The sequence below is a fragment of the Paenibacillus sp. ALE2 genome, from assembly GCF_054113385.1.
This window is the reverse complement of sequence record NZ_CM134213.1, coordinates 780,344-837,500: the sequence shown is the minus strand read 5'-3', so window position 1 is coordinate 837,500 and position 57,157 is coordinate 780,344. Positions and strand designations below refer to the sequence as shown.

Sequence of the window (57,157 nt, the reverse complement as noted above, 5' to 3'; positions counted from 1 at the left end):
CGCTGGACTGCATTCAAGTGAGAATGCCGGTATGAGTAACGAAAAGATCTGTGAGAATCAGATCCGCCGAAAGCCTAAGGGTTCCTGAGGAAGGTTCGTCCGCTCAGGGTAAGTCGGGACCTAAGGCGAGGCCGATAGGCGTAGTCGAAGGACAACAGGTCGAAATTCCTGTACCACCGTAATCCGTGATGAGCGATGGGGTGACGCAGTAGGGTAGTGACGCGGACTGATGGATGTCCGTCTAAGCAGTGAGGCTGATGTGTAGGCAAATCCGCACATCGTAAGGCTGGGCTGTGATGGGGAGCGAAAATTATAGTAGCGAAGGTCATGATCTCAGACTGCCAAGAAAAGCCTCTAGCCAGGAGAAGGTGCCCGTACCGCAAACCGACACAGGTAGGCGAGAAGAGAATTCTAAGGCGCGCGGAAGAACTCTCGTTAAGGAACTCGGCAAAATGACCCCGTAACTTCGGGAGAAGGGGTGCCTCGGTAGGGTGAATAGCCCGAGGGGGCCGCAGTGAAAAGGCCCAAGCGACTGTTTAGCAAAAACACAGGTCTGTGCGAAGCCGCAAGGCGAAGTATACGGGCTGACGCCTGCCCGGTGCTGGAAGGTTAAGGGGAGTGGTAAGCTCGTAAGAGCGAAGCTATGAACCGAAGCCCCAGTAAACGGCGGCCGTAACTATAACGGTCCTAAGGTAGCGAAATTCCTTGTCAGGTAAATTCTGACCCGCACGAATGGCGTAACGACTTGGGCGCTGTCTCAACGAGAGATCCGGTGAAATTTTAATACCTGTGAAGATGCAGGTTACCCGCGACAAGACGGAAAGACCCCATGGAGCTTTACTGCAGCTTGATATTGAATTTGGGTACGATCTGTACAGGATAGGTGGGAGCCGTTGAATCTTGAGCGCCAGCTTGAGAGGAGGCATCCTTGGGATACCACCCTGATCGTATCTAGGTTCTAACTTGGTACCGTGATCCGGTACGAGGACAGTGTCAGGTGGGCAGTTTGACTGGGGCGGTCGCCTCCTAAAGAGTAACGGAGGCGCCCCAAGGTTCCCTCAGAATGGTTGGAAATCATTCGAAGAGTGCAAAGGCAGAAGGGAGCTTGACTGCGAGACCTACAAGTCGAGCAGGGACGAAAGTCGGGCTTAGTGATCCGGTGGTACCGCATGGAAGGGCCATCGCTCAACGGATAAAAGCTACCCTGGGGATAACAGGCTTATCTCCCCCAAGAGTCCACATCGACGGGGAGGTTTGGCACCTCGATGTCGGCTCATCGCATCCTGGGGCTGAAGTAGGTCCCAAGGGTTGGGCTGTTCGCCCATTAAAGCGGTACGCGAGCTGGGTTCAGAACGTCGTGAGACAGTTCGGTCCCTATCTGTCGTGGGCGTAGGAAATTTGAGAGGAGCTGTCCTTAGTACGAGAGGACCGGGATGGACGTACCGCTGGTGTACCAGTTGTTCCGCCAGGAGCACCGCTGGGTAGCTATGTACGGAAGGGATAAGCGCTGAAAGCATCTAAGCGTGAAGCCCCCCTCAAGATGAGATTTCCCAGTATGTAAGACCCCTTGAAGACGACGAGGTAGATAGGTTGGGGGTGGAAGTGCAGTAATGCATGGAGCTGACCAATACTAATCGGTCGAGGGCTTATCCTAAAGATAAGACGCAATGAAGTTTCGGATCCAGTTTTCAGGGTGTAAGCATTGCATCGTATAAGTTCGAGTAGCTTATATGAGGCAAGCGAACACACAGCATTTGGCGATGCTGATTCCTGAAAAAGAATTTGCGAGGCAAATTCATGTTTGGTGGCGATAGCGGAGGGGTTCCACACGTACCCATCCCGAACACGACCGTTAAGCCCTCCAGCGCCGATGGTACTTGGACCGCAGGGTCCTGGGAGAGTAGGACGTTGCCAAGCAAGAAAAAAAGGCACATTCCATTATGGGGTGTGTATTTTTTTGGAATTAAACCGATCTTAGAAATGCGATTTCATTTACGCACTTTTTTATGAAAAAAACAGTAAGATATTCATGTGCCACTACTCCTGTGCTTACTTAACCATTTACTTCTACTTTTCCAGTAAGTATAGAAGTGTAAACCAGCAATTACATGCGTGCTTTATAAGAAAAACGACCAAGAGAAGTACCTTCCTTGGTCGTTTTTCTATACTTGTTATTTCCTTGTGTTATCAACCATTCTCTGAAGCACACTCTCAAAGATATGAAGATCGTCCTGAGAGATCCCAGCAATGGTGTCTTGCTTAAACTTCTCAGCAATCGGCAGAAGCTTAAGGCAAACCTGCGTACCAAGATCGGATAATTGAATTTGTTTCATTCGTTTGTCTGCATCATCAATACTGCGAAGTAAATATCCTTCGGCTTCTAGTTTTTGTAGCAGCCGCACTACACTTGGCTCCTTAATCGACAATTCTTCTGCGAGTTCCCGTTGAGTCATGGATTTGTGTGTATTGATATAGTACATCGCAATCCATTGACTCCTAGTAATGTTATAAGGTCGAAATTCTTTCTCCAAGGCTTCCGAAAAGATTTTTCCACTACGATTGGTAATAAAAGCAAGACAATCCTCTAAGTTAAACATGGCCACACCAACCCATTCAACTGAACTATATTTCTTATACATCAACTTAAGTATAACAGACCTTTGTACTTTTCATCATATCAGATACTAACAACTAAAAAAATTACTTAGCTAACTATTGATTTTCGAAACTAAGAGTGCTACAATTTCCCTGAACAAAGTTATTTATTTCACAAAGTAAACGGGAGGTTATATTTATGTTAACTACATTTAAAGCTACTGCAAAAAAACTACCTGAAGGGTTGCAAGTGGAAGCTCAATCCAGAGGGTTCAAAATTGTGATGGATGAGCCTGAAGATTTTGGTGGAACCGACAAAGCGATGAATCCGGTTGAAGCACTGCTGTGTGCGCTTGGTGCATGTCAGTCGATCGTTGTTGCTGCTTTTGCCGAAGGCTTTGGTTTCTCATATGAAGAATTCCATGTAGAGCTGGAAGGAGATTTGGACCCGGATGGGTTCATGGGGTTAGCGGATGTTCGATGTGGATTTCAGGAAATACGTTTTGCCATGCACTTTAAAACGACAGAGAGCCAAGAAAAAGCAGAAGCTTTTGCAGCGTTTGTCGAAAAGACTTGTCCGGTTGGGGATTGTTTGGCTAATGGGGTTAAATTGGTACAAGCAGGCGTAGTCAGACATTAAATTTTTCGCTAAAAGGGCTCAAGGAATTCTCTTTTGGTCGTGAAGGAGTTTGAGAATTATGGAAGTTAAAATGTCAATGATCCCTGGAGGAAAAAAAGGGAAAGCTAGCAAAAATCACGTCCAGCTCGGACAGAACGTTTCCATTGGGGATGTACTTCTTGAGGTTGAGACAGGCAAAGGTGTTCGAGAAATTACAGCAGATGTCGAAGGAAGTATTAGTAAAATCCACTTTGAAGAAGGCGACGAAGTATCCTCTAATCAGGTCTTATTTACAATTGAAGCTGCTATCGAAGAGGGGACGTCTACAGTAGCATCACAGGCTATCAAGGTGGAACAACCTATAGTGGATAAGAACGTGGATTTGCTAATTATTGGAGCCGGACCTGGAGGGTATGTGGCAGCGATTTATGCCGCTAAAAAAGGAATAAAGGTGGCCTTGGTGGAAAAAGAGGAATTGGGTGGCACCTGTCTTAATGTAGGTTGTATTCCAACTAAATCCCTGGTGAAGTCTTCTGAGATTTGTCACCATATCAAGGAATCGTCTTTGTTTGGTATTCATGCGGGAACAGATCTTCAAGTCGATATGAAACAAGTCATTCGTCGTAAAGATGAGATCAAAGGAAAGTTGATTTCGGGTATTGATTATTTAATGGAAAAAAATAATATTGAAATTATTCGCGGTCAAGCTGCCTTTTTATCTGCCACACAAGTAAGCGTCAAAGGACAACGACATTACCAGGTTACAGCAAAAGATATCATTATTGCGACAGGCTCCAAAATTACCAAAGTGAATATTCCCGGCATCAATCTTCCTTTTGTAATGAATAGCACCGATGCCCTTGCCTCTACTGAACTACCAAAAAGTATTACGATTATTGGCGGTGGTGTGATTGGTATGGAGTTTGCCTTCATTTATCGTAATTTCGGCGTAGAGGTTCACGTGGTAGAATTTATGGATCGTTTGTTGACCATGGTTGACAGTGATATTTCAGAAGAAATTAAACATTCGGCAGAAAATGCTGGGATTCATATCCATACCCAATCCAAGGTATCTAAAATCCAACAAGCGGACGATGGACAGGCTATTGTCACCTATGAAAACAAACAAGGTGAGCATTTGTTAGTTAGCGAGAAAGTGCTTGTTGCAATCGGACGTGAGCCCAATTTGGACGGACTGGATATTGAACAAGCGGGTATCCAGCGCAATGAGCGTGGGAAAGGCATTGCTGTTAACGAATATATGCGTACAAACGTCGAACATATCTATGCGATTGGTGATGTGACGGATATTATGCAGCTTGCCCATGTCGCCTCCCATCAGGGGATCACGGCTATTGATGCCATCATGGGTGGATCGGAAGGTATGCACTATGCTGCCATTCCCAATGTCATCTTCACTTCACCCGAAATCGCAAGTGTTGGTATATTAGAGGATCAATGCAAGCAAGAGGGAATGGATTTCCGTGTAAGCAAAGTTTCGTTCTCCAGCAATGGGAAAGCATTAACGATGAATGAATCGGAAGGCTTTATTAAATTGATAAAGGATAATGTGTCACAAAAAATTGTGGGTGGATCGATCATTGGTCCAGATGCATCATCTTTAATCAGTAGCCTGACATTGGCGATTGCCAATGAACTGACGGAGCAGCAAATCATGCAAACCGTTTTTGCTCATCCAACGACAGGAGAAGTGATTCACGAAGCCGCGTTTGGCCTTAGCATTGGAGCGCTCCATCAAGCGTAATATCAAAAATAAAAGGAATACTTCTAGTCTGAGTAAGCGGACAAGGAAGCATTCCTTTTTTATTATTGGATGTTCATGTAAGGTACATATACGAAACTGGTCATCATAATGCTTTTGGGGAGAAAGCGAAGAGGATTGACGAAGGAAGAGAACTGTACAGATCCATTATTGTAGGAACTGGCCCTGGGGGATGGAGAAAAAGCTTGTAATGATGAAGCACTAAAAACTGGAGGCCGTTGCCCTCAGCTTATCATACTGCCCAGGTATTTTTGACAAAAAAGTGCTGGATGCGATCCGAATAATATATTATAATACTACTTATTAAAAGATTTATAAAAAGTCTTGCTAAGGAGCTCATTGATGACAGGAGAACCCTCCATGAATCCTAGGATAGTTCGTAATATTTTATTTTTGTTATTCGCTCTACCGGGTGTAGCTTTTGCTTCCTGGGTGTCCCGCACGCCTGTCATACGGGATATTTTGCATGTCTCGACTGCCGAAATGGGGATTATTATTTTTGGATTAGCCGCGGGTTCCTTATTGGGATTACTTAGTGCGGGCAATGTTATTTCTCGTATAGGTGGACGGTCGGTCATTCTGGGAAGTGCGCTTTTGATTGTGATTGGTTTTGTCATTGTAGGGTTGGGAACTGCATTTTCGCTCACGAGCATCGTGTTTGTTGGTTTGGTCATCTTTGGTGGTGGCTATGGCACAGCAGAAGTAGCTCTTAACGTCGAAGGTTCTGCGGTAGAAAATCAGTTGAATAAAACGCTCTTGCCCGCCTTTCACGGTTCGTTTAGTTTGGGGACCCTTGTAGGGGCTGTCATCGGTTCTGGAGCAGCTGCACTACACATACCTGTTGTAATTCATTTTGGAGCTATGGCTGCCATGATTGCCACGGTAACTTTGTATTTGTATCGTTATTTGCCCCACGATACAGGTAAAGAAAAGGTTATTTCTACGCACAAGGTTGGATCTAATATCAAGGTTCAGCTTGCTGTCTGGAAAGAAAGGCGAATCCTACTGATTGGTATCATCGTGCTCGGGATGGCGTTTGCAGAAGGGGCCGCGAATGACTGGCTGCCGCTAACGATGGTAGATGGTTATGGCGTGGACTCCTTAACAGGCTCCTATATGTATGGTTTATTTGTGGCAGCGATGACCATTGGACGTTTCACGGGTGGATTTATACTGGATAAATACGGCCGCGTCCCCGTGTTGAAAGGAAGTGCTGTCCTGGCTGCTGTGGGTATTACTCTAGTGATCTGGGGGCAGCATGATCTCTTAGCTGGATTGGGTATCTTGCTGTGGGGGCTTGGAGCTTCACTTGGTTTTCCTGTCGGCCTGTCAGCTGCAGGAGATGACCCTCGTGGTTCAGCTATCCGGGTAGGAGCCGTAGCCACAATTGGTTATATTGCCTTTCTAGTGGGTCCTCCGGGATTAGGGCTTATAGGTGAACAGGTGGGTCTCCTGCATGCCTTAATTGTAGTGCTTATTGGCGTTATGGTGGCTGGTTTGATATCGGGTGCTGCCCAGCCTGTGGCGATGAGAGAAAAAAAATGAATTAAAATATAAAGGAGATTGTTACATGTCTATGAAAACGGAAAAACAAAAGATGCTGGATGGGGAGCTGTATGTAGCTGTTGATCCTCAATTAACAAGTGAAAGAGAGTATGCGAGAAGATGTGTACGTCTCTTTAATCAGACGACGGAGGCGGATAGCGATTATCGTGAAAAGTTACTTAAGGAGCTTTTCGGATCAACGGGCGAAAATATAAACATGGAACCCAACATACGCTGTGACTACGGATACAACATCCATGTTGGGGAAAATTTCTATGCCAACTTCGACTGTACTATTTTGGATGTTTGTGAGGTGCGTATTGGAGATAATTGTTTTTTGGCCCCAGGAGTGCATATTTACACAGCGACTCATCCCATTGATCCATTTGAAAGAATCGCTGGGGCAGAGTATGGAAAGCCTGTAACGATTGGTAACAATGTATGGATCGGCGGTAGAGCTGTTATTAATCCCGGTATTACGATAGGCGATAATGTCGTAGTGGCATCAGGAGCAATAGTAACCAAGGATGTTCCAGATAATGTAGTTGTAGCTGGAAATCCAGCACGAATAATTAAGCAAATTGAAATCTCCTAAACACTATACAGGTCTAATCATTTAATATTTGTACCGATGATCCTATTAAAAGAGCTCCTTATTTTAATAGGATCATTTAATTTAAGGGCTTTTACATGTATGCTCTTTAAGAATTGAACTATACAGAGTAATAAATGATCATATTCATGCGTACCAGTGTTTCTCTCGAATTATAGTATATATGTGGACGGTCTGCTTTAAAGCGGATCGAATCTCCAGCTTTCACCGTGTACATTTCTTCGCTAACTTTTACCACCATTTCACCCTCAAATACGGTAATAAATTCTTCAGTACCCTCACGGTGTGGGGCAGAACTCAGTTCCCCACCTGGTTCAATCTCTACGGTATAGACCTCAAAATTTCTATTTCCTTCATAGGGGAAAAACGGATACAAGCGATAGTGATTGCTTTCTTCAAGCACTTGTACTTTGCTTTTAGGAACGACTATGGCATCGGCAGGCGGTTCGCTAATCAGAGCAGTGAATGATATTTTCAGACCGTTCGCAATTTTCCATACCGTTGTAATCGAAGGATTAGATTCTCCGCGTTCAATCTGGCCGAGCATCGTTTTACTGATCCCCGTCAGGCCAGCTAATTTATCTAAACTCAATTTTCTTTCATTTCTTAGATGTTTTAGATTTTTACTTAAAATCAAATTAATATTCTCCATCATTTCTTCGCCCCTCTTGTGCTATATAAAGAACATGATGTACAATCATGAAGTACAAATGTGCGTTTCAACGCACATTTTATTCAATTATAACACACTGGAGTTGATTGTTGCATGCCGTTTATTCCATTTTTATCTTATGTACTGGTTACTAGCTTTACGCCAGGCCCCAACAATATTATGTCATTGGACAGTGCCAGGCGGTTAGGTTTGAAGAGAGCTTTTCCATTCTTACTGGGAATAACAGCAGGCTGTTTCGCTATTATGCTGTTAGCCTGCTATTTTAATCTAGCTTTATATCATTTCTTGCCTCGGGTTAAAATCTGGATGAATGTTCTTGGTAGTCTGTACATGCTTTACCTGGCAGTAAAAATAGCAAAGAGCAAATCTACTTCGGAGGATAATGACCACAATGAAGGATATTCCTTCAAATCGGGACTGCTGCTGCAATTTATCAATTTAAAAATCATTTTGTATGGTATTACGGTCATTTCAACGTTTGTAATGCCGTATGATGTGTCATATATGACAATGATAACGATCTCGTTAATCCTGACCTGTATTGGTTTTGTAGCTGTCATGTGCTGGGCGATTTTCGGCGCCATGTTTCAACGCTTTTTGAATAAATATGAGCGCTCCTTCAATATCATAATGGCCTTATTGCTCCTTTATAGCGCACTATCTATATGGATTTAAATAAATACCGTATTCATGATTTAAAAGATGGGTTCCTGACTTATAAGCAGGAGCCTTTTTCGTGTGAAATAGAGTTTATTGAAAGAGTCATGAAATACAATCGGACAGAATGGATGAGTTTCCTGATCATTTAGCAGTAAAACGGGTATTACCTTAATACATAAAGTATATTGACAACTTGTATATACATGATTTAATCTTGTATATACAAGAAGTTGAAAGCGTTATATTAAATTCTTTTACGCTACTTCATTTCGTAAGAAAGGAATGAGCATGAGTGGAAGCAATGAACAAGGCTTTAATTCCTCAAGATCAAGACTGGTGGCGCAAATCGGTCGTCTATCAGGTTTATCCCAAAAGCTTTAACGATACGACGGGCAAAGGAACCGGTGATATAAGAGGTCTGACACAAAAGCTGGATTATCTGCAAGGACTGGGTGTTGATATTATCTGGTTGCAGCCTGTATATGTCTCGCCACAGCGCGATAACGGGTATGATGTAGCCGATTATTGCCGGATTAATCCTGATTATGGAACAATGCAAGATTTTGAAGAATTGAGTCAGGAAATTCGGGCGCGTGGGATGCACTTGATGATCGACATCGTGGTTAACCATTCTTCCACAGAACATGTCTGGTTTCAGCAGGCGCGGCTTTCTAAGGATAATGAGTACAGGGATTATTATATCTGGCGTGACCCAGCACCCGATGGAGGACCTCCGAACAACTGGATTTCCAAGTTTGGTGGACCGGCTTGGCAGTATGACGAGGCGACAAACCAATACTTCTTGACACTGTTTGATAAGACGCAGGCGGATTTAAACTGGGAAAATCCCAAAGTTCGCCAAGAAGTTATTAATGTGCTGGAGTTTTGGGCTGAGAAGGGAGTTAGTGGCTTCCGACTTGATGTCATTAATTTGATCTCCAAGGATCGGCAATTCTCGGACGATGATGGAAGCACGGCTCCTGGGGACGGGCGTAAGTATTATACGGATGGTCCGCATGTGCATGAATACCTTCATGAATTACATGAGAAAGTATTCTCAACATATAACAGCGTCACTGTAGGGGAGATGTCCTCCACCTCACTGGATCATTGTATCCGTTATTCCAATCCAGAGAGAAAAGAATTATCTATGACCTTTAATTTTCATCATTTGAAGGTGGATTATCCTAATGGGCAAAAGTGGGAACTCATGCCTTATGATTTTGAAATGCTGAAAAGGCTATTTTCGGATTGGCAGATTGGCATGCAACAGGGTGGCGGCTGGAGTGCATTGTTTTTTAACAATCATGATCAGCCAAGAGCGATCTCTCGCTTTTTGGATGATGGTGAATACCATGTGGAAAGCGCCAAGCTACTGGCCACCACGCTACATGGACTTCAGGGAACACCTTATATATTTCAAGGTGAAGAGATTGGAATGCCCAATCCGCAGTGGTCAGATATTGAAGAGTTTCGGGATGTTGAATCGCTGAATATGTATCGTATCTTGCAGGAGCAAGGCAAAAGCGCAGAGGAAGCGTTGGATATCATTCGAGAGCGGTCCCGTGATAATTCGAGGACACCCATGCAGTGGGATAATACTCGCAATGCAGGTTTCACTACAGGCACGCCTTGGATTAAGGTAGATGAACGATATCCACATATCAACGTTCAGTCCCAGTTAGAGGACCCGAACTCGATCTATAATCATTATCGAAAGCTGATTCATCTGCGTAAGACGGTACAGGTCATCACCGATGGGGATTATCAACGCTTGGATGAAGCCCACCCTCAGGTCTATGCCTATCAACGCAACAATGAACAGGAGACTTTGGTCGTCATCTCTAATTTTAGCGGGCAGGATGTACAGTTCCGTATACCGGATTCATTTTATTCATCATTAGATAATCAAGCCGGGGTTGCGGCTGGGCTTTTAATCGGTAATACCCAGCACGCTCCGCAGCTAAATCAGGTGGTCTCTTTGACTCCGTATGCTTCCTATATGTGGATTGTTCGTTAACCTTAGTGAATAGTATGGAAACATCTAGTAGTACCCCGGTAGTACATTTATTTTTAAGCCGGGGTGCTGCTTTAAAAATGAGCAAACGTCGAGGGAGTGGACTAGATGGCGATTGAAAGAGCACAGGTGGAAGACATTATAAAAGCCGTTGGTGGTAAAGACAACATAGAGGCCTCTACGCATTGCGTAACTCGTCTGCGATTTGCCCTTTATGATGATAAGCTGGTCGATAAAGAAGCACTCGAACAAAATGATCTGGTCAAAGGCCAATTTTCTTCACAAGGACAGTATCAGGTCGTGATTGGTCCAGGTCTGGTGGATAAGGTATATGACGAAATGATCTCCATTACAGGAGGCAGTCGGGCTTCTAAGGACGATGTTAAAAACGCCGCTAGTAAAAAACAAAACCCGATTCAGCGTGCCATCAAGACACTGGCAGATATTTTCATTCCCATTTTGCCCGCGATCGTGACTGCAGGTTTATTACTTGGGATCAATAATATTTTGACAGGCAATGGAATCTTTTTCGAAGGAATGTCTCTGGTTCAGGTCTACCCTCAATGGACCGACTTTGCAGCAATCATTAATACCATTGCCAGCACTGCTTTTACATTTCTACCTGCCTTGATTGGATGGTCGGCTGTTGTCCGGTTTGGCGGTAGTCCTTTACTCGGGATTGTACTAGGCTTGATTCTGGTTCATCCGGATCTGCTAAGTGCATACAGTTATGCGGATGCCGTTACCAAAGGAACCGTTCCGGTGTGGGATTTGTTTGGCTGGCACGTGAACAAGATTGGTTATCAGGGACAGGTTCTACCCGTTTTGGTATCCGCTTACGTGCTCGCACAAATTGAGAAATTCCTCAATAAGAAGATAGCGGATTCATTTAAGCTGTTGCTCGTAGCTCCGATTACATTGTTAATTACAGGATTTCTTGCTTTTACAGTGATCGGTCCGGTTACTTTTATGGTTGGTAATGCAATTACGTCTGGTCTTGTATACGTTTTCGATTTGGCTCCAGCGCTGGGTGGCTTGATTTATGGAGGCTTTTACTCCTTGCTGGTCATTACGGGAATGCACCATACTTTCCTGGCGGTGGACGTGCAATTAATTGGTACGCAGGGTGGCACGTTCCTATGGCCGATGCTGGCACTGTCCAATATCGCTCAGGGGGCCGGAGCACTGGCCATGATGCTGGTATTGAAGGAGCAAAAGGGAAAAGGATTGGCTCTTACCTCTTCTGTGTCTGCTTTTCTGGGTGTGACCGAGCCTGCCATATTCGGGGTGAATATCCGGTATAAATATCCGTTTGTATTTGGAATGATCGGTTCCGGTATCGCAGGTATACTGCTCACCGTAAATCATGTGTTGGCTTCTTCCATTGGTGTAGGAGGGATTCCAGGCTTCCTATCCATTTTCCCAAACAACTGGGGCGTATTCTTCATCGGGATGGCAATTGTATTGATTGTACCGTTCGCTTTAACCTTCATGTATGGGAAACTGCTAAGTAAACGCCGTCAGACTCCTGCTACACCAGCTAACGACTCCGTACAGAAAGATTCGGGCCGTCAGAATTCTGCACTGGATGTGCTTGAAGTAAAGACCCCGGTATTGGGGCATGTGGTGCCATTGGAGCAGGTTCCTGATCCGGCTTTTGCCGAACGGCAGATGGGGCAAGGTATTGCCGTGGAACCGAAGGATGGTCGGATTCTTGCCCCTTTCAGTGGAAAAGTCATTCACATCATGGTGAAAAGCAAACATGCCTTGATTTTGGAGCATCCAACAGGTGTACAGATACTGGTACATGTAGGAATCAACACGGTGTCATTGAAGGGAGAAGGATTCACCATGCATGTGGAGACAGGTCAAACCGTGGAGCAGGGCCAGCTACTGATGGAATTTGACCGTGAGCTGATCCAGAAATCGGGATATCCCATCATTACACCGGTTATTGTCCCCGATGGGCAGAATATGATTGAATCAGTTGAGGAATTGCCGGGTGAGGCGAACGATTTGCAATATGTCTTAATGAAAATTCATTTGAATTCTTCATCAAACAAAACGGATTAAGTCAGATTCATCCTGCTAACCTATTTTAGTAACCTGGTCAGTGAAAGAATGCTACAATAAACGTGGTGATGAAAATTGACTAAGAATATATTTTTGCAAATTTATCAAGAGTACTCGGGACGAATCCAGACAGGCGAATTGGCTCCTGGTTCGAAAATGCCCTCTGAAAATGAATTGGCCCGGGAGTATGACACTTCTCGTGAGACCGTGCGTAAGGCACTTCACTTGCTTGCACAGAATGGGTATATCCATAAAATAAAGGCTAAAGGATCTTTTGTTCTGGATATAGGACGGATGGATTTTCCCATAGGGGGATTGGTCAGTTTCAAAGAAATGTCTGAGCGTATTGGGCGTAAATCACAAACGATTGTTCATGAAAATCAGTTGATTCCCGTTCCAGATGATATAGCTACTCATCTTGAGATTGACAAAGACAAGTATTTGGTCTGGAAAGTCATTCGTGCACGTGAAATAGAAGGTGAATGTGTCATACTGGATAAAGACTACTTTCGATCAGACATTGTCCCCGTGCTTACCGAGGAAATTAGTCGTGAATCTATCTACGAGTACCTGGAAGGGGAGCTCCATCTTCAAATCAGTTATGCTAAAAAGATCGTTTCTGTAGAAGATGCAGATGAAGAAGACCGTAAGCTGATGGACCTCCAAAACTATACTCATGTGGTTGTAGTCCGTAACTATGTTTATTTGGAAGACACCACATTGTTCCAGTATACCGAATCAAGGCATCGGCTGGATAAATTTCAATTCGTCGATTTTGCCAGACGTTCTCATGGTGAAGAGAGAAAATCTGAGTTTTTAAGCTGACCCATTAGAGTTGACCCAAGAACGAGTGATTAAATTGGAATATTTCAATGTGGTGGGAAACCCCTCTTCTAAAGAAGAGGGGTTCTTTTTTGAATCCAGGACAAATTTGAGTAGATGTTGACTATTCGGCTGAGGAACCTAGATCCGTAATGGTTAGCTTAACATCGAAGGTTACAGGGATTTTACTGAATTTATAATCCCAATCATCTTTTACTTTTTTCCAAATCTGAGGTTTTTCAATGTTCAAATGTTCACCAAAACCGGCAACATCGACTTTATATTCGGATTGTAATTTGTGCATAAGGGACTTAATCCTTCTAGTCACTTGTTTTTCGAACTCTTGCTCAACTTCTTTCATGTTTCGCGTCTCAGTCGGGTCTATCGTATCATCCCAGTTTTCAATTAACCGTCCTTTGGATTCAATTTTTACGTGAAAAGAGATGTCATCGTCATCGGCCACTTTAGTTGTTATTTTGCTTTTTACCGATTTGATTTCATAAGTTATGGCCTCATTCCGCTTGTCATACGTTTTGACAGCTCCACCCTCAACATCGCCCTTAATCCATCCAATGCTCTCCACGTCTTGTTGTTCCAAAGTACCAACCCAGTGACCGGTTTCTCCTTTAATAATGCCGGCACCTGAAAATTCTAATTCACCGTCGGACATAGTGATGTTTTGCAATGTATAGCTTTTTTTGGAGTGCATTAATCCATCCAATTCAGACAAATTGACTCCCCTCATGACTTTGCTGGTTCTGAAATGGTTACGAAGCATATTCAGAATATGAATGGATGGGATTTCGCCCTTGTATTTGGTAACTAAGGTGTTGGCTGCTCGTTCCTTACTTAAGAAAACCATACAACTCGGACGAATATCGTTATCTCGTAGCACAAAATCCATCAATTGCTGCATCGTCTGCTGTTTTGCCAGTTCGGTGGAAACCACCATGACCTTGAGATGGTGGCCAATCACGGGGCGATCCAAACGGAGAGAGAGTTGTCGGAAGATTTCAAGCAATGAATCTCCGGTGCCAGTTATGTTGTTATAGTTTGGCTCTTGTCCCCCTCCTCCGCCTTGATTACTTGCGCTTCCAGATGATTTTTTGGGTACGATCTGTACACTGGCCGTAATTTTATTTTTCTTGAAGTAACGGCTGCCTTTCTTCTCCAGTTCCTGTTCCAATGGAGTGAGCTCCCCCTGGTCGAGAGCCAATCCTGTATATATGCTAAGTTCCTCTACTTCTTTACTGCTCCAGCAGCCTACTTGAGTGACCAGAAGAATGAAGGCAAGCAGCAAGGATAGGATAGATCGTCTACACATTTTGCTTCAATCCCTTCTTCCTGATCATAAACACGATGGAGAGGAATACCGGTATCATCAAAAATAATATGATCCCCATGTATCCAATCGCGTCACCGAGACTAAACACTTCCATCATACGAATAGGAGTCATGGTGGAGATAAAGATAAGCGGAATTAAACCGAAAATCGCATAGCGATATTTAAGACCAAACACTTGTGAGACTCCTAAGGATGCATTGAAGAAAAAACTGCAGAAATTACAAAACATTTGCATCACCCAGATCACTAGCAATGGAAACTCCAGACGTTCAAAAAGAAATCCGGGGATCTCAAAACTTCGCATCAAATTAATGGTAGGCCAAGTACTTGTCACCGTAGAATCTACTGATAGCCCGCCGATCACCATAAATACAGTCAAAAAATACAAAATTAAAGGGATACTGATGCCCACTGCCATGGCCTTAAATGCTTTTTCGGGCTGCTGCATAAAAGCGACCAGTGTCATGACGACTTCACATCCGGCAAAGACAAGAATAGTCGATTTCAGCCCCTTGATGACGGGGAAAATTCCATCACTCAATACGGGACGAAGATGATCAATTTGGAAAATTCTTAAGCTAAAGACAAAACAGAGAAGCAGAAAGAAGAGACTGATCGGAAGTACAATTTGGTACAGCCGTGCGATGGAATTAATACCTCCAAAAACCAAATAACTCCCTACCCAGATGAATGGAATCACAATCGCCCAGATGGGTGTGCCTTCCAGCAGGAAAAATACGGTTACCTCAGCTAACACACGGATCTCAAATCCGGCTATGATAATAAAGTAAATAATTAATAGCACGCTTAAGAATCCTCCCGGAACAGTGCCTACAATTCTTCTGGAGTATTGGTATATGGTGTTTCCAGGAAACTTTTGACTTAACTTCACCATGACCCAGATGACGAGTATGACAATACCTCCACCGATGAGGACAGAAAGCCATGCATCAGGAGTCTGTACCTGTTCAGTTACACCTCTCGGCAGCGTCAAGATCCCTGCGCCCAATACGGTATTGGTCAGGAATACAGCCGCCTGCTTCGTTGTGATCTTATCATCAGAGTGTCTAAACACAGTAGCTCCTCCTTCGTATTGGGCATCATGATCGTCGTTTGCGTTGCTGTGTTTTCATCATGACAGGTCTTCGTTTCATCAGAGAAATAGGAGCCCGGATGAACAGATCCTTCCAGTCGCTTGGTCGCATGGGGGAAAAGGGAGTTACATATGGTACACCAAAGCTTCTTAACTTCGTCAGATGGATACAAATTAACAGAAAGAACAATATGGTTCCAAACATGCCCAGCATTGCTGCAAAAAACATTCCGACAAAACGCAAAAGGCGCAGGGTTATGCCCGCACTATAAGTTGGTATGGAAAACGAAGAAATGGCCGTAACCGCAACCACAATGACCAGGAAGGGACTAACGATGCCCGCATTGACAGCAGCATCACCTATGACCAAGCCTCCTACAATGCCCATCGCAGGACCAATAGGTTTAGGCAAGCGAATGCCAGCCTCCCGTAGAATTTCGATAGAGATTTCCAAAATCAGGACCTCAATGACCGATGGGAAAGGGACGCCTTGACGGGTTCCGATAATGCTAATGACCAGTTTGGTTGGAATCAAACCGGGATGAAACGATATAAAAGAGATGTACAAAGCAGGCCCCATAAGCGCTATAAAAGCCCCGGTAAAACGCAGCAGACGTAAAAGTGTTCCTGGAATCCATCGCTCATAATAGTCCTCGGGAGATTGAAGCAGCATACTGAAGGTCACCGGGACAATAAGTGCAAAGGGAGTACCATCTAGTAAGATTACAATTCTTCCTTCCAACAAAGCATTAATGACACGGTCGGGACGCTCTGTGTTATGAGCCTGTTGGAATGGACTCAAATAATTGTCTTCGATGAGTTGTTCCACATACCCAGATTCTGATAAAAAATCCATGTCTATTTTTGATATTCTGCGGGTTACTTCTTCAAGTAGGTCCGGATTCACAATATCCTTTATATACGCGATAACCAGGTCTTTTTTGATTCTGGTGCCCACTTGGAATTTCTTCATTTCCAGACTTTTATTTAAACCCTGGCGTCGAAGCATCGAAGTGTTCTCACTTAATACTTCCGTAAAACCGATTCTGGGACCCCGAAGTAATGCTTCGGAGGTTGGCTCATTGACGGAGCGAATAGCGCCATTAGGAGAGCCCACCAGTAGTGCTTCCTTCATTCCTTCAATTAATAAAGCGGTATGCCCTAAAAGAATGAACTCGCTCAGTTCCTCCCTATTAGTAATTTCACTAATTTGTGTAAGTGGCATCAGGCTTTCTTTTATAAAAGAGTTACTTAACCCTTTCGGTTGTTCCTGTTGATCCTGAGCCTGCTGGCTCTCAAACATCAAGATTTCCATTACCTGTTCGCTCATAAGCTTTTCATCCTGCATACCTTCTATGAAGATTAACACGGACCGAGCCTGATATTTCTTCATCATAAACTCACGAAAATGCACATCACTATTTCCGCCTATAGCTTCACGAATAGCCTTTAAGTCGGCATCATATTTCCCTGTAATTTTAGGGCTCGATTCTTCATGCAGCTGATCAGTGTGCCCTTCGTTATGTTGATCAGAGAGCGGATGACCGGAAGAGTGTTTGGATTTGGCTCCCTTACTGCCGACAAGTGAATAAACCGAGGTGTTTATATAATAAATTCCTAAAGGAATAATCAACGCGAGGCCGGCTTGAAAGAGTGTACTCCAGCTAGGAAGATAAGAAATGATTTTAGACCACATGATGATTACCTCCAAACAATTCAATTCATGTTCCCATAAGATATAAGTTGTTCATAAAGTATTCCTTATAACGGTTGTATTTACACATGAATTGGAAAGATCATTCGATGACACTGCTATGATTTCCGCTCCTTACCTTAATCCCTTGAAATGGAATAGGGAAATCCCTAATTATTTTTAATTTTAACTACATTGTGATCGAAATCACATATAGACCTATCTGCTGTATTAAAATAGAAGCATAAACAGTATTCATAGGAACGTAGAGATGTCGTCGGATAGGAAGTAGCGTCGAATGAATGGAGGAACCGGTATATGATAAACAGTAAGAAGAAGCTTGTAGTTATAGGGAACGGGATGGCTGGTATCAATACGGTGGAACAAATTTTAAAATTAACAGATAAGTATGAAATTACAGTCTTGGGAAGTGAGCCGCATCCGAACTATAACCGGATCATGCTCTCTTATGTGCTGGAAGGTAGTAAAACAATAGATGATATTATACTGAACGATTTGCAATGGTATGCGGATCAAGGAATTACTTTATATACAGGAAAAATGGTTAAAAGCATCGACGGTGAGCACAAGAAGATTCGCACCGAAGACGGACTGGAAATTGACTACGACGTGGCTTTGGTAGCTACCGGCTCACAATCGTTTATTCTGCCTATTCCGGGTAAAGAATTACCAGGCGTTATTGGTTTCCGGGATATCGCCGATTGCTCGGCCATGCTGGAAGCGGCAAAGACCTATAAAAAGGCGGCTGTCATTGGCGGAGGTCTATTGGGGCTGGAGGCAGCTAAAGGCTTGGTCAACCTAGGAATGGATGTTACGGTCGTTCACTTAATGGAAGATTTGATGGAACGTCAGCTGGACCGGGAAGCGTCTGCGATGTTGAAAGCAGAACTGGAACGCCAGGGAATCAAGTTTGCTATGCAAATGCAAACTGCGGAGGTGTACGGTCAAGATCGGGTACAAGGATTGCGCTTCTCGGATGGAAGTGAGCTGGAAGCGGATTTGGTCGTAATGGCCGTCGGAATCAAGCCTAATATCCAGGTAGCTGTGGAAAGTGGTATGGAAACGAACCGTGGGATTGTGGTCGATGATTTGATGAAAACATCCTTGCCGGATGTATATGCCGTAGGCGAATGTGTTGAACACCGTGGGGTCTGCTACGGTCTGGTAGCTCCGCTGTTTGAACAGGGAAGTGTAATTGCCAAACATTTGGCAGGCGCGGATACCGAAGGTTATGCAGGATCGGTAGTTTCAACCAAGCTCAAAATTTCAGGGGTGGATGTTTTCTCAGCTGGCGAATTCATAACCCAGCCTGAACATACGGTGATTGTAGCAAAGGATGAGTGGAAGCACACATACAAAAAAGTGCTGCTTCGTGACAATAAAATTGTGGGGACTGTACTGTTCGGCGATGTGAGCGAATCTGCTAGTCTTCAGAAATATGTGCGTCAGCAAACGCCAATGACAGATGAGATATATGGACAGCTGATGGGTACCGGATGCAGCAATCACGGGGCGAAAACATCATCCGCTGAAACGATGGCCGATGACGAAATTGTGTGTGGCTGTAACGGTGTAACTAAAAAGGCGATTGTGGATGCAATTAATGAAAATGGATTAACCACAGTCGATGAAATTAAGGCATGTACCGGAGCTACGCGTTCCTGTGGTGGATGTAAGCCAGTTGTTGAACAAATTTTGCAATATGTTCTTGGAGACAGCTTCAAGACGTCAGCCAAGCAAGGAATATGTGGTTGTACAACATTGAGCCGGGATGAGATTGTGGAAGCGATCAAAACCAAAGGGCTCACAACTACGCGTGAAGTGATGAATGTACTGGGTTGGCATAATGATGAAGGATGCTCCAAATGCCGTCCGGCGCTGAATTATTATTTAGGGATGATTAACCCAGATACCTATGAAAATGAGGGAGATTCCCGCTTTGTAAATGAGCGATTGCATGCGAACATTCAAAAGGATGGAACGTTTACAGTGGTGCCAAGAATGTACGGCGGTGTAACGACTCCAGAGGATCTGAAGAAAATAGCTGATGTTTCTCTTAAATACAACGTTAAAGTCGTTAAAGTAACTGGGGGACAGCGGCTGGATTTGATTGGTGTCCGTAAAGAAGATCTGCCTAAAGTGTGGGAAGAACTCGATATGCCTTCAGGATATGCCTACGCGAAATCACTTCGTACGGTTAAAACCTGTGTTGGATCGCAATTTTGCCGTTTTGGTACACAGGATTCGATGGGAATGGGAGAAGTGCTGGAACGGAAATTTGAACGACTGGATTTCCCAGCAAAATTCAAATTAGCAGTTAATGGCTGTCCACGCAACTGTGCGGAATCATGTACAAAAGATATCGGAATCGTAGGCAATGACGGGGGCTGGGAAATCTTTATCGGTGGAAACGGCGGTATTAAAGCACGGTTGGCTGATTCACTCTGTAAAGTAAAAACGGACGCTGAACTGATTGATATTGTAGGAGCCGTGATGCAGTTCTATCGGGAAACAGGGCAATATCTGGAACGTACTTCGGAGTGGGTGGAACGGATCGGTCTGGAAGAGATTCAGAAGGTTGTCGTTCACGATACCGCTAATCGACAAGCTTTAGTAGAACGTATTGAATTTGCACTACAACAGGTCGAAGACCCGTGGAAAAAGATCATCAATGATGAGGATACACGTAAAAATCTATTTGAAGTTGTCACTCCATCTATTGTGTAATTGTATCTAAAATGCCTGAGGAAGGGAGCAATCAAGCAAATGATCAAGAATGCCGAATGGCTTGTCGTCGGTCACAGTAAGGATTTTCCGACTAGAATAGGACGTACCATCCACATTAAAGGGACTGAAATTGCTGTTTTCCGCACTTCGGAGAATGAGCTTTATGCTGTTGAAAATACCAACCCTCATCCCAAAGGAGGTCCTCTTACAGAGGCGATAGTATCGGGACATTATATTTATGATCCTTTGTATGACTGGAAAATTGATTTACGCACGGGTACCGTTCAAGAGCCCGATCACGGGCAAATTAAAACGTTCGCCGTCTGTGAAGAGAGAGAAGAAGTGAAAATATCGCTCGAAACGGTTTAATTTATTTGAAGGAATGAAAATAAAAAGGGCTCGACAGGAATAATCCTGTGGGCCCTTTTCGTTTTGGATTAGGTAATGGTAACGCCTGCACTTGCGTAGCCCACCACGGTATTAACGAGAGAAATTCCTGTAGCTGTGGCAGAGAAAACCATAAGCAGACGGGTTTGTGCGGTTACGGGTATAGCCAATCCAGTAGCAATACCACTAGAAGTCGTTCCTAATGCAACGATGTCAGTTAGCGGGGGGGTCAATGTAACGGTAGCTCCAGGAATGGCTATAAAGGTGTTATTAGGTGTCGGGGAACTAAACAACTGGGCAGTAATGCTAACGGATGATCCTAAGAGGGTTAGAGCAGCAGTTGTACTGAAATATCCGGCAATGGATGTGATTACACCACCTCGTGGAACGGAGAAAGCAAAGTTAATGAGTGGTCCTACAAGCGTACCTGTGAGATCAATGATACCGCCTACGAGACTAATGCCTGTTGCTGAGCTTCCAAAGCCGATTAAACTTGTGGTTCCTATCAGTCCGCCGGCAATGGTTGTCAAAATTGCTGGTCCACCCGAAGCAAATGGGATGATTGCGCCCGAACCGGTGGCTCCAGTAACGCCTGTAACCCCTGTGGCTCCGGTAGCTCCGCCAACACCTGTTGCTCCCGTGGCTCCGGCGAGTCCGGCCGCGCCAACTGCGCCCGGCAGGCCATCAGCCCCGGTCGGTCCAGTGGGTCCAGCGAGTCCGGCCGCGCCCACCGCGCCTGGCAGACCATCGGCGCCAGTCGCTCCAGTGGCTCCAGCAGGCCCGACCGCGCCCACCGCGCCCGGCAGCCCATCGGCCCCGGTAGGTCCCGTGGCTCCAGCAGGCCCGACCGCGCCCACCGCGCCCGGCAGGCCATCAGCGCCGGTAGGTCCCGTAGCGCCTGTTACACCTCCGGGAGGTCCAGCAGGCCCTTCAGGTCCGGCGGCCCCGATAGGCCCAGCGGCTCCGACAGGCCCGGCAGGTCCAGCGGCACCTACAGGTCCAGCAGCTCCCGGAGGCCCAGCAGGTCCAGCAGGTCCTTCAGCTCCGACAGGCCCAGCGGCACCTATAGGTCCTGGAGATCCGGGAGGTCCTGGAGGGCCCGGTACACCTGCTGGACCAGGCGCACCACCAGGCCCCACAGGTCCCGGAGGCCCTTGTGGGCCGGACTCCCCTGACAAATACGGTTCACTTAGTGCGTTGCTAACCGTCGTTCCCGCAGTTCTGATTGCACGGATTAAACTGTCTTTAAGAGTTGGACTGAGGGATTCCTGTAGAACGATGGATAATAGGGCATCCAGCAGTTGCTGTAATGTAGTACCTACGCTGATCGGAGAGAAAGGCGTGGCTTCTAACGCTACTATAGCAAGCTCCAACGCCGCCAGTAAATCTGCCCTAGCCCCGCCTCTAAGTCTTAAACTTTTCGCCAGAGACAGTAATTGTCTTAAAATCTGTTGCAATAAAGATACATTAGCCGCAGAAGGGTTTGCGAATACAAGTGGGATGATCGAGGTCAATTCATTAATAAGCTTGAGAAGCGTTTCGATACTTCTAATATCTTTTGATGGTTTGCAGTCCTCATCTTTTTTTGAAGCACCACTGAACCTGAACGGTCTTTTATGTTTCATGCTCAAGTATCTCCTCCTCATTCTGCCTACTGTAGAGGTGACAGATGGTTAATCGCCCCGTTTTACAGATATTCATAATATATTTATTGAAGTGAAAAGGGTGAATACACAAGCAAAGCTTAATAAAATATTGATAACAAAAGCGCGGTTCCCAAATGCCTGGGACCGCGCTTTAGTGTGTAGTCTATTAGATTATATGTCTTCGGCAGATTTATTTGAAAATTCGTACCAGCAGTTCAGCCATCTCGCCTCTGCTAATGGCGGCTTTCGGTTTGAGCGTTCCATCAGGATACCCGCTAATCCAACCCGAGCCTATGGCTTTCTCGAACGCTGTGGAAGCCCAGGAAGCAATCTGCTGATCATCCTTGTAGGATTGCAGTCCAGTAGGGCTGGGAACGGATGTCTGATTTTGCATCGCGTGTGACAGGATCACCATCGCCTGTTCACGGGTAAGGCTCTCATCAGGTCCGAACGTCTGAGCAGTTAGTCCTTGAATCCATCCCTGACGGTAAGCGGCATCCACGGCCGATCCAGCCCAGTGCCCCTTCATATCTGTAAATGAGGTAGACAGGCTCTCGTCTCCAGTAGTTCCTAAAGCCCTGATCAATGTGGCTACAAATTCTGCACGGCTCACCGCACGCTCAGGGCGCATGTTGCCGTCTTTATAGCCCTGCATCCAGCCTTTGGCTGCAAGAGATTGTAGGGACTTCGCTGCCCAGTGACCTTGTAGGTCCGGCCATACCTGAGCTGGTTCTTGTGAATCTGACGAATGGAGTGGGTCATTTTGTACACGGGTCTGATCAACCTGAGACGCGTTCGTAGAGACGGCAGCGGCAAAGGTACCTAATCGAGACGTATTCAGACTCACACTCGACAAAATCCCTTGTGAATTCACCACAGCAGTACCTTTTAGAATCTCGTGCTCGCCATTTTCATACATCACAAGAATGGAGAATTGAGGCTCCACATTTTGCAATTCACTTGAGGATACGCTATCCAGCGGCAGAACAATGGACGAATTACCTGTCACGTTAGCTTTAATTTCTACAGCCGGCCCTATCAGCTTCAGGTTGGGTTGCTGCTCGGCCCAATCGCGAAATTGCTGATCTGCCTGCTGGAATGATATGGTGACGTCCTGCTGACCTGAGGCGGCCATGCTGGTTAGTGTGTCACTGGATACCATCAGCGTCCCATATCGGGATATCACTGAAGCTCCGAGCTGATCCCATTTATTCAGTACAGAATGAGTGAGGAGAACACGACTCATTTGCTTTTCCTGCTCCAAACGAATGTCAGCGTATGCCTTGCCTTCACGAAGTGCTTGTTGGATCTGTTCATCCAGGAATGCCGCAGGAGGAACAAAGAGAGAGACTGTTTTCCCTTGCTCTGAAAATCCAATCTGTTGTATGCCAGCAGACAGATCCTGATCCTCATTTTTATCTTTGTTAGACTTGCCTGTGTCCATACTCACTTTGGCAGGGACGATGACTTCTATGGCCTGCGTCAAAGCATGAGAACCATCACTTACCTTCATAACATCCAGTATGACAGTGACAACAGAAGGAGTGTCTGCTTGAACAATAGTTCCGTCTGTACGCACAATGTCTGGCTGACTGCTGCTGCTGATGGTCACACGGAAGCCATCGGGTACAGCAGGCAGAGTAAGCATTGTATCACTTGTTCTAGGGGTAGGTATGCTTGTGATGGAATCGGCGACACGCTGCGCGGTTAATCCTTGTGGATACACTAGCCCAGAGGGTGCGCTCTTCATGCCATTTACGTTCTGCAGCACATAGTAGCTGGCTCCTTCGGGTACAGGTGTAAATGTATATTTTCCCTCACTCGAAGCGATGCCTTCCGCTATAAGCTCCTGCTGGGCATTATACAGCTCAAGCCGTGCGTTCGGTAAAGCGCCTGTGACGATCACAGAGGAAATATCCTCATTGCCTGCTGCAGCTGCAACAGCACGGGGCAACACGTTTATACGGCGTTCTGCCGGTTCTGCCGTCCAACTTCCATTGTCGCTATAAGCATAGTTCAATACGTATACACCAGGTACATTCGTATCGACATTGCCGATCCCTGAAAGATCGGGAATCAGAATATTGCCGTATACGCTGTCCAGTACGCTGGCTCCCGGATCCGTGAAGCTGTCGCCAGTTTCCAGAACAATTGGATTACTGCCGTTCAATCGTACATAAGGTGTATTCGGCAATGATTTTAGCACAGTAATCGTGAATGATCTTTGGACAGAAGCTATACCTTTAGAAATAATGGCAATTAACTGTACATTTATATCACCATCTGTATATTTAGGTCGATTCACCTGACCACTATCACTGAGGATATCCGGTTGATCCGAGGACCAGTCGATCTGGGTACCAAATGCCCCTGTACGAGGCAGAGCGATGGAATCCTTAATCCCTTGCGGGTAATCCAGATGCAGTGTACTTGCCGCCAAATTCACTGCTTCATCAGCGCTTACGGGCAATGCAGGTACGAGCAGACTGAAGGTTTTTCGAAGCTCAACCCCACCTCTTGACACAACCGCCTCGAGCGTGATGGTCTGATCGCCCTGTACATAGGTTGGGAAGGTTACATGTCCAGTATGATCTAGAAACTCGGGTTGATTCGACGACCATGACACCTGAACACCATTCAGCGCATCTTTTGGCAAATATACGTCTCCGGTTACTGTCGTTAGCGGTAGTTCCAGTACTCTATATGCTGCGTCCACGGCTTCAGTGTCGCTCATCGGCAGACGGAGTACGTGTGCAGTAAAATCCTTTGTTTTTGTTAAGCCTGCAAGTTGCAGGGTGGCCGTTAGGGTAACGTCGGTATCTCCACTACTATAGGAAGGTCTGGTGAGTGTTCCATCTACTGCAATGACAAGAGGTTTGGACGAGGACCATTCAATCTGCACTCCGCCATAACCGGATAAAGGGAGAGATACATTTTCTTGTACCGCAGACAAATCACCCAGCGATAGGATATCTGCTGCTTGATTCAATGTATCTTGAGCAGTCATCTTCGAAACGGTAACTTCAAAAGTTTGGGTATCCGAGGCGGTTCCTTTTGCAATCGTTGCTGTCAGTTTTACCTTTTGATCACCCAGATCGTACCGCGGGCGTATTACAGCTCCTTCGTTCGTAATAACGTCAGGAGTATCCGAACTCCAGCTCACCGTCGTGTCATTCAACCCAGTGAGTGGCAGTGTCAGCTTTTGGGATACCGACTCTACTGTATCACCAGGTGCTAGACCTAGAGCAAGTGCGGCTTTGGCCTGTGCAACTCTCTCTGCATCGGTAAGTATGTTCACTCTGACTTCTGAGGGAGTGCTCTCCCCTTTAGTATTCACGGCTTGAACCGTGTAAACTGCTTCACCTGGCGGCAATGCTGAAGTGTCTATGAATTGGGTTAGGCTGCCTGTGTAGAGCGTTATACCATCACGCACGACCTTGTAGGAAGTTGCATAAGGGACGGCATCCCAGCTTAACTCCACCGTATTCCCATTTTTAGTACCTGTAAAATGAACTGGAGCCTGCGGTACGGGTAATCGCTCCCCATAAGCCGCGAATTCCATGATAGAAGCCCATTGATTGTTTCTGGCATTTCCTTGATCAATATATAATCGCAGGTATCGTGCAGTTACAGGGGGAATGCTTTTTTGCAAATTAGAACTCACATTATTCTGCACAGTATCCACAGTCACCCAATTACTTCCGTTGCTGCTCGTCTGCAATCGGAAACTGTATGGATCACGTTGATCGTTCCATCCATAATGGACACCCATACCTGTAACGACGTATCGATCTACGATATACCAGTCTCTCAGATCTACCTCGATCCATTTTTCACCATTGCTAGCTTGATACCAGCGACTTGTCGGTTCGATTGACCCATCCACAGCCTTGGAGGGATCATAGGGCTGGGTGTAGCCACTTGACGTTGTTGGTTTGTTCAACACTACATTTTCCCAACCGGCAGCATGGGTTTCATTCGTCCCTATGAGCAGGAACGCACCGCCGATCAATGGCATGAGTGGAACCAACACGCGGTAGGGTTTTAATTTATTGCGTGTGAAGTTATTTCCTTCGAGCACGCTATCACCTCTTCTTTATTAAATAGCACACCACTTGAGCGTGTTCATATTATGGGCGGGACGGGTATAGCCCTTCGGTAGCAATGTAGTAATCTACATTCGGCAACGGGGAAGCTCCACGCAAGTCAGGCAATGCAAATGTACGCACTCCATCACCGCCAAAATTAGTGCCCAGCAGGCTGTATAATGCTGAATACTGAGCAATGGGCAACAGCTGGCCCTCGCATTTTAGCCAGCCCTTAGGAGCGAACGTGTACGGGTACATCGTAATTTCCCCCATATAAGGCTCATAACTTGCGTGTGCCTGTTTGGGGCTAATCGCTGTTCCTCCTAACAAAATCACCGCCAGCAGACTCAATACGGCGGCTTTCTTCCAAAAATGATTCTTCATACCTACAGCTCCTTTTAGATTCGAATAATGGACCACGAATTCAACAAATTTGTGACATTAGTCATAGAATGAATAGATATTATCATGGATTTCCACATTTGGCACTACAGTTCATCTATCAAATTCACCTTTTTATTCCTTTTATGAGTAAAGAAATTTGCTCCAACTGACCTATCGTTCATGCATCTTTTTTCTAATCCAGGTAAATCTATATACAAATCGGGTGGAATTCAAGGAGGAATGAACGTGTGGAAGGTCATCGGAACTCATGTGCCCAAATGGAATGTGTGGGTGGAGGCCCTCTTTTTATTTATCATCCCTTTGATTATTTTTCTGACAGTACGACAACTTAAAGCGTTGGATGGTCGAGAGAGCAGACGTATGGAACGATTAAAGCTTATGGAAGAAGATCGTTCGGAGCAGGCAGATCATAATCCATCTGTCAGTGAGGCAGAGAAGGAAAAGGGGACCTTTACCGAAGATTATGAAGCCAACATAGCAAAAATCAGACAAGCAGTTGCAGATATGGCAGACGTAAACGAACGCTCGATTTTTCTGGAAAATCTGAACGCTGTAAGCACACTTTTTTTTGTGGATGGATTAACGGACAAGGTTGGCATGGATCAGAATATATTAAAACCGCTGATGGATTGGGGGAGCTCCGGGCAAGAGAGGGGAGAGCTTCCGCGAGGAAAAGAGCTTCGGGATATAATTGTTCACCAGGTCATGCTGGTATCGGAGACGGAGTATACGTTAGAGGTGCAATACTCCTTGCAAAAGGTACTATTTGGTTCAGTCATACTCGTGATTCAGGGCATACCGGGTGCTTTTGTGCTGGGTACACCCAAAGGAAATACACGAGGGGTGGAAGACCCTATATCGGAATCGGTGCTGCGGGGACCGCGTGTCGGTTTTACAGAGACCCTCAGCGACAATACAGCGATGCTGCGCAGGCATGGAGAAAGTACAGAACTGGCCATGTCGTCCTTCAAAGTCGGCAAAAGAGTGGAAAAACAGCTGATGGTAGTGTATTTCAGAGACATTGCCGACCCGGAGCTTGTAGATGAGGTGAAGCGACGGGTCCAAACCATTGATATGGATGAGGTACTGGAGTCGGGCTATGTAGAGCAGCTTATAGAGGATAATTTTCTTAGCCCATTTCTGCAAATTCAAAATACGGAGAGACCGGATCGGGTCATGGCTGCATTGCTGGAGGGACGTGTTGCGATTCTGCTGGACGGTACACCATTTGCGCTTCTTATGCCTGTAACGTATGGGATGATGCTCCAGTCTCCCGAAGATTATTATGAGCGATGGCTACCGGGGTCGCTTATTCGATTTCTTCGGTTTATGGCAACTTTCATATCGTTATTTGCTCCAGCGCTTTATATCTCCTTTATCTCGTTTCATCCCGGACTGATTCCAACCAAGCTGGTCATTTCCATTATCAGTGCTAGACAGGGGGTGCCGTTTTCGACGTTGATTGAGGCCCTGATTATGGAAATTTCCATTGAAATTTTACGCGAGGCAGGACTTCGGCTCCCCAAACCCATCGGTCCAGCGATGGGTATCGTCGGCGGTTTGATTATTGGACAGGCGGCTGTTGACGCCGGGATTGTAAGCCCGATCCTCGTCATTGTGGTGGCAGTCACAGCGATTTCTTCCTTTTCCGCCCCTGTATACAGCGCTGGCATATCCATGCGTGTTCTTCGTTTCGGTGCCATGTTCACGGCGTCCATCTTTGGCTTGTATGGCGTGATCATGTTTTTCTTGATGCTGAGTATTCATATGGTGAAATTACACAGCTTCGGCGTACCTTTCCTTAGTCTAACGACCCCACGTTCGTTCAAGGACTGGAAAGATTACTTCATACGAGCACCGTTGCAATTTATGAAAAACAGGCCCATTTTATTGAAGCATAAAGATCCCAAGCGACAAGGATGAGTTCAACAACACAGGAGGGAGCAAGATGGCCCGTGGGAAAAAAAACGGATAAAATTACAACGTTACAGACGACAGCAATTGTGCTTTGCTTTATGCTGGCTGCCGGGTTGCTTACCCTTCCCAGAGTAGCCGTTGAAGCTGCCAAAACACCGGACGCGTGGATATCTGTCATTTTAGCAGGGGGGGCCACTTTCCTGTTCGGATGGATTATCGTTAAACTAAGTTCGCGTTTTCCAGAAAATACTTTTTATCAATATGTTCAGCGGATAACAGGCAAAGTCATTGGCAAAGTGATTGGCATGTTGTACGTTATCTATTTTGTTTGTATAGCCGCATACGAAATCCGGTCTGTCGAAGAAGTAACGTCGTTCTTTCTGCTTGAGGGCACTCCGGCGTGGGCTATTTCAGCACCTTTTATGTGGCTCTCTTTGTATCTATGCATGGGTGGAGTAGGATCATTAGGGAAAATATGCCAATTGATATTCCCGATTACGGCGGCTATCTTTTTGTTGATAAGCTTGCTGAGTTTAAATATTTTCGAGTTAAATAACTTGCGTCCTGTCTTGTCAGAGGGTGTGATGCCAGTGCTTAGAACGCTCAAGACTACCTTCCTTACGTTAACGGGGACAGAGTGCCTGCTGATTATTCTTTGTCGGATGGAAAAACCGGAGAAAGCAACCAAGGCAATCGGATTGGCGATCGGGATCTCGGTCGTTTTTTATACAGCTACGTTGATCCTATGCATTGGTGCCTTTTCAATGGAAGGGGTCTTGAGTAGAACCTGGCCATTTTTAGATTTGGCCCGCAGCTTTGAGGTGGAGTATCTATTGTTGGAACGTTTCGAATCCTTATTGCTTACCATTTGGATCATGCAAATTTTCGCTACATTCAGTATTGCCTTTTATTGCGCTTCGCTTGGAGTTTCTCAAATTCTGAATAGATCTTATTCTAAACTGCTGTTCATTTTGCTCCCATTCATCTACATCCTGTCCCAACTTCCTAAAAACCTGAATGAGTTATTTTCGTTTGGAACGATCCTCGGGAATACCGCTTTTGTTTTGATCGCTCTGCTTCCACTTCCCCTGCTGCTTATTTCTCGCTGGAGAGGGGTAGGGTCATGAAGAGAGTCAAGTCAGGATTACTCGGATTGATGGTTCTCCTGATATGCAGTACACTTTCAGGTTGCTGGAGCAGTTCTCCGGTAGAAGATCTAAATCTGGAGACAGGCATTGCTATGGATATAGCAGAAGAATCTTCGCAAGAAGAGCAAATTAATCAAAAAGGAGGAAATTATCCGAAGAAAGAGTTAATTACAGGAACCTTTCAATTTGTCATTCCAGAGGAAAGTGGCGGCTCGAACAGCTCTTCTCCACAAGCTAAGAAGTTTTTTAATATTACGGAAACAGGCGATTCTGTTTTTGAAATGATAAGAGAAATTTCATTGCGGATCAACCGGCCACCCATCGGGTTTCATTTGAAAACGATTATTATTAGTTCCAGTCTGCTTCGCAAGATTCCGTTGTATGAGCTGCTGGACTTTTTCCTGGGGGATAATGATATTCGGCCCAGCGTTCAACTACTGATTAGTACAGACAAGGCGGGAAATGCACTACAGGAGAAAATTCCTGGTCAGATTCCTGCCTATATTTTAAAGGATATTTTCCAAAACCGGAAACGGAACGCACGGTTGATAAAGCCTATGGCCTTGGTTAAAGTGATCGGACCCATGAAGGGCGGAAGAAGCTTTATATTACCAAATGTTATTACGGCGGAGAATGAAATTAAGCTCGCAGGTGCAGGAATCATTAAAGGAAAGACGCAAACCTACGGTGGTTATCTGAATGAGTCAGAGGTTGAGGGTCTTATGTGGATCAAAGGCGAGCTGAACGGAGGCGTGCTGAAAAGCAGCGATCCGAAGACTGGTAAAAATATAGCATATGAGATCAAAGCGGTGAAAAGCAAGATCAAGGCCATTGTTCAGGGGGACGACATTTTCTTTCAGGTAAAAATGACCTCAGAGGGACGGGTTTCCGAGGTGTATATAAAGAATGAAGATTTGCGCAGCAACGAAGTGCTTGGACAAGAAGAGAGTCTCTTTCAGGAGAAAGTGAATTCATTAGCTGAACAAACCTTAGCTAAGATGCAAAAACTGAAGGTTGATGTCGGAGGTTTCGGAGAAGCCTTGAGGATTCAGCATCCTAAAGTTTGGCGTAAGGTCAAAAAGGATTGGGATACCACTTTTAGCACCATTCCTGTACGGTTCAGCACAGATATTCATATTGAAGATTACGGCTCTTCGATTACGACGGCAGACTAAAAGGAATTTCGTTTGTATCTGTTATAGAAAAAACCTTCAATACCACGAACCCAAGTGGAATTGAAGGTTTTTTAGTCTATTTAAACAGAGACAGCGTTTCTTTCAGCCACGTAATATAGCTTTCTTCCCGATTAATGGCACGGCTCAGCACCAAATAATGACCGAATTGACTAGAGCCGGGTACTTGAAGGTTCTCGTCCAGCCGCTGGAGAGATTTTTTACTTTCGTACAGATATTCCAGCTTTTCTTCACGTTTGGCAATCTGATCCTCAAACAAGCGCTTACTTTCTTCCTTGGGGATGGCTGCTGAGAAATACAGCATGAGCATAAACTCATCCTTTTCTGTTTCCGGTAACTCTTTGGCGCTTAGCAGCCATTCGGTCAGCTCTTGGGTCCCTTTGGGGGTAATACAGTACAGCTTCTTTTCCAGCTTGGCTCCTGTAATGGAGGTGCGATATTCAATGAGTCCCTCTTCGGTCAGTCTTTTGAGCTCGGGATAAATCTGACTGTGCTTAGCACTCCAAAATTGTCCAATTTCCTGCTTGAATTGGCTCGTAATATCGTAGCCGCTCATTTCCTCTTTGTGAACCAGACCCAAAATGGCATATTTTAATGTGCGTTTCAACGTAGCTCTCCTCGCAATGGGGTATTTGACAATAGTATATCACAGCGTTACAATTTATATGTATCTTAAAACATGTTGATATTTACATGTTTGAATGATTATTTATTATTTTGGTGTCTTGTTCAATTCATAAACTCATAATAAGGAAAGAAGGATGCAAGATGGACAAGTTTATCGGCAGTCACATGATTTACACCTATGAGAATGGTTGGGAGTATGAAATATATATTAAAAATGAGGATACGATTGATTATCGCATTCATAGTGGTATGGTAGGCGGACGCTGGGTACGTGATCAGAAGGTCAATCTGGTGAAGCTGGTAGAGAATGTGTATAAAGTATCGTGGACCGAACCGACAGGCACAGACGTTTCCCTAAACTTTATGCCTGAGGAAAAACGTATGCATGGCATTATTTTCTTCCCTAAATGGGTTCATGAGCATCCAGAAATCACGGTACGCTACCAAAACGATTTTATTCCGCTGATGGAAGAATCGCGTGAAAAGTATGAAACCTATCCGAAGTATGTAGTTCCTGAATTCGCGGATATTACATTCATTGAAAATGCAGGTGTGAACAACGAACAATTGATTTCTCAGGCACCTTACGCTGGAATGACAGACGACATTCGCGCAGGGAAGCTGCAAGCATAATTGAACATGGTTAATAGAAGTTGTGCAGCCTGAGCCTGTGGTAAGCAGTCTCAGGCTTTTTTACGTAAACTGGAGAGTGGATTACCTATGCAGTGGTGGACGATAGCTAGAATGAATAGTAGACCAGTCCATGCTCGATAAGATATGAACGACTAATCCGAGGGTGGAGGGTGGTCGCTGTTGGGGAGAGAATGTACGAGTTCGCATGGGCAGCCAGATCGGATAGGGCAGATAGAGCCAGCTCTGTTTTAACAGGTCCCCAGTGATCAGCGTGGTGCTTAATATATTGTTCGGCCTCGGTCAAGGACAGACCCTTGAGCGAGGTAAATACGGAAGCCCAGCGGACGAGGTCAAAGGTGCCTTTAATTTCAGGCAGCTTATATTCCGCCAGGCCTTGAGCGCCGTTACACGACATAGTAAGCAAGCCGCAGCAATGGTGTTGATACTGTTCAGAATCAGGAAATTGACGATGGTCGTATTGGATAATTGCTATGGAACCAATGCATAATTGCGTCGTTTGCAGCGTTGAGGGCTGGGCAAGCGTCAGGCTCATACTGGAAAGGCCTCCTTCTCGGGATCATTGTAATAGGGATGGAAGAATCATACGTCACAGCGGATGTAATGTAAATCATGAATATAAGCGTAAAACAAGAATATGTAGCGGAAAACGGATTTTAATGGCAATGGAAACGGATACTTGTATCCGTCTCTTTCATTATCTTGACGATGGTCTGTATATTACAAAAAACAACCCCAGGTCACCCCAGGGTCGTCTTTACGATATATATATCTGCATTTTGCAAAATGCTTGTTTAGCTGAATCACACGGGTGTTACATCCTGAATTGCTTCTTCTTTTTCCTCTTTCCAGATCACGTTCTCGCGATAGTTAGATCCCCAATCGTACATCGCTCGCAGTACCGGAATCAGGCTTTCGCCATGCTCCGTCAGTGAATATTCCACATGTGGAGGGACGACAGGATAGACTTTACGCAGAATGAGTTGATCTTCTTCCAGCTCGCGCAATTGGTTGGTCAGCATTTTTTGCGTAATGTGGGGGATCAGCTTCTTCAATTCACCGAACCGCTTGGTGCCTTCCATACCAAGATGCCACAAAATAATCAGCTTCCATTTGCCACCGATGACCGCGAGAGTCAATTCCTTATCACAATTAATCAGCTTCAAATCAATCCGGTCTTTTACAGTTGTGATGTTCATCGACCTCCTGTCCGTAGTTATTCCAAGTATACTATGTATAACTACAGTACGCAAAAGGAGATACATCCATTTTGGAAACTATGCATACGATGGGATACGAATCGACTGAAATCACAATCTGATGATGTGCGCCAGGCTGGAAGCTTCCAGAAATCTACGACGTTTAAGAAGGAATAACGATGGTGTTAAAGGACTCCGGCTCCAGCCCTAAACGGTGTGTTATTTCTCCGACAGACAGATTCAGCACGCGAGATTCCTTGAACGGGTTGGCGATGACCAAAGCCCTTTGTCCGTCTGTATTTTGAAAAGCAACCGCATTTCCAGCCCATGAACCTTGAATTCCAATGCGTCTGGCCCCTGGCAATACAAAATGAGAAAAGTGCTTCATAACGTAATATTCCGGGTTCAGCATAGGTTTTCGATCTGCTGGATCAACGGTGATCATCGAATTTTGCTCCCAGCCCCATGTGCTCTTGCCTTTCGGTTCCAAAACCATATTCCAGTAAATATAAGCATTCGCGCCATTAGTGAAGTAGTGTTGGTACAGGTTATATACATATTTGGCGTAGTCCCATGAGTTTTCTCCGTTTCCGCATTCATTTTCGGTCTGCATATAACGAAGCTCAGGATAGCTGGCTACGGTACGCTGAATGGCAGTTTTACCTGCCCACTGATAGCCTACACCTTTAATATATTTATAGGCCTCGGGGTCACTCAATACGGTATGGGCATACTCATCGAAGCCAGTTGAAGTTTTCTTCATTAATTCCTCCCACGGATCGGGAGCGTTAATAGTACCCAGCCAAATTTCCGTATCCAGTCCGTGTTCTTCAAAAGCAGGCCCCAAATAGTCGCGAATAAATTCACGTAGTTGTTCTCCGGTCCATACGCAGGAAGGGAATTTCTGATCAGCAATGACTTCATTTTGAACATGAACCTGATGAATCGTAATGCCTGCCTCGCGGTATGCCTGAACAAATTTGACAAAGTACAATGCATACGCTTTCAAGATATCCTTTTCCCAGCGCAACGTTCCGTAATTGTAGGTTTTCGGTGATTTCATCCATGTCGGCGGACTCCAGGGTGAGGCGAACAGCTTCAAGTCTGGATTGAGTTGTAACGCTTCCCGAATAAAAGGAATGAGATATTGCTGATCGCGCTCAATGGAAAAGTGCTTCATCTCTATGTCGCCGTCCGTTTCATTATGGCTGTACCATTCCAGCGCGTAGTCACTCGCTCCAATAGGAAGTCGGCATATCGTGAATTTGTGCTCGCCCTCCGGGTGAAAGAGAGCATGAAGCACCTGATCCCGCTCTTCGCTGTCCAAATGATTCAGGGCCACATAACCCAATTCATTAAAACAGCCGCCAAAGCCTTCTACAAGCTGATATGTTTCTCCTGTAAAGGTTAGGTTGGCACTCTCTTGGGTTTGGGTCAAATGATGAGCTTGGGATTGCCAAGCATTAGCTTTGGAAGTGGAAAACCACTGAATGGTTTGATTGCTCATGTGTACCCCTCCTGTTCAATCTTTTTGTATCTCTACTTATTATAGGGTAGGATCGTAGGGGAAGAGATGGTCTGAGCGAAGACAAATTTGCCCTTATCCAAGGTGAAATTTGCGGATGAGAAGTTTCCGTAAATAAGAAGTGGCGAGAACACATAAAGTACACATCTCTTTGATATGCTGTTGTCCTAGAATGACCGAAAGAGGGAAGTCGATTTGAATAAAAGAGTTCTTCTCGTGGAGGATGAAATACGTATTCGTGAAGTGATTGCGGATTATTTTAAACAAAATAATTGGGAAGTCTATGAAGCAGGCAATGGAAAAGATGCACTCCTCTGGTTTGATTCGGTGCAGCCGGAACTCATTATACTCGATATTATGATGCCTGAACTGGATGGTTGGGAAGTATGCCGTCAGGTACGCAGCCATTCAGGTGTACCGATTATTTTGCTGACGGCCAAATCCGGTGATGATGATAAAATATTGGGCTTTGAGCTGGGGGCAGATGACTACGTGACCAAGCCTTTCAGCCCCAAGGTGCTGATTGCTCGCGCGAACGCGCTGATGAAACGGGTAGAGGGACATGTGCAGCCGGAGTCGCATATTTTGCGGTTCGGCAGTGCTATGCTCAACACGATGGCTCATCGGCTTGAAGTGGATCAGGCGGAAGTCGAACTGACGCCCAAGGAGTATGAGCTGCTGCGGCTGCTTATACATAACAAAGGCATAGTTGTTTCACGGGAGGCGATACTGAACCGGGTGTGGGGTATCGACTTTGAAGGGGACACACGAGTTGTCGATACGCATATCAAAAAGCTGAGAAGTAAGCTGGGCCGTGAATCACGCCATATCCGCACGGTTTTTGGTACAGGCTACAGGTTTGAGGAGGAAGAATGAACAAACGGGGAGTTACCTTTAAGTTGTTCATTATGACGGTTGTGTTTTTCCTGTGTTTTTACGGAATGGTGATTTTAAGTCAATTGCTGTTTTTTGAAAATTTTTATCAGAAACAGAAGATTGGGCGTGTGGAAAGCCGTTTGCAAAGCTTCGGTCAAAGTTATGTCCAGGAAGCTTGGGGGTCTGGCAGGGTTTCGCGTGAGGCAGCTCGTTTTATGCTTCAGAATAAAAACCAGTTGGCGATTGTAACGCTGGACGGCAAAGTAAAGCTGGATGATGCGTTTCATATCAATCTCAGAAAAGCAGATGGTAAAATCGTTAAAATATCGTTGTCTCTGTTTATGAGCGAATACGGAGATGAACTGAGAGCTGCCCGGATTCAGCCTGGTGACACGGTGACCGTTGAAGGTGAGGTGTTGGGAACTGACGGCATCTCCTCTGCCTATTTAATTTATCCATCAGGCATACAGAAGCTTGGTTTCAAAAATATAGGATCAATTTCAGATGAGACAAGCACAGATGACAGTGTAAGACTGTCCGGTACGGTAACAGAGATTGTACTGCCTGATCTGAAAACCTGGAGTCAGCGCCAAGGTCTGCTGTATAGTGCGCTGGAGGAATGGTTTCCTTTATCCCAGGATCATCTGGAGAAACTTGAAAATTTCGAGGTGTTGGAGGAAGAGTGGACGGAACCTTGGACAGGGGTACGAAATGCCGTTATCGTCCATCCTGTTCGTCAGAGCACAGGCGAGATCGACCTCTTGTTCACTGTGACATCGTTGCAGGAAATCAGTGAGACGAATGAGGCTCTGCGCTGGTTTTATCTGTATCTGGGGATCGGCGGATTTGCACTCATTCTGATTTTGTCCCTGTTCTATTCCCGAATGGTAACCCGTCCGCTCATTACTTTGAATAATACCGCCAAGCGGATGGCCAAGCTCGATTTTACAGCCCATACGCCAATCCGGCAGAATGATGAGCTGGGTAGCCTGTCCTACAGCATGTATACCCTGTCCCAGAACCTGGACACAGCTTTGCGTGAGCTTCAGGAGGCCAATCAGCAATTGGTCGAGGACATGGAACAGAAGCAGAGAATGGAGGCTGTACAACAAGACTTTTTTGCCAATGCTTCTCATGAGCTGAAAACCCCGCTAAGTATTATCAAAGGGTTTGCAGAAGGACTGCAAGATGGAGTCAGCGCCGGGAAGCAGGACCATTATATGAAAGTCATTGTAGAGGAAGCGGACAAAATGGAGCGATTGGTCAAGGATATGCTGGACCTTGCCAAATTGGAATCTGGAACCCTCAAGCTTCGCAAAACGACCTTTATTTTGAGCGAGCTGGTGGAGGAGGTTGTGGATAAGCTATTCCATCTGTTGAAGGAGAAGCAGCTGGAAGTGGTCATTATTCCTGCCAATGAGCTGCCGATTCATGCCGATATAGGATGGATGGAACAGGTGATTATCAATTTTGTTGTCAACGCCATACGGCATGCCGAGGAAGGAAGCTCGATCACGATTCGTATCGAAGGCTCTGGGGAAGTCAATACGTTTTCCATTGAAAATAAGGGGGAGACCATCCCAGACGATCAGTTGGAGCTGATATGGAATCGTTTTTACCGGGCCGAGCTCTCCCGCAGCCGCCAGACAGGTGGGACAGGACTCGGGCTATCGATCGTTAAACGAATTCTGGATTTACACGAATTCCGCTATATGGCGGAGAATACCAAGGACGGCGTCCGTTTTGTCGTTATATTCGGAGGCTAAGCTATGGCAAAGGAGTTAAAAAGTATGAAATGGAATTGGTTGCCCTCACTTTGCACGCTTGCAAACCTGGGGGCAGGGGTCCTATCCCTATACTTCACGATTCATGAGCAATATATGACCGCCTTTACCCTCGTGGTAGTGGCTGCTTTATGGGATGTACTGGACGGTTTGCTGGCAAGGCTGCTGCATTGCTCCAGTGATTTTGGCAAGCAACTTGATTCACTGGCGGATGTGGTCTCATTTGGTGTTGCTCCTGCTTTTCTAATTTTGCAGTACAAGCTGGGGGATACCCACTGGATAGGACCGCTTGTAGCCGTGTTGTTTGTGATATGCGGTGCGGTAAGGTTGGCGAGATTCAACCTGATGGCTTTTAGCAAAGGCTTTGTGGGTATGCCTATTACGGCTGCGGGCGTGATTTTGTCCTTTATGTTTTTATGGAGTGAGCATTTGAAGCCGGGATTGTTGCTGGCACTCATGGTGGTGCTGTCGTTCCTGATGGTTAGCCGTATTCCCTTCCCGTCCTTCAAAAAATAATCGGTCAGGAGGTGGCGCCTCTATGGAATGGGCCATCAGCATGATTACACAATACGGATATATTGCTATTTTTGCACTGCTTGCCCTTGGAATTATAGGGCTACCCGTTCCTGATGAAATTATTATGGTGTTTGTCGGCTACCTATCCTCTATCATGGTACTGAATTATTCCGTGTCTATATTAGTCAGTTTCATTGGGGCGATGACAGGGATGATGATCAGCTACACGTTAGGCAAAAAGCTGGGTCAGCCGCTGGTAGATAAGCACGGCAAGTGGGTGGGACTGACACCAAAGCGGTTTGCAAAGGTAAAAGGGTGGTTTGCGCGCTTTGGATTGTGGACCATTTTGTTCGGTTATTTTATTCCAGGAGTCAGACATGCGACAAGCTATTTGTCGGGGATTAGCGCGATGCCTGTACGAAAATATATGCTGGTGGCCAGCGCCGGTTCTCTGGTATGGACACTGATCTTTATCTCCATTGGTTACATTGCCGGGGCCAATATAAACTTTCATTAAGGTAACCGCAAAAGTAATGTAGCATTTTTCACGTATTGCACCGATAATATAAATAAAAGAACCTGTACAACCAGTGAGGGGATCTGTATTGAATGCATTAATGAAGTATATTGAAAAGTTACCTGGTTTTCTGCAAATGATCTTGAATATCTCGCTGTTTCTGGTCGGGCTGATTTTAAGCTTCTTACTTCTAAAAGAAACATGGGCCATATTTTCATATGTGTTCTTGTCTACAGAAGACGACAAAAATTACTATGAATTCACGGAAGAACTGCTTGTATTCTTTTTGTATTTTGAATTCATTGCATTAATCGTTAAGTACTTTAAAACCAATTTTCATTTTCCATTACGTTATTTCATCTATATTGGGATTACGGCCGTCATCAGGCTCATTATTGTGGACCATGATGATGCTAAAAATACATTCTGGTGGTCCATTGCTATCCTAGTCATGGTAGGTTCTCTATTGATTGCTAACAGTAAGTTGTTAAAGAGAGAAAGTTGATGCCGAGTAAGATTGCAAGGGTGACAGTCAAGTAGGAGAGAGGGAATAAAGACGAATGGTAAGAAACTGGATGAATCATGCGGGCGTCAGGCGGGTAGCCGTCCTTGCGATAATCGTTTTGCTGTTGTTTATGTTAAGAAGCATGATGAATATTATGTTGTTAACATTGCTGCTTACGATCTTGATTGGCAGTATATATAACGGAGTGAATAAGCTGGTCAAGCGGTTCGTCAATGTACCGTCAATGGTCGTGCTGCTACTGGTGTATGGGCTGCTGATCCTGATTATGGTGTGGGGCGTTTACCGAATGGTGCCGCTAATCATTGTACAGGTCAAGCAGGTGTATCTCATGATTCAGCAAGCGTATATGTATCCTGATCGTAATCAATGGAACGAAACGATTATCGAATTTATGGACACGCTGAATGTTCAGCGGCTATTTGAGCCTGGCCTGAGTGCAGTGATGAAGGTCAGTCAATTGGGAACACAGCTTCTGGTGTCGATTATTTTGAGCTTGTTCTTCCTGATGGAAAAATCCTATATTACACGTTTTACAGCTACGTTTGTAGATAGCAAGCTGGGTTGGTTTTTCAAGGAAGTGGGTCATTTTGGCCGTATGTTTCTGGGTACGTTCGGGAAGGTATTGGAGGCTCAACTGCTGATTTCACTTATTAACTGTATATTGACCACGATTGCGCTCTGGATTATGGGCTTCCCTAATCTGCTCGGTCTTGCGCTCATCATTTTCGTACTGGGATTGGTTCCGGTGGCAGGTGTGTTTATCTCACTGGCACCCCTCGGCCTGATCGCTTTTAGCGTCGGGGGAATCAATTATGTGATTTACTTGGTTATTCTGATCGTAGTTATTCATGCGATTGAAGCCTATTTCTTAAATCCGAAGCTGATGTCATCCAAAACGAATTTACCGATCTTTTTTACCTTTGTCGTACTTATTTTCTCTGAGCATCTGATTGGAATTTGGGGCTTGATTGTTGGTATTCCGTTGTTTGTTTTCTTCCTTGATCTGATTGGGATAAAACGCAAGCAAGAGAAGGATACCTAATCTATTTACGACAGATACGAACATAGTAGTGACCATTGATTTTTCATGACGAATGCCTGCGAAGCCGCAGGCATTTTTTGCTTTCTCTGATATTCGTCATTTTATTCATGGGAAAGATGGCTGACGCTCATCACCGTTCAGGAGGAGTCCAACGGTACGCTTCACTTTCTTGGGGATATCGGATACCGTCAGGGTAGCTTATCAGCTCGATAATCGTTCCCCAGGGTGATCTTCCATATACAAACTGGTTGCCTGCCCCTGCTTCAATACCGGATAGCGCATGCGGAGGGGACAAGAGTGTTCCTCTTGCTTGTTGAAAACGTGCCGTCGCCGCGTTCACGTCATCCACATAGACAGCAAAATGCTGTAGGCCATAGTCTGCTAATTGGATAGCGGAGTTTTGCGGGGTGTTTTCCAACTGAAATAGCTCAATTCCAGGTCCTTCATGGATGCGAAGCAGACGAATATGAATGATACGTGAGCCTCGTTTGAGTCCTAATTGCTGTTCTGTTTGTTCTCCTTCTTGTGGAGGCTGCTGCTTGTTGAGGGCATCATAGCAGATGTCAGCCCCGAAGGCGTTCTGTAAAAAGGTCGTTGCCTGTTCCACATCAGGTACCGTAATTCCAATATGATCTATTCCGCGTACGGGATGTTGTTTTGGGGTCATGTATACGTCTCCTCCTTCTCGTATCTATTGTTTTTACCCATAATCTAATGTTTACCCACCAACTTTTTAATTCTCTAGTTAACTGTAGTACACTGAGTATCCAAGATAAGATATTGTTAAAGGAAACGAGATGATATAGATGGGACAAAAGATTAAGGTATTGGCTATATCGGGGAGTCTTCGTCAAAAGTCTTCCAATACCGCACTTATGAAGGCTGTTATTGGACTGGCTTCTGAAAATATATCATTCATGGTTTATGATGGATTGGGGGATTTGCCTCATTTTAATCCTGACTTGGATGTAGAGGAAGGGCCAACTTCCGTAAGAGAGCTACGGGAGCAATTGAAACAAGCCGATGGAGTACTGATCTGTACGCCGGAATATGGGAATGGTGTGCCAGGTGCTTTGAAAAATGCCTTGGACTGGCTCGTATCTTCAGGTGAATTTGTAAATAAGCCTACAGCGGTCATTAGCGCTTCGCCGTCCCCTATGGGCGGTAACCTGGCTCATGCTTCGCTGCTGCTCACATTGCAAATGATCAATGCAGAGATTGTGGAAAATGGAAAGGTCATTATTCCGCATATCACATTGAAGTTGAATCAAGAGGGCACCATAACAAATGCTGAAACTAGACAGGAGCTGGAAGCATTACTTCAAGGGCTTGAGCAAGCATGCAGAGGACAGGCATAGAAAAATTCAAAGCAGATCCTTCATCATAGAAGGATCTGCTTTTTCGGATGGCCACCTACTATGTATTCAACGGCAGGTATTCATCAGTTATCTAAATGTTAGAAGTGTTCAATAAGCTCTCATAGACCTTTAAACGGGCATACACCGTTTCAAGTATCGGATATGAGACATTACTGCCAGAAGCCAATGCCAGAAGTGCACCGTGCAGATGGCTTGCTTCAACCGGTAGACTTTTCTGCATATCACGTTGCATGGAAGACATCATCTCAGGCTTTAACGAATCCATCGTTTTTAGCGTATGAGCTTCCATTTCTGAATGAATAGGCATATCTGCGTTGCGTGCAAGTGTGACGATCTCATGCAGTAGCCTTTCATAGATTGCACGCGATTCGGGCGTGGCGAGTATAGCTCCGACGGAGCTACCCATGAGGGTTGTGATTCCGCTCATGCTGGCAATAAATATATACTTCTGCCAAATTTCACGCTGAATGTCATGACTGTGTGTGACGGTGAAGCCTGCATGATCAAGATGGCTACATAGTAGTTGCGCACGCTCTGAATTTGCTCCATCCCATTCCCCAAAAACAATGCGGTGAAACGGGCTTGTCTGAACGATAGAGCCTTTGTGATTTAACGTCGTTTCGATATAACAAAGCCCACCCAGCACTTTTTCAGTTCCGAAATATTCGCGCAAAGATTCAAAATGTTCATAACCGTTAAGTAAAGGAAGAATCATGGTATCTTTGCCGATATAAGGCGCAAGGTCGGGCTGCAATAGAGGCAGATGGTACGCTTTGACCGCGAGAATAATACAGTCAAATGGCTCAGCAGCTTCGCCATAGGTAATAGCCTGGATCGGTGTCTGAAAATCTCCGTGCACACTTTGAATCGTCAGACCGTTTTCTGCCAAATGAAGCTTTTTGGAAGGGCGCACGAGAAAGGTTACATCTTCTCCCTTTTGAACCAGGCGTCCCCCAAAATAGCCTCCAATAGCTCCTGCACCCACAACTAGAAACCGCATCCTAGGGTACCTGCCTTTACTTTTTGTTTCATTTCCTTTAGTTGCAAAACATTAAGCGCCTTCGAGTTTGTCATGATACATTCAAATCCTTTCCTACCTTGGTTTTGGAAAAACAAAAAACCTTCCAGCACATTGCTGAAAAGGTCCGAAAGGCAAAAAAAGAGTCAATTTGCGACCGTTCTTTTGTCTCGGTCCTTTCGGATCAGAGCAAAATCCAACGAGTTCACCTCCATAGGGTCACGCTTATACTTATTAAATTACACCTTACCAGAGTACCGTTCGAATATATCGATACAGCCTCTCAGGGAAGTATACCAGAATATCAGGTTCCTGTCCCATATAAAGCCAATCCGAACAGTGTGTGACGGTATCCATAATGATTTACCTTTAGCACAGTTCCCCTAAATGTAGCACGGACTTAGTGTATATGTAGCGTAATGAAGGTGATATAATAGGGCGCAAATAGGTAGGTTCATAGAACAAATAACTTGGAGCAGAGGAGAGAAGGCTGGTGTTTGAGCAAATTGTAGCGTATGGTCTGAGCCAAAAAGAGGCCGTTAAGGATTATCCATTTGGAGCTGATCCCCTGGTACTAAAGGTAGGGGGCAAGATGTTTGCTCTCCTGACTGAAAAAGATGGCATTAGCCACGTATCCCTGAAATGTGATCCGGTCATTGCAGAAAACCTGCGTCAGCAGAACAAGGCAATTAAGCCAGGCTATCATTTGAATAAAAAGCATTGGAATACGGTAGAGGTTGATAATAGCTTTCCGTTGGAGGATTTGTACAGCATGATCGACCATTCGTATGAGCTGGTCTTCAAAAGCTTAACCAAAGCGCAACGCGAAGCGATTACGATGAGGATACGGGCTACGGATCTGTAAAGGGCTGGTGAAGCCCTTAGTAACACTTTTATAGTTTTACTTGACAGAAAACCACTAAAGATATATTCTTAATTTAAAGATAATTTATTTGAAAATAATATCAAGGAGTGGACCTGAATATGAGCGAACTGGTGAATGTTATTCAAGAGAGAAGATCGGCTTCTAAATTTATTCCTGATGTTACTATAGATGCAAAAGAACTGGAAGAGATATTTCAGCTGGTGAAGTTTGCTCCATCGGCTTTTAATTTACAGCATGCGCGTTATATCGTAGTGCAGGATGCAGAGATCAAACAAAGGCTGCATGATGAGGCAAGTAAGCAGTATAAAATATTAACCGCTTCGGCCACTATTGTAGTGCTGGGTGATACAGAGGCTCATACCAAGGTAGCTGATCTCAACGAAGGGTTCCTGAATTTGGGCGTTCTGAGCAAGCAGGAATATGATAGCACCGTAGAATCGGTAACTCAGTTTTATCGCGAGCGGGGACCTGTCTTCCAGAGGGAAGAAGCGATTCGTAATGCCAGCCTGTCGGCTATGCAATTTATGTTGATTGCCAAGGATAAAGGCTGGGATACTTGCCCGATGATCGGTTTTGACCCGGCGAAGGTGCAGGAAGTATTGAATATCCCCGAGCAATTTGTGCCTGTGATGATGATCACCTTGGGGAAAGAGGACGAATCGGGGCAACGGGCAAGAGGATATCGCAAGCCTGTTGGACAGTTTGTTAGCTACAATGGATTTTGAAATTTGTAAATCATCATGTTCATTAAGGAGTGATTGAGATGTCTTTGAAAACCGCTGGAATTCACCATATTACGTCCTTTGCAGGCGATCCGCAGGGCAATGTTGACTTTTACGCAGGTGTGCTTGGTTTGAGATTGATCAAAAAGACAATTAACTTTGATGCTCCAGAAGTATATCACTTGTATTTTGGGAATGAAGAAGGCAGCCCGGGCACGATCATTACCTTTTTTCCGGCTCCGGGTACACGCAAGGGTAAAATTGGAGGCGGACAGGTCGGGATTACGACGTATGTCGTGCCGCCGGGCTCGCTGGATTACTGGGAAAACCGTCTGCATAGCTTGAAGGTGTCTTTCACGAAGGCTACTCGTTTTGGCGAGTCATTCATCCAGTTCCGAGACAATGAAGGCTTGCATCTGGAACTGGTGGAGCGTGAGGAAGGCCCAGTGAACACGTGGACTGCCGGAGGCGTGCCTACAGATAAAGCGATCAAGGGCTTTGGAGGAGCAGTGCTCTACAGTGCGGATTCCAAGCACACCCAAGGCGTGCTGGAGAATGTTCTGTGCATGACTCCCATCGGAGAAGACGCAGATGCAGGCTATATCCGTTATCAGACGACTGGGGATCTAGGCAACCTGATCGACATTCCAGTCAAAGATGTACCATGGGGGAACGGCGGCGCCGGTACGGTTCACCATATTGCTTGGCGCGCGCAGGACGATACTGAGCATCAGGCGTGGGACGAATGGGTTCGTCAGCATGGTTTTGGGACCAGTGGCATTGTAGATCGCCAATACTTCAATGCCGTATACTTCCGCGAGCAAGGCGGTATTCTATTCGAGATCGCAACCGATCCGCCCGGATTTACGGTGGATGAGGAATTGAATGAGTTGGGGCACAAGCTGATGCTGCCTGAATGGTATGAGCCTCAGCGCGCCGAGATTGAGTCTAATCTGGTTCCCATCGAACCTAGAGTACTCCAACAGGATGAATCGGTTTAAGCTGGACAATCACATATGGAACATCAAAAGGTCCAATGCGGGAAGATTTCCATCCTCATTGGACCTTTTGGTATCTGAATGTCATTAGTGTAAAAATAAGCGTGGAAGAGCTGTTTAGATCATGAGCAGCTCACGAATTTCCAGTTCAGTCAGTGCTGAAAGGCTTTCTTGCCCCGGCTGAATGACCTGGTCGATCAGATTTTTCTTTTTTTGCTGTAGCTCATACATTTTGTCCTCTACTGTACCTTGGGCGACGAGCCGAATAACCTGCACCACTTTTTTCTGGCCCATTCGGTGTGCACGGTTGGTAGCCTGCTCTTCTACAGCGGGATTCCACCACAGGTCATATAGAATGACGGTATCTGCGCCGGTGAGGTTCAGACCCGTACCTCCTGCCTTGAGGGAAATCAGGAACAGCTCGCGTTCTCCTTCGTTGAAGCGACTGCACAGCTCGACTCGTTCGGGGGCGGGAGTCTGTCCATCCAGGTAAAAGTAGGGGACCCCCTCACGAGAAAGCTCACGTCCGACCATTTGAAGCATCGTGGTGAACTGTGAAAAAATGAGCATTCGCTTCCCGGAGCTGAGACATTCCGTAATAATCTCCAGCAGTTGTTCAAATTTGGCCGAGCTTCCCGTATATCCTTCGATGAATAAGCCCGGATGACAGCAGAGCTGCCGAAGTCGGGTCAGACCTGCGAGAATTTTGATCCGGTTTTTCTGAAATCCTTCTTCGTTAAGATGCTTCAACGTTTCATGCTGGAGCTTGGCCAGATAAGCCGTGTACAGCTTTTTTTGCTCTGGCAGGAGGCGTGATACCTGCACGGATTCAATTTTCTCCGGCAGTTCCTTAAGAACATCACTCTTCAGACGGCGCAGCAGGAACGGACGAACCCGCTTGGCAATTACATTTCGAGGCAGGTTGTGAAACGCTCTTTTTCCGCCGGGAAATAGCTCAGGAAATACAACGTCGAAGATGGACCAAAGTTCTTCCAATGTATTCTCGATTGGCGTTCCTGTCAGGGCAAAGCGGTAACGGGCTTGTACATCCTTAACGGCCTGTGCCGTCTGGGTAGCATGATTCTTGAACGCCTGCGCTTCGTCCAGAATGAGCGTATGAAACGATGGCTTGCTGTACACATCCGCATCGCGTCGCAGCAGCGGATAGGAAGTAATAATAACGTCATAGCTGGCAGCATCCCGTATAATTCGACTCCGTTCCTCCGGGCTGCCATCTGCAATAGTGACACGGATATGCGGGGCGAATTTCTCCAGTTCATTCCGCCAATTGTACACCAGTGATGCAGGGGACACGATCATGGCTGGAAGCTGCTGACTGCGAATTTCCGGCAATACTGAAACGAGGAAGGCAATGCTTTGCAGCGTTTTGCCCAGCCCCATATCATCTGCCAAAATACCTCCAAAACGGTAATGTGCTAAGGTCTTAAGCCATTGAAAACCGTAGACCTGATAATCTCTCAAGATAGGGGCAAGCGTGACGGGTACTGGAAAGTCGAGATGGTCAGGATTGCGTATATTTTCTAGCAGCTGGCGAAAGGTTTTACCCAAGGTCAGGCTTTTCACATGATCGTGAGGATCAATTAAATACAGACCCTGCGTGACCGGGATTCGAATCTGCGCTGCATCCAGATCGCTTTTGCGGATACCTGTTTCGTTCATGAACCGAATTAATTCCTTGTACTCCTCTGTTTCCAGTGGCAGCAGGGCACCATTCGGCAGACGGTGATATTTCTGTTTTTCTTCCAACGATTGGAGCAGCTTGCGAATTTCCGATTCCGGTATACCCTCAATATCAAATTTAAATTCAAGCCAATCCGTACGTTCATCCCACTCCGCCCGTATTCTTGGGACAGGCAGGGTATTATTGATTTTCGATTTGACTGCACCCGTGGCATAGACGTCCAGCAACTTTTCCAGTTGTGGAACCGTATGGTACAAAAAGTCATACTCCGCATCTTCATCTTCCATAAAATATCCGCTGTCTGTTCTGGCGAAGGAGCTATGCTCCATCAGTTTCAAAATCCGTTGCTCCTGTTCACCATCACGTATCAGAATCCGGTCGTTACCTGGTGTTCGTGCATCTGTTTCCAACGGGTTGATGATGATGTCTCCATATTGGAATTCCAATCCTGCCAGCAGTTTGTCTCTTACCCTGTCCAGATACAGCTTGGCCTTCAACGGATGCTGGGCGACCCGCTCTGAGACAGAACGGGTCATATGGACACGTCCGAGCTTCATTAAGCCGGGCACGACTTTATCCATAAAAGCTTCCATCTGTTCTGGTGCGATCTGGACTGCTCGTCTGTGATGTACCTCGACCATTCGTTTTAGCTCGGACAAACGCCGTAAGGAATCATCCTTCTGCTTGACAAGCTTGCCATCGGCAATGACGACACCGTAGTCCTCCATGATGGTCAAGTCATCTAATCCTTGAATGCTTAACTGGTAGCCCTCGCTTGTGGATTCGGCCTCATCAAATTCAAATTGCAGCGGAAGCATCAGGTCGGACTGAGGAATACCTTCGCTCATGTTACCGTGAATTTCAAAATAGACGCCCTGTGCTGCTGTCAGCAAGGGGAACAGCCTATCCCAAGCGGCAGGCGGGATGAGAAGCATTCGCTCGCCACTCATATGACTGCCGGAGGCTGAATACGTGCCAGAGGTTTCCCGAATCATGCGCTCCTGATGGCATACCTGGGATAATTGCTGTAGGATCGCATCATGTTCAGCTCGGAAGCGGTACAGCTCAGGCTCGTAAGAGAAGCTCTTCGTGAACATGTAGCTATTCCCACGGTCGATACTGTCCAGAAACGGACGGATTTTCTGAACGATGTATAATCGTTTGGGTCCAGCCTTCATTTCCAATCCAAACATATATTTTTGGTAACCGTAGGCAAAAGGCCGGATGACGAATTGAAAATCCAAGATCGCACGAGTATCCAGCAGCGTAGGAGTGCTGCGAAGCGGTCTCTTGCGGCCGAATAGTTTTAACATACTGTCGGTCAACTGGAGATCCCCTTGTGTGATGCCAGAGGATCGTGAAATTCTAGCAGTGTGTTCATTGGGGGCATCTGTAGATGTGTACATCCCGTCTGAACCCATGCTCCCCGCTGGATCTGGGGCAGTGCCGGGATGAAGTCTGGAGACATAGGAGCGTACGGATAGACTTTTTCCACGTCGCATATCATAGGCGTTAAGAAGAACAGCAGCAATATGTTTGCAATAACGTCCGGTGGTCTGAAATGAGCTACAGGTACATTCCGCGCGGATACTGCCGTTGGGCCGGATCATCGCAGCAACGGCATAAAAGCCGTTTCCTTTGACTGTAGCTTCATACACACCTTCATTATGATCTATTTGTGTAAAGGCCACCTTTTTGGCCCGATAATAAGCATCCCCGTCGTCATAAGCAGATTGACTGCATAGTTGTCTGATCGCTCGCCGGGTAAGTTCAAAACTCATGGTTCGTAATCCTTTCCTGAGTTATTCCGTTTTCTACATGATAACAGAACAGACCGGGTGAAGGACACTGGAGTGCGGAACGTAACTTTAGGAAAAAGAAGAGAAGAAAAAAAGCAGGCCTTGGTCCGTCATTGAACCAAAGTCTGCCAGGTGGCTACAGCTATATTATATGTCGGGCAACCCCTCTCCTTGCTCATGAACTCCCAGCGCATTACGTGCCATATCCATATACTCTTCCACACCAGACTTAAGGGCGAATTCGGCGATAAGCACAGGGTAAGCTGAAGTTAATTCGACGATATGATCGCTCATACGCGGCCATACACGTCCGCCTGCTGTCTCATAAAGCTTCAATAAACGAGCAAGCTCTACTTCTCCGAATAAAGTATAGTAACTCGTAAAATCAATTGCCGGATCAGCTACTTCGGCCTCGGTCCAGTCTAGTATTCCAGTAACCTCTGTATTCGAAGAGACTAGAATATGACCTGGGTGCAGATCGCCGTGCACAAATGCGGAATATGCCGGCCAGTAGCTATCGTCAGCTAGCCACGCCTGCCATCGTTGCCACAGCTCCTCAGATACACCAAAGACGCGCCGTGTTTCTTCCATTCGCTGAGCCATTAATTGCCGAACTTCGTCGTGCTGCTTTACGCGAACACCGAAATCAGCTGCCCGTTGGTAATCTATCCGGTGCAACGCGGCTAAGGCTTTAGCGAGTGAAGCAACGAATCTATCCGTCAGAGCGTCAGGGTTGATGAACCATACATAGCTTTTTGTTTCCATATCAATAGTAGCAGCGGGAGTTCCCCCCAACTGAGGATAGGCGATGAGCTTTGGACTATATATTTGCCAATCAGGTACCGCTATAGGAAGAGTATCACGAATCATCCGAAGCACCTTATGCTCGTAAGCGGCAGATTGAATCACATCTGCTCGTCGCGGTGTACGTAGAACCCAAGGGGTATCGTGGATGTCTTTGGCGAATACGGCTCGGAAATCCAGCCCGGATTCATTGAGTTCCAATCCTTCATGTTGTATGTGAAGCCCATTGTTTTGGGCAAGGGCCAATATATCGCTAACGTCATTCGGGTTAGTCGAGGGACGCTTTTCAGTCATATGAAACACACCTCATTGTTCAGATTTGGTCTTAAAAAAGGTAACTTAAACAAGCTTCAACCCTTCATGTGAAAAACGGGTTGAGCTTCATTGAGAAGCCTAGCCTTTTATCTGAGACGCATGTAGTGAGTACACATGAATGAGCAAACCTCCTTTTACAAAATAGGGTATCTAACCCAGCCCTAATATACCATCCGACATTCGAGGATGTCTACAATATACGGGATAATGTACATAGCTTCCCCAGTTCGCTTATCTGTGGACTAGAGAAGTTTTTACAAGCTGCACATTGCAGGATACAATGGAAGTATTAGAGAAAGGAGACGGATACGTTTGCAAAAAGAAGACAATAAGACCGATTCCAAATCCGGCTCATCCAAATGGTATCTTGGTAGTGCAGCAGCATTGCTCCTGCTGAAAGGCAAATCGTTACTTGCCCTTTTAAAATTCAGTAAATTTGGCGGTGCGCTGATATCTATGGCGTTTACGATTGGCACGTATGCGATTATATACCCGTGGGGATTTGCGGTTGGGTTCGTGTTGTTGTTATTCGTGCATGAGCTGGGGCATGTATTGGCTGCCAAACGCAAGGGGCTTCCGGTGTCGACACCGTTATTTATTCCATTTCTCGGTGCGTTAATCACCATGAAACGACAGCCTTTGGATGCCCAGACAGAGGCTTACGTGGCCATGGGCGGCCCGTTATTGGGGACAGTTGGGGCTATGGCCGTATACGCAGGAGCGTATGCAACAGACAGTCCACTTTTGTATGCACTAGCATATATCGGTTTTTTCCTGAACCTGATTAATTTGCTGCCGATTCATCCGCTTGATGGAGGACGGATTTCTACAGCAGTGACACGCTGGTTATGGCTGGTAGGCCTACTAGGTGGGATTGTAGTCATCGTGTATTTGAAATCCATTTTATTTTTCTTAATTTGGGCACTATTTGCCTATGATTTATACAAAAAATATGTCAAACGCAATAAAGAAGGCGTCAAGGTTCAGTCGTTATTACAGAAGCCGCTGGTTAACGTACAGCATTTATATGAGCAAGGATATCCGCTACCAGGACCGGAGCATACGCGCAGATTATCCTTTAATACCTACTCGGATCTGGAGGGGCAGCAATATGTAACGGTATATATGGAGAGTCTGGATGTGGAGCATACGCTTCTGCTGCCACAGCAGTGTCTTGTCCAGCATGTATGGCTGAACGGTGTAGAACATATACCTACCCCGGATGCGTATCAGCTCAGATTGCTGTGTGGGATTGACTACATTCCATTTGAAAATGATAAATATTACGAAGTACCCGCATCATCACGCTGGAAATTCGGTATCGGTTATATGGGCTTGGCCTTATTCCTGATAGGGATGATGTATGTTGTACACCAGCACATAGGAGATATCAGGCTATGATTCGCAGAATATAAACTTCACCATTTAATTTAGATTATTAAGGCAATGAAACTCATTAGAAAATAAAGTAGAAAGAGCGCGACAGCCGAATATACGGTGTCGCGCTCTTTTTCATATGATTAACGCAGTGGAGCCATTGCTATCCTTCCTTATTCTAGCTCCGCTGCTCATCAGTAATCGGTTTTAACGTCTGACGGTATTTTAGCGGGCTGGTACCTGTCCAGCGCTTGAACTGTCTGCTGAAATGAGCCAGACTGGAGTATCCCAGTAGGGAAGCTACCTTGTTTAGCGGTAGATTGGGCTGCTGGATCAGCACCTTAGCCTCATGCAGCTTGGTTTCCGATAGATAGTGACGTGGTGAATAGCCGTAAACCTTGCGGAACACTTCCTGGGCATAGCCTGGACTGATTCCAAGGGAAGCCGCCACATCTTCAAGCCGGAACGTCTGCTCGCCAGATTCATCCTCTCGATAAGGTTTGAACCTCGATTGAATAGCTTCCATAATGGCCTTGGCATATTGAACGGATGAAGGTGCAATTCTCGGCTCCAATCCCGTAGAAATCATTTGCGAGAATATCCCGAATAGCTCAAACAAAGCAATCTGCATGCGAAAGCGGTCCGCTGTCGTATATTCTCCGTTCTCCCGCACCATGCTGATCCAGCTATGGACAACTTTCTGCAGCTTGGTATTGGTTTCAGTGCCTGCCGGGAAAAAGAGCTGATTGCTTTTAATCATCTCTTGACGGAACAATGGATCATCGACATTAAAATGGGTGCTAAAATAATACATTCCATCAGGGGATACACACTGACTCACATGCTTGAACCCCGGCGGAATAATTAAAATATCGCCTTCCCCCACCGAGTATACGTTATTCTCCATCATCGTTTCCTGACGACCTTCTAGAATGAGTGCAATTTCAAAACCGATATGGGACTCCTCAGGCATGCACCAATCCGCTTTGACCCGGTGAATATGGGCACCAAAAAACTTCACATTCCAATCAATAATAGGTAACCATTGGCAATCATGGAATAGAGCTGGATCAACATCTGGATTTAATATCATCAGATCACCTTCGATTAGGGCAAATTTTACACCGCTTAGACAATCTCATTGTACCTAACATTTATCTATAATAAAAGAGCGCTTACAAGTGTTCTAGTATAAGCCTTTACATAAAAAAATCGCTTATATGTAGTGATTTTGAAAGCGATGCCATATTGTAATTAGGAGGAGCTATGGAAACAACATCGAAAGAACGTGTGTCATATTACGTTTACTTTTTGGGGAGTAACGCAATTCTCTGTCTGGTTGCCTCTTTTGCAATGCTATTTTATACGGATTATGTTGGCATATCTGTTTCTATTATTGGTACTTTATTCGTACTAGCCCGTATATGGGATGCGCTTAGTGCTCCGATCTTCGGTGTGATCATAGACCGGGCCAACCTAAGGGGTGGCTTGTTCAAACCCTGGACGAATCTGGCTTCTATCATTTTGCCAATACTTACTGTACTTATTTTTCTCGTTCCGAGTGACGCGTCACTCACCGTCAAGGTGATTTATATTGCTGTCACGTATCTGGTATGGGAAATGTGTTATACGATCAGTGATGCGCCTGGCTTTGGATTGGCTACACTGATGACGAAAAATACGCATGAACGTGATCTATTAATGTCCAGAGGTCGGACGATGGTCTTCTTGGCCTTTATGGTCATCTCCTCGTCTTCGGTAGCTGTAGCCAATCAGATCTCCTGGCCAATTTTGGCACTAATCGTTGCCGTAGCAGGTTTGATTTTAATGAACTTTACTCGCTTTAATGTCAAAGAGCGTTATTCCAACAAGGCAGAGAAGGTTACGCTCAAGCAGATTATGACGTATCCTATGCAAAACAAGCAGCTTTTATTTTACCTGATGTCGTTTATGACACTGTCCATGACCAATCTGCAAGGGATTGTCGTCAGCTACTTTGCCTTATATAACTTGAAAAATCCTATCTATATTTCAATTCTCATGTTCATTTCCTTGGGTGTGCAACTGCTCACCGCATTAATTTTACCGCCGATTATTAAAAGATTTGGCAAGTGGAAGGTGAATGTCATCAGCTTGCTTGGATTGTTTACTACAGGCCTGTCCTTATTTGCAATCGGTTACAGCAACCCCATTGTTGTGTGCGTATTTGCAGTTCTTTTTGGCCTATTCAGTTCCGCACCGCAGCTTATGGTGCCGATGTTTACCGCCGATTGCGTGGAATATGGCGCATTCAAAAAAGGGGTGCGTGCCAGCGGAACCGCTTTTGCTACCCAAACGTTTGCAGGAAAACTGGGGGGAGCAGCAGCCAGTGGAATTGTGGCCTATGCGCTTGCCTTTGCCGGCTATATTCCGAATGTACCGCAGACTGGACAGGTGCTTACGTGGATATTCGCGCTTTATGCGGTAGTGCCTGGTGTGGGGGCCTTAATTACGGCAGGCCTGTTCGCATGGCTGTACAAGATTAAGGAAAAAGACATAGAAGGATGGCTGGCAAGTGCGAAAAAAAATCAACAGCAGGCGGATCTCACGAAGCAGGATGTTGCTGGTAATACGATATCTGTTCCATCCCTGAAAAAGCCGCATAACAGCCACGGTATTTGAAACAAAGCTATATAAGTTGAACACGAAAAAAATCCCATGGAAAACGGAGTAGGCGAAATGGGATATGACAATTACCATGAACTTATAGGAGGACGACTCGATGAAAAAGCTGCTGTACGGTGTTGCCTATTATGATGAATATATGCCTTATGACCGTTTGGACCAGGATATCCAAATGATGAAGGATGCGGGAATTAACGTGGTGCGGATAGCCGAATCTACTTGGAGTACACATGAACCGCAAAATGGCGTGTTTGATTTCACCTCCGTGGATCGGGTGCTGGACGCTATGCATAAAGCCGGTATTGAGGTCATAGTGGGCACGCCGACCTATGCTGTGCCCACCTGGCTGGTGAAGGAGCATCCCGATGTATTGGCGACAACGCCTCAGGGGCCGGGCAAATACGGAGCTCGCCAGATTATGGACATTACGAACCCGGTGTACCTGTTCCATGCTGAGCGAATCATACGCAAGCTGATTGGACGGGTGAGTCAGCATCCGGCGGTCATCGGCTTTCAGACAGACAATGAGACGAAGCATTACCATACGAGCGGTCCCAATGTGCAATTACAATTTGTGAAGTATTTGCGGGAGCGGTTTGAATCACTGGATGAGCTAAACCGCAAATTTGGCTTGGATTACTGGAGCAATCGCATCAATAGCTGGGAGGACTTCCCTTCGGTGGTCGGAACGATTAATGGAAGCTTGGGTGCAGCCTTTTCCCAATTCCAGCGCAAGCTGGTAACGGATTTCCTAGCCTGGCAGGTTGCGCTTGTCAATGAATATAAGCGGGCAGACCAATTTGTTACGCAAAATTTTGATTTTGAGTGGAGAGGTCATTCCTTTGGGATTCAGCCGGATGTGGATCACTTTGCTGCATCTCAAGCGTTTGATGTGACAGGTGTAGATATTTACCATCCATCCCAAGATGATCTGACTGGAATTGAGATTTCCTTTGGTGGTGATGTGGCGCGTTCAACAAAACAGAATAATTACCTGGTGCTGGAAACGGAGGCGCAGGCGTTTACACACTGGGTTCCTTATCCGGGACAATTGCGACTGCAAGCGTTCAGCCATCTGGCTTCCGGGGCCAATATGGTAGCTTACTGGCACTGGCATTCCATTCATAATTCCTTCGAAACCTACTGGAAAGGTCTGCTCAGCCATGATTTTGAACCGAATCCTGTGTATGAGGAAGCACAGACGATAGGGAAGGATTTTGCGAGATTATCCCCACATCTGGTCAATTTGAAAAAGAAAAATAAAACAGCCATCCTGATCAGCAACGAAGCGTTGACATCCATTAGCTGGTTCAAGTTTAATATGAACAGTCCATTGAATTACAACGATATCGTACGCCGTTTGTATGACGAGCTGTACAAGCTGAATATCGGGACGGATATCATCCATCCGGGTACGGAATCGTTTGATGACTACGATCTCTTGATCGTCCCGAGCCTCTATTCTGCGCCAGATACACTGCTGGAGAAGCTGAACCGCTATGTCGAACAAGGCGGTCATGTAGTTTACACATCCCGCAGTGGATTTACCGACGAGCATGTACAGGTGAGAACATCCCGTCAGCCGGGTGTGATTAGCGAAGCCTGCGGCATTCATTACAGCTTGTTTGTGGAGCCAAAGAACGTGACGCTTAAGGATAATCCTTTTAAAGTGGCAGCAGAGGACAATCAGGTAGATACGTGGATGGAGCTGATTACGCCGACGACAGCGGAAGTATTGGCTTATTATGATCACCCGCATTGGGGCAAATATGCCGCGATTACGCAAAATCGCTATGGTCAGGGAACGGCGACCTATATCGGCTGTATTGTCAGTTCGGCGGTCATCCGCGAATTATTAAGCTCTGTAGCCAAAAAGGCAGGCGTATGGGGACTAGATCAGGAAGCTTCTTATCCGATCATTGTCAAATCCGGTACGAATGATTTGGGGCGAACGATCCGGTACTATTTTAACTATTCCGAACAAGCAGGCTCGGTGATATATCCGCACGGAGACGGCAAGGAGCTGATCGGAGAGCAGAGGGTTATCCAAGGACAAATGCTCCAGTTGGAGCCTTGGGGTGTTATAATTATCGAAGAAGCGTAAATGATGAATAGTGAGCTGAAACCGACGTACGAATCATTTTATATAGTATCGGCCGGGAGTATCCGGCAAGTGAAGCGCCCCTGCGAATTGCGGGGCGTTTTCGCATATGGCTGAATAGAGGAGTGCATCGCTATGCCAACCCGAGCAATCCGCTGGTTCCAGGCGCTGATGGCCCCGTATCGACGTAGCATTCAGCTCAAGCTAGTCTTGACGATGATTGTTCTATCTGTGCTGCCGGTCATTGCTGTCACGGTGCTGGCTGCGGAGAAAAGCAGATCGTCTATGGAAACCGAAGTGGTCGAGACGAACATGTCCAATATGAAATGGACGGGCATTTATACCAGCGACCAGTTAGATCGTCTGAATCATCTGATTTACAGCATTCAGATCAGCCCTGATCTAAGCGATTATTTAAATGAACGAGAACCCGACAATCTTTCAAGCCAATTTAATGCCCAGCGAAAAATGCTGAATACGCTGGCGAATGTGTATTATTCAGCCGGGAGTCATGTCATCGGTATTCAGTTGTATTTGAAGCAATCGCAAACCCTGTTTACCTTCAATAGTATGCAAAATGAAATTACGACAGTGGGCGGTATTCCCCCGCAGTATGCTGAGATGTGGCAAGCGAATAAGGATTATTCGATTCGACCAAGCTCCGCTGACCCGGAACGCTTTACACTGACACGCAGTATTCGGCGTTTTGAAGACCAGAAGCAGACGGGGGCTATTTCATTGGAGGTGCTGTGGTCACAATTCGATCAGACGCTGGGTCTGCTGGGACGAGGGGATCAGCATCAAGTGTTGATTACAGATAGGGATGGCAGAGTTATGTATCCAGTGCAGGCTCGGCAATCGCCTCCTCCTGCAGGAGTGCTGGCTGCTCTTCGTGACGTTAAACCGGGTCCCGGGATGCTTCAAACTGCCGAGCATTATGTGTTCTACAATGATCTGGATGTGGTTGGACTGAAACTGGTCAAAATCATACCGACTTCCTCCATTAACCACAGTGCCTTTTCAACCATGCTGTATGGTATTGTCGTAGGTGTAATTTCAATCCTGG

The 57,157-nt window shown here is 45.7% G+C and carries 45 protein-coding genes and 2 rRNA genes (2 of these 47 cut by a window edge); 30 read left to right on the top strand and 17 right to left on the bottom strand.

The window, feature by feature from the left end; all coding sequences use genetic code 11:
* Both ACXHJ1_RS03415 and rrf read left to right on the top strand, forming a co-directional pair.
* Positions 1 to 1,654: ribosomal RNA gene (locus ACXHJ1_RS03415) — 23S ribosomal RNA — on the top strand (it extends 1,274 nt beyond the left edge of the window).
* Between the two features lie 146 nt (positions 1,655 to 1,800).
* Positions 1,801 to 1,917, top strand: a 5S ribosomal RNA gene (gene rrf / locus ACXHJ1_RS03410).
* A 254-nt stretch (positions 1,918 to 2,171) separates the two neighbouring features.
* Here the strand turns inward: rrf and ACXHJ1_RS03405 are convergent.
* Positions 2,172 to 2,480, bottom strand: coding sequence for a MarR family winged helix-turn-helix transcriptional regulator (locus ACXHJ1_RS03405; protein WP_230877404.1), 309 nt, complete (start codon positions 2,478 to 2,480; stop codon positions 2,172 to 2,174).
* Between the two features lie 314 nt (positions 2,481 to 2,794).
* Here ACXHJ1_RS03405 and ACXHJ1_RS03400 point away from each other — a divergent pair, with 314 nt between their 5' ends.
* The 4 genes from ACXHJ1_RS03400 (at position 2,795) to ACXHJ1_RS03385 (ending at position 7,137) form a co-directional block, all read left to right on the top strand.
* The gene (locus ACXHJ1_RS03400; RefSeq protein ID WP_016818391.1) at positions 2,795 to 3,235 is read left to right on the top strand and encodes an OsmC family protein; all 441 of its coding nucleotides are present in this window, start codon (positions 2,795 to 2,797) and stop codon (positions 3,233 to 3,235) included.
* 58 nt (positions 3,236 to 3,293) lie between these two features.
* Entirely contained in the window at positions 3,294 to 4,979 is a 1,686-nt protein-coding gene (lpdA, locus tag ACXHJ1_RS03395) for a dihydrolipoyl dehydrogenase (protein ID WP_457905607.1), read from the top strand.
* A gap of 378 nt (positions 4,980 to 5,357) precedes the next feature.
* Complete coding sequence (locus ACXHJ1_RS03390; protein WP_457905606.1) at positions 5,358 to 6,542, top strand: MFS transporter; 1,185 nt, start codon at positions 5,358 to 5,360, stop codon at positions 6,540 to 6,542.
* A gap of 25 nt (positions 6,543 to 6,567) precedes the next feature.
* A complete protein-coding gene (locus ACXHJ1_RS03385) occupies positions 6,568 to 7,137 on the top strand; it encodes a maltose acetyltransferase domain-containing protein (RefSeq protein ID WP_457905605.1) in 570 nt (189 codons plus the stop codon).
* 118 nt (positions 7,138 to 7,255) lie between these two features.
* Here the strand turns inward: ACXHJ1_RS03385 and ACXHJ1_RS03380 are convergent, their stop codons facing one another.
* Positions 7,256 to 7,810, bottom strand: a complete 555-nt coding sequence (locus tag ACXHJ1_RS03380; protein ID WP_457905604.1) for a helix-turn-helix domain-containing protein — start codon at positions 7,808 to 7,810, stop codon at positions 7,256 to 7,258.
* 111 nt (positions 7,811 to 7,921) lie between these two features.
* On the opposite strand from ACXHJ1_RS03380, the gene ACXHJ1_RS03375 reads away from it, so the two are divergent.
* The 4 genes from ACXHJ1_RS03375 to treR all read left to right on the top strand — a co-directional run bounded on the left by ACXHJ1_RS03375 (position 7,922) and on the right by treR (position 13,403).
* Positions 7,922 to 8,503: a LysE family transporter gene (locus tag ACXHJ1_RS03375; protein WP_016818396.1), complete on the top strand. Its 582-nt coding sequence runs from the start codon at positions 7,922 to 7,924 to the stop codon at positions 8,501 to 8,503.
* A gap of 277 nt (positions 8,504 to 8,780) precedes the next feature.
* The gene (gene treC, locus ACXHJ1_RS03370; protein ID WP_457905603.1) at positions 8,781 to 10,508 is read left to right on the top strand and encodes an alpha,alpha-phosphotrehalase; all 1,728 of its coding nucleotides are present in this window, start codon (positions 8,781 to 8,783) and stop codon (positions 10,506 to 10,508) included.
* 105 nt (positions 10,509 to 10,613) lie between these two features.
* Complete coding sequence (treP, locus tag ACXHJ1_RS03365; RefSeq protein ID WP_457905602.1) at positions 10,614 to 12,578, top strand: PTS system trehalose-specific EIIBC component; 1,965 nt, start codon at positions 10,614 to 10,616, stop codon at positions 12,576 to 12,578.
* Positions 12,579 to 12,653: 75 nt separating this feature from the next.
* Positions 12,654 to 13,403 carry a trehalose operon repressor gene (gene treR / locus ACXHJ1_RS03360; protein ID WP_031462828.1) on the top strand — a complete coding sequence of 250 codons (750 nt, stop codon included), beginning with the start codon at positions 12,654 to 12,656 and terminating at the stop codon, positions 13,401 to 13,403.
* A gap of 121 nt (positions 13,404 to 13,524) precedes the next feature.
* On the opposite strand, the gene ACXHJ1_RS03355 is transcribed toward treR, so the two are convergent.
* The 3 genes from ACXHJ1_RS03355 to ACXHJ1_RS03345 are packed head-to-tail and all read right to left on the bottom strand — an operon-like array spanning position 13,525 to position 17,534.
* Positions 13,525 to 14,724: a Ger(x)C family spore germination protein gene (locus tag ACXHJ1_RS03355; protein ID WP_457905601.1), complete on the bottom strand. Its 1,200-nt coding sequence runs from the start codon at positions 14,722 to 14,724 to the stop codon at positions 13,525 to 13,527.
* Positions 14,717 to 15,820, bottom strand: a complete 1,104-nt coding sequence (locus ACXHJ1_RS03350) for a GerAB/ArcD/ProY family transporter (RefSeq protein WP_457905600.1) — start codon at positions 15,818 to 15,820, stop codon at positions 14,717 to 14,719. The genes ACXHJ1_RS03355 and ACXHJ1_RS03350 overlap by 8 nt, the downstream gene beginning before the upstream one ends.
* A gap of 25 nt (positions 15,821 to 15,845) precedes the next feature.
* Entirely contained in the window at positions 15,846 to 17,534 is a 1,689-nt protein-coding gene (locus tag ACXHJ1_RS03345) for a spore germination protein (RefSeq protein WP_457905599.1), read from the bottom strand.
* Positions 17,535 to 17,849: 315 nt separating this feature from the next.
* Here ACXHJ1_RS03345 and nirB point away from each other — a divergent pair, with 315 nt between their 5' ends.
* Together nirB and nirD are read left to right on the top strand one after the other, a co-directional pair.
* Complete coding sequence (gene nirB, locus ACXHJ1_RS03340) at positions 17,850 to 20,279, top strand: nitrite reductase large subunit NirB (RefSeq protein WP_457905598.1); 2,430 nt, start codon at positions 17,850 to 17,852, stop codon at positions 20,277 to 20,279.
* A gap of 39 nt (positions 20,280 to 20,318) precedes the next feature.
* Positions 20,319 to 20,648 carry a nitrite reductase small subunit NirD gene (gene nirD / locus ACXHJ1_RS03335; protein ID WP_457905597.1) on the top strand — a complete coding sequence of 110 codons (330 nt, stop codon included), beginning with the start codon at positions 20,319 to 20,321 and terminating at the stop codon, positions 20,646 to 20,648.
* A 68-nt stretch (positions 20,649 to 20,716) separates the two neighbouring features.
* Here the strand turns inward: nirD and ACXHJ1_RS03330 are convergent, their stop codons facing one another.
* The 3 genes from ACXHJ1_RS03330 to ACXHJ1_RS03320 form a co-directional block, all read right to left on the bottom strand.
* A complete protein-coding gene (locus ACXHJ1_RS03330; RefSeq protein WP_174821142.1) occupies positions 20,717 to 22,291 on the bottom strand; it encodes an exosporium glycoprotein BclB-related protein in 1,575 nt (524 codons plus the stop codon).
* Positions 22,292 to 22,502: 211 nt separating this feature from the next.
* The gene (locus ACXHJ1_RS03325; protein ID WP_174821143.1) at positions 22,503 to 26,393 is read right to left on the bottom strand and encodes an immunoglobulin-like domain-containing protein; all 3,891 of its coding nucleotides are present in this window, start codon (positions 26,391 to 26,393) and stop codon (positions 22,503 to 22,505) included.
* A 49-nt stretch (positions 26,394 to 26,442) separates the two neighbouring features.
* A complete protein-coding gene (locus ACXHJ1_RS03320) occupies positions 26,443 to 26,784 on the bottom strand; it encodes a phage tail protein (protein ID WP_117290323.1) in 342 nt (113 codons plus the stop codon).
* Positions 26,785 to 27,030: 246 nt separating this feature from the next.
* Here ACXHJ1_RS03320 and ACXHJ1_RS03315 point away from each other — a divergent pair, with 246 nt between their 5' ends.
* The 3 genes from ACXHJ1_RS03315 (at position 27,031) to ACXHJ1_RS03305 (ending at position 31,045) form a co-directional block, all read left to right on the top strand.
* Positions 27,031 to 28,728, top strand: coding sequence for a spore germination protein (locus ACXHJ1_RS03315; protein WP_457905596.1), 1,698 nt, complete (start codon positions 27,031 to 27,033; stop codon positions 28,726 to 28,728).
* A 92-nt stretch (positions 28,729 to 28,820) separates the two neighbouring features.
* Entirely contained in the window at positions 28,821 to 29,849 is a 1,029-nt protein-coding gene (locus ACXHJ1_RS03310) for a GerAB/ArcD/ProY family transporter (RefSeq protein ID WP_457906159.1), read from the top strand.
* Positions 29,846 to 31,045: a Ger(x)C family spore germination protein gene (locus tag ACXHJ1_RS03305; protein ID WP_457905595.1), complete on the top strand. Its 1,200-nt coding sequence runs from the start codon at positions 29,846 to 29,848 to the stop codon at positions 31,043 to 31,045. Before ACXHJ1_RS03310 ends, ACXHJ1_RS03305 begins: the two co-directional genes overlap by 4 nt.
* A gap of 76 nt (positions 31,046 to 31,121) precedes the next feature.
* On the opposite strand, the gene ACXHJ1_RS03300 is transcribed toward ACXHJ1_RS03305, so the two are convergent.
* Positions 31,122 to 31,670, bottom strand: coding sequence for a PadR family transcriptional regulator (locus tag ACXHJ1_RS03300; RefSeq protein WP_107734959.1), 549 nt, complete (start codon positions 31,668 to 31,670; stop codon positions 31,122 to 31,124).
* 161 nt (positions 31,671 to 31,831) lie between these two features.
* Here ACXHJ1_RS03300 and ACXHJ1_RS03295 point away from each other — a divergent pair, with 161 nt between their 5' ends.
* On the top strand, positions 31,832 to 32,323 hold the full coding sequence (locus ACXHJ1_RS03295) for a phenolic acid decarboxylase (RefSeq protein ID WP_016819418.1): 492 nt from the start codon (positions 31,832 to 31,834) through the stop codon (positions 32,321 to 32,323).
* A 106-nt stretch (positions 32,324 to 32,429) separates the two neighbouring features.
* On the opposite strand, the gene ACXHJ1_RS03290 is transcribed toward ACXHJ1_RS03295, so the two are convergent.
* The 3 genes from ACXHJ1_RS03290 to ACXHJ1_RS03280 form a co-directional block, all read right to left on the bottom strand.
* Positions 32,430 to 32,876 carry a hypothetical protein gene (locus ACXHJ1_RS03290; protein ID WP_457905594.1) on the bottom strand — a complete coding sequence of 149 codons (447 nt, stop codon included), beginning with the start codon at positions 32,874 to 32,876 and terminating at the stop codon, positions 32,430 to 32,432.
* A gap of 268 nt (positions 32,877 to 33,144) precedes the next feature.
* Positions 33,145 to 33,540 carry a winged helix-turn-helix transcriptional regulator gene (locus ACXHJ1_RS03285; protein ID WP_016819416.1) on the bottom strand — a complete coding sequence of 132 codons (396 nt, stop codon included), beginning with the start codon at positions 33,538 to 33,540 and terminating at the stop codon, positions 33,145 to 33,147.
* 163 nt (positions 33,541 to 33,703) lie between these two features.
* Positions 33,704 to 35,047, bottom strand: a complete 1,344-nt coding sequence (locus ACXHJ1_RS03280; protein WP_457905593.1) for a glycoside hydrolase family 30 protein — start codon at positions 35,045 to 35,047, stop codon at positions 33,704 to 33,706.
* Between the two features lie 213 nt (positions 35,048 to 35,260).
* Between ACXHJ1_RS03280 and ACXHJ1_RS03275 the strand changes: the two genes are divergently transcribed.
* The 6 genes from ACXHJ1_RS03275 (at position 35,261) to ACXHJ1_RS03250 (ending at position 40,326) form a co-directional block, all read left to right on the top strand.
* Complete coding sequence (locus tag ACXHJ1_RS03275; protein ID WP_016819414.1) at positions 35,261 to 35,941, top strand: response regulator transcription factor; 681 nt, start codon at positions 35,261 to 35,263, stop codon at positions 35,939 to 35,941.
* A complete protein-coding gene (locus tag ACXHJ1_RS03270) occupies positions 35,938 to 37,707 on the top strand; it encodes a sensor histidine kinase (RefSeq protein WP_457905592.1) in 1,770 nt (589 codons plus the stop codon). Before ACXHJ1_RS03275 ends, ACXHJ1_RS03270 begins: the two co-directional genes overlap by 4 nt.
* A gap of 24 nt (positions 37,708 to 37,731) precedes the next feature.
* On the top strand, positions 37,732 to 38,241 hold the full coding sequence (gene pssA, locus ACXHJ1_RS03265; RefSeq protein WP_045245152.1) for a CDP-diacylglycerol--serine O-phosphatidyltransferase: 510 nt from the start codon (positions 37,732 to 37,734) through the stop codon (positions 38,239 to 38,241).
* Between the two features lie 22 nt (positions 38,242 to 38,263).
* Positions 38,264 to 38,758: a DedA family protein gene (locus tag ACXHJ1_RS03260; protein ID WP_016819411.1), complete on the top strand. Its 495-nt coding sequence runs from the start codon at positions 38,264 to 38,266 to the stop codon at positions 38,756 to 38,758.
* Between the two features lie 88 nt (positions 38,759 to 38,846).
* The gene (psiE, locus tag ACXHJ1_RS03255; RefSeq protein WP_016819410.1) at positions 38,847 to 39,263 is read left to right on the top strand and encodes a phosphate-starvation-inducible protein PsiE; all 417 of its coding nucleotides are present in this window, start codon (positions 38,847 to 38,849) and stop codon (positions 39,261 to 39,263) included.
* Positions 39,264 to 39,318: 55 nt separating this feature from the next.
* A complete protein-coding gene (locus ACXHJ1_RS03250; protein ID WP_107734955.1) occupies positions 39,319 to 40,326 on the top strand; it encodes an AI-2E family transporter in 1,008 nt (335 codons plus the stop codon).
* Between the two features lie 130 nt (positions 40,327 to 40,456).
* Here the strand turns inward: ACXHJ1_RS03250 and ACXHJ1_RS03245 are convergent, their stop codons facing one another.
* Entirely contained in the window at positions 40,457 to 40,993 is a 537-nt protein-coding gene (locus tag ACXHJ1_RS03245) for a VOC family protein (RefSeq protein ID WP_457905591.1), read from the bottom strand.
* 139 nt (positions 40,994 to 41,132) lie between these two features.
* Here ACXHJ1_RS03245 and ACXHJ1_RS03240 point away from each other — a divergent pair, with 139 nt between their 5' ends.
* On the top strand, positions 41,133 to 41,684 hold the full coding sequence (locus tag ACXHJ1_RS03240) for an NADPH-dependent FMN reductase (RefSeq protein ID WP_457905590.1): 552 nt from the start codon (positions 41,133 to 41,135) through the stop codon (positions 41,682 to 41,684).
* Between the two features lie 91 nt (positions 41,685 to 41,775).
* Here the strand turns inward: ACXHJ1_RS03240 and ACXHJ1_RS03235 are convergent, their stop codons facing one another.
* Positions 41,776 to 42,705: a ketopantoate reductase family protein gene (locus tag ACXHJ1_RS03235; RefSeq protein ID WP_457905589.1), complete on the bottom strand. Its 930-nt coding sequence runs from the start codon at positions 42,703 to 42,705 to the stop codon at positions 41,776 to 41,778.
* A gap of 511 nt (positions 42,706 to 43,216) precedes the next feature.
* Here ACXHJ1_RS03235 and ACXHJ1_RS03230 point away from each other — a divergent pair.
* The 3 genes from ACXHJ1_RS03230 to ACXHJ1_RS03220 all read left to right on the top strand — a co-directional run bounded on the left by ACXHJ1_RS03230 (position 43,217) and on the right by ACXHJ1_RS03220 (position 45,332).
* Positions 43,217 to 43,588: an MmcQ/YjbR family DNA-binding protein gene (locus ACXHJ1_RS03230; protein ID WP_016819405.1), complete on the top strand. Its 372-nt coding sequence runs from the start codon at positions 43,217 to 43,219 to the stop codon at positions 43,586 to 43,588.
* A gap of 119 nt (positions 43,589 to 43,707) precedes the next feature.
* Complete coding sequence (locus ACXHJ1_RS03225; RefSeq protein ID WP_457905588.1) at positions 43,708 to 44,334, top strand: nitroreductase family protein; 627 nt, start codon at positions 43,708 to 43,710, stop codon at positions 44,332 to 44,334.
* 38 nt (positions 44,335 to 44,372) lie between these two features.
* Complete coding sequence (locus ACXHJ1_RS03220; RefSeq protein ID WP_457905587.1) at positions 44,373 to 45,332, top strand: ring-cleaving dioxygenase; 960 nt, start codon at positions 44,373 to 44,375, stop codon at positions 45,330 to 45,332.
* Positions 45,333 to 45,446: 114 nt separating this feature from the next.
* Here ACXHJ1_RS03220 and ACXHJ1_RS03215 read toward each other — a convergent pair whose 3' ends face one another.
* Positions 45,447 to 48,812: a DEAD/DEAH box helicase gene (locus ACXHJ1_RS03215; RefSeq protein ID WP_457905586.1), complete on the bottom strand. Its 3,366-nt coding sequence runs from the start codon at positions 48,810 to 48,812 to the stop codon at positions 45,447 to 45,449.
* A gap of 165 nt (positions 48,813 to 48,977) precedes the next feature.
* On the bottom strand, positions 48,978 to 49,928 hold the full coding sequence (locus ACXHJ1_RS03210; protein ID WP_025363979.1) for a macrolide 2'-phosphotransferase: 951 nt from the start codon (positions 49,926 to 49,928) through the stop codon (positions 48,978 to 48,980).
* Between the two features lie 333 nt (positions 49,929 to 50,261).
* Here ACXHJ1_RS03210 and ACXHJ1_RS03205 point away from each other — a divergent pair, with 333 nt between their 5' ends.
* The gene (locus ACXHJ1_RS03205) at positions 50,262 to 51,350 is read left to right on the top strand and encodes a site-2 protease family protein (RefSeq protein WP_457905585.1); all 1,089 of its coding nucleotides are present in this window, start codon (positions 50,262 to 50,264) and stop codon (positions 51,348 to 51,350) included.
* A gap of 154 nt (positions 51,351 to 51,504) precedes the next feature.
* On the opposite strand, the gene ACXHJ1_RS03200 is transcribed toward ACXHJ1_RS03205, so the two are convergent.
* Positions 51,505 to 52,419 carry an AraC family transcriptional regulator gene (locus ACXHJ1_RS03200; protein ID WP_016819399.1) on the bottom strand — a complete coding sequence of 305 codons (915 nt, stop codon included), beginning with the start codon at positions 52,417 to 52,419 and terminating at the stop codon, positions 51,505 to 51,507.
* A gap of 173 nt (positions 52,420 to 52,592) precedes the next feature.
* On the opposite strand from ACXHJ1_RS03200, the gene ACXHJ1_RS03195 reads away from it, so the two are divergent.
* The 3 genes from ACXHJ1_RS03195 to ACXHJ1_RS03185 all read left to right on the top strand — a co-directional run.
* Positions 52,593 to 53,987: an MFS transporter gene (locus ACXHJ1_RS03195; RefSeq protein WP_457905584.1), complete on the top strand. Its 1,395-nt coding sequence runs from the start codon at positions 52,593 to 52,595 to the stop codon at positions 53,985 to 53,987.
* 100 nt (positions 53,988 to 54,087) lie between these two features.
* Positions 54,088 to 56,094, top strand: coding sequence for a beta-galactosidase (locus ACXHJ1_RS03190; RefSeq protein WP_017425739.1), 2,007 nt, complete (start codon positions 54,088 to 54,090; stop codon positions 56,092 to 56,094).
* Between the two features lie 132 nt (positions 56,095 to 56,226).
* Positions 56,227 to 57,157, top strand: the 5' portion of a protein-coding gene (locus tag ACXHJ1_RS03185; protein WP_457905583.1) for a sensor histidine kinase. The gene runs 869 nt beyond the window's last position; 931 of the gene's 1,800 nt are visible here — the first part of the coding sequence; the start codon lies at positions 56,227 to 56,229; its stop codon lies beyond the right edge, outside the window.

Bases quoted from the DNA above. Each gene is read 5' to 3' on its own strand.
- ACXHJ1_RS03405 (WP_230877404.1), bottom strand. From the start codon at position 2,480: ATGTACTATATCAATACACACAAATCCATGACTCAACGGGAACTCGCA.
- ACXHJ1_RS03400 (WP_016818391.1), top strand. From the start codon at position 2,795: ATGTTAACTACATTTAAAGCTACTGCAAAAAAACTACCTGAAGGGTTG.
- lpdA (WP_457905607.1), top strand. From the start codon at position 3,294: ATGGAAGTTAAAATGTCAATGATCCCTGGAGGAAAAAAAGGGAAAGCT.
- ACXHJ1_RS03390 (WP_457905606.1), top strand. From the start codon at position 5,358: ATGAATCCTAGGATAGTTCGTAATATTTTATTTTTGTTATTCGCTCTA.
- ACXHJ1_RS03385 (WP_457905605.1), top strand. From the start codon at position 6,568: ATGTCTATGAAAACGGAAAAACAAAAGATGCTGGATGGGGAGCTGTAT.
- ACXHJ1_RS03380 (WP_457905604.1), bottom strand. From the start codon at position 7,810: ATGATGGAGAATATTAATTTGATTTTAAGTAAAAATCTAAAACATCTA.
- ACXHJ1_RS03375 (WP_016818396.1), top strand. From the start codon at position 7,922: ATGCCGTTTATTCCATTTTTATCTTATGTACTGGTTACTAGCTTTACG.
- treP (WP_457905602.1), top strand. From the start codon at position 10,614: ATGGCGATTGAAAGAGCACAGGTGGAAGACATTATAAAAGCCGTTGGT.
- ACXHJ1_RS03355 (WP_457905601.1), bottom strand. From the start codon at position 14,724: ATGTGTAGACGATCTATCCTATCCTTGCTGCTTGCCTTCATTCTTCTG.
- ACXHJ1_RS03345 (WP_457905599.1), bottom strand. From the start codon at position 17,534: ATGTGGTCTAAAATCATTTCTTATCTTCCTAGCTGGAGTACACTCTTT.
- nirB (WP_457905598.1), top strand. From the start codon at position 17,850: ATGATAAACAGTAAGAAGAAGCTTGTAGTTATAGGGAACGGGATGGCT.
- nirD (WP_457905597.1), top strand. From the start codon at position 20,319: ATGATCAAGAATGCCGAATGGCTTGTCGTCGGTCACAGTAAGGATTTT.
- ACXHJ1_RS03330 (WP_174821142.1), bottom strand. From the start codon at position 22,291: ATGAAACATAAAAGACCGTTCAGGTTCAGTGGTGCTTCAAAAAAAGAT.
- ACXHJ1_RS03320 (WP_117290323.1), bottom strand. From the start codon at position 26,784: ATGAAGAATCATTTTTGGAAGAAAGCCGCCGTATTGAGTCTGCTGGCG.
- ACXHJ1_RS03310 (WP_457906159.1), top strand. From the start codon at position 28,821: ATGCTGGCTGCCGGGTTGCTTACCCTTCCCAGAGTAGCCGTTGAAGCT.
- ACXHJ1_RS03305 (WP_457905595.1), top strand. From the start codon at position 29,846: ATGAAGAGAGTCAAGTCAGGATTACTCGGATTGATGGTTCTCCTGATA.
- ACXHJ1_RS03295 (WP_016819418.1), top strand. From the start codon at position 31,832: ATGGACAAGTTTATCGGCAGTCACATGATTTACACCTATGAGAATGGT.
- ACXHJ1_RS03290 (WP_457905594.1), bottom strand. From the start codon at position 32,876: ATGAGCCTGACGCTTGCCCAGCCCTCAACGCTGCAAACGACGCAATTA.
- ACXHJ1_RS03285 (WP_016819416.1), bottom strand. From the start codon at position 33,540: ATGAACATCACAACTGTAAAAGACCGGATTGATTTGAAGCTGATTAAT.
- ACXHJ1_RS03280 (WP_457905593.1), bottom strand. From the start codon at position 35,047: ATGAGCAATCAAACCATTCAGTGGTTTTCCACTTCCAAAGCTAATGCT.
- ACXHJ1_RS03270 (WP_457905592.1), top strand. From the start codon at position 35,938: ATGAACAAACGGGGAGTTACCTTTAAGTTGTTCATTATGACGGTTGTG.
- pssA (WP_045245152.1), top strand. From the start codon at position 37,732: ATGAAATGGAATTGGTTGCCCTCACTTTGCACGCTTGCAAACCTGGGG.
- ACXHJ1_RS03260 (WP_016819411.1), top strand. From the start codon at position 38,264: ATGGAATGGGCCATCAGCATGATTACACAATACGGATATATTGCTATT.
- ACXHJ1_RS03250 (WP_107734955.1), top strand. From the start codon at position 39,319: ATGGTAAGAAACTGGATGAATCATGCGGGCGTCAGGCGGGTAGCCGTC.
- ACXHJ1_RS03245 (WP_457905591.1), bottom strand. From the start codon at position 40,993: ATGACCCCAAAACAACATCCCGTACGCGGAATAGATCATATTGGAATT.
- ACXHJ1_RS03240 (WP_457905590.1), top strand. From the start codon at position 41,133: ATGGGACAAAAGATTAAGGTATTGGCTATATCGGGGAGTCTTCGTCAA.
- ACXHJ1_RS03235 (WP_457905589.1), bottom strand. From the start codon at position 42,705: ATGCGGTTTCTAGTTGTGGGTGCAGGAGCTATTGGAGGCTATTTTGGG.
- ACXHJ1_RS03225 (WP_457905588.1), top strand. From the start codon at position 43,708: ATGAGCGAACTGGTGAATGTTATTCAAGAGAGAAGATCGGCTTCTAAA.
- ACXHJ1_RS03220 (WP_457905587.1), top strand. From the start codon at position 44,373: ATGTCTTTGAAAACCGCTGGAATTCACCATATTACGTCCTTTGCAGGC.
- ACXHJ1_RS03215 (WP_457905586.1), bottom strand. From the start codon at position 48,812: ATGAGTTTTGAACTTACCCGGCGAGCGATCAGACAACTATGCAGTCAA.
- ACXHJ1_RS03210 (WP_025363979.1), bottom strand. From the start codon at position 49,928: ATGACTGAAAAGCGTCCCTCGACTAACCCGAATGACGTTAGCGATATA.
- ACXHJ1_RS03200 (WP_016819399.1), bottom strand. From the start codon at position 52,419: ATGATATTAAATCCAGATGTTGATCCAGCTCTATTCCATGATTGCCAA.
- ACXHJ1_RS03195 (WP_457905584.1), top strand. From the start codon at position 52,593: ATGGAAACAACATCGAAAGAACGTGTGTCATATTACGTTTACTTTTTG.
- ACXHJ1_RS03190 (WP_017425739.1), top strand. From the start codon at position 54,088: ATGAAAAAGCTGCTGTACGGTGTTGCCTATTATGATGAATATATGCCT.